The 54,492-nt window shown below is 56.4% G+C and carries 53 protein-coding genes and 1 other annotated feature; of the genes, 28 read left to right on the top strand and 25 right to left on the bottom strand.

Features of this window, described 5'->3' with window-relative positions; genetic code table 11:
- The coding region (locus ABWQ15_RS11525) for a transposase (RefSeq protein ID WP_353908923.1) at positions 1-656 on the top strand (656 nt) is incomplete at its 5' end.
- A 129-nt stretch (positions 657-785) separates the two neighbouring features.
- On the top strand, positions 786-1,391 hold the full coding sequence (locus ABWQ15_RS11520) for a transposase (protein WP_353908922.1): 606 nt from the start codon (positions 786-788) through the stop codon (positions 1,389-1,391).
- Between the two features lie 152 nt (positions 1,392-1,543).
- Here ABWQ15_RS11520 and ABWQ15_RS11515 read toward each other — a convergent pair whose 3' ends face one another.
- Positions 1,544-1,912, bottom strand: coding sequence for a VOC family protein (locus ABWQ15_RS11515; RefSeq protein ID WP_353908921.1), 369 nt, complete (start codon positions 1,910-1,912; stop codon positions 1,544-1,546).
- 22 nt (positions 1,913-1,934) lie between these two features.
- A complete protein-coding gene (locus ABWQ15_RS11510) occupies positions 1,935-3,215 on the bottom strand; it encodes a DUF1015 domain-containing protein (protein WP_353908920.1) in 1,281 nt (426 codons plus the stop codon).
- Between the two features lie 188 nt (positions 3,216-3,403).
- Between ABWQ15_RS11510 and ABWQ15_RS11505 the strand changes: the two genes are divergently transcribed.
- Both ABWQ15_RS11505 and pyk read left to right on the top strand, forming a co-directional pair.
- Complete coding sequence (locus ABWQ15_RS11505; protein WP_353908919.1) at positions 3,404-3,622, top strand: DUF378 domain-containing protein; 219 nt, start codon at positions 3,404-3,406, stop codon at positions 3,620-3,622.
- A gap of 254 nt (positions 3,623-3,876) precedes the next feature.
- On the top strand, positions 3,877-5,619 hold the full coding sequence (gene pyk, locus ABWQ15_RS11500) for a pyruvate kinase (protein WP_353908918.1): 1,743 nt from the start codon (positions 3,877-3,879) through the stop codon (positions 5,617-5,619).
- Between the two features lie 64 nt (positions 5,620-5,683).
- Here the strand turns inward: pyk and lgt are convergent, their stop codons facing one another.
- Genes lgt through yfmF form a run of 3 tightly spaced genes read right to left on the bottom strand, consistent with a single transcriptional unit; the run spans position 5,684 to position 9,316 of the window.
- Positions 5,684-6,760 (bottom strand): prolipoprotein diacylglyceryl transferase, encoded by a 1,077-nt coding sequence (gene lgt, locus ABWQ15_RS11495; protein ID WP_353908917.1) that lies wholly within the window; start codon positions 6,758-6,760, stop codon positions 5,684-5,686.
- 25 nt (positions 6,761-6,785) lie between these two features.
- Positions 6,786-8,051 carry an EF-P 5-aminopentanol modification-associated protein YfmH gene (yfmH, locus tag ABWQ15_RS11490; RefSeq protein ID WP_353908916.1) on the bottom strand — a complete coding sequence of 422 codons (1,266 nt, stop codon included), beginning with the start codon at positions 8,049-8,051 and terminating at the stop codon, positions 6,786-6,788.
- Entirely contained in the window at positions 8,048-9,316 is a 1,269-nt protein-coding gene (yfmF, locus tag ABWQ15_RS11485) for an EF-P 5-aminopentanol modification-associated protein YfmF (RefSeq protein ID WP_353908915.1), read from the bottom strand. Before yfmF ends, yfmH begins: the two co-directional genes overlap by 4 nt.
- A gap of 162 nt (positions 9,317-9,478) precedes the next feature.
- Between yfmF and ABWQ15_RS11480 the strand changes: the two genes are divergently transcribed.
- Positions 9,479-10,033: a cupin domain-containing protein gene (locus ABWQ15_RS11480; protein ID WP_353908914.1), complete on the top strand. Its 555-nt coding sequence runs from the start codon at positions 9,479-9,481 to the stop codon at positions 10,031-10,033.
- 62 nt (positions 10,034-10,095) lie between these two features.
- Here the strand turns inward: ABWQ15_RS11480 and ABWQ15_RS11475 are convergent, their stop codons facing one another.
- The gene (locus ABWQ15_RS11475) at positions 10,096-11,070 is read right to left on the bottom strand and encodes a dipeptidase (protein WP_353908913.1); all 975 of its coding nucleotides are present in this window, start codon (positions 11,068-11,070) and stop codon (positions 10,096-10,098) included.
- 70 nt (positions 11,071-11,140) lie between these two features.
- Complete coding sequence (locus tag ABWQ15_RS11470; protein ID WP_353908912.1) at positions 11,141-12,400, bottom strand: DUF819 family protein; 1,260 nt, start codon at positions 12,398-12,400, stop codon at positions 11,141-11,143.
- Between the two features lie 374 nt (positions 12,401-12,774).
- On the opposite strand from ABWQ15_RS11470, the gene ylxM reads away from it, so the two are divergent.
- From ylxM to ABWQ15_RS11430, 8 genes are all read left to right on the top strand, one after another.
- Positions 12,775-13,140, top strand: a complete 366-nt coding sequence (ylxM, locus tag ABWQ15_RS11465) for a YlxM family DNA-binding protein (RefSeq protein ID WP_353908911.1) — start codon at positions 12,775-12,777, stop codon at positions 13,138-13,140.
- A 6-nt stretch (positions 13,141-13,146) separates the two neighbouring features.
- Positions 13,147-14,499, top strand: a complete 1,353-nt coding sequence (ffh, locus tag ABWQ15_RS11460) for a signal recognition particle protein (protein ID WP_353908910.1) — start codon at positions 13,147-13,149, stop codon at positions 14,497-14,499.
- Between the two features lie 73 nt (positions 14,500-14,572).
- A complete protein-coding gene (rpsP, locus tag ABWQ15_RS11455) occupies positions 14,573-14,812 on the top strand; it encodes a 30S ribosomal protein S16 (protein WP_353908909.1) in 240 nt (79 codons plus the stop codon).
- A gap of 15 nt (positions 14,813-14,827) precedes the next feature.
- Positions 14,828-15,058 (top strand): KH domain-containing protein, encoded by a 231-nt coding sequence (locus ABWQ15_RS11450; RefSeq protein ID WP_353908908.1) that lies wholly within the window; start codon positions 14,828-14,830, stop codon positions 15,056-15,058.
- Between the two features lie 149 nt (positions 15,059-15,207).
- Positions 15,208-15,714: a ribosome maturation factor RimM gene (gene rimM / locus ABWQ15_RS11445; protein WP_353908907.1), complete on the top strand. Its 507-nt coding sequence runs from the start codon at positions 15,208-15,210 to the stop codon at positions 15,712-15,714.
- The gene (gene trmD, locus ABWQ15_RS11440) at positions 15,704-16,486 is read left to right on the top strand and encodes a tRNA (guanosine(37)-N1)-methyltransferase TrmD (RefSeq protein ID WP_353908906.1); all 783 of its coding nucleotides are present in this window, start codon (positions 15,704-15,706) and stop codon (positions 16,484-16,486) included. Before rimM ends, trmD begins: the two co-directional genes overlap by 11 nt.
- A gap of 250 nt (positions 16,487-16,736) precedes the next feature.
- Complete coding sequence (locus ABWQ15_RS11435; RefSeq protein ID WP_353908905.1) at positions 16,737-18,818, top strand: methyl-accepting chemotaxis protein; 2,082 nt, start codon at positions 16,737-16,739, stop codon at positions 18,816-18,818.
- A 187-nt stretch (positions 18,819-19,005) separates the two neighbouring features.
- A complete protein-coding gene (locus ABWQ15_RS11430; RefSeq protein WP_353908904.1) occupies positions 19,006-20,190 on the top strand; it encodes a pyridoxal phosphate-dependent aminotransferase in 1,185 nt (394 codons plus the stop codon).
- Positions 20,191-20,346: 156 nt separating this feature from the next.
- Here ABWQ15_RS11430 and rplL read toward each other — a convergent pair whose 3' ends face one another.
- The 15 genes from rplL to ABWQ15_RS11355 form a co-directional block, all read right to left on the bottom strand.
- Positions 20,347-20,715, bottom strand: coding sequence for a 50S ribosomal protein L7/L12 (gene rplL, locus ABWQ15_RS11425; RefSeq protein ID WP_353908903.1), 369 nt, complete (start codon positions 20,713-20,715; stop codon positions 20,347-20,349).
- 49 nt (positions 20,716-20,764) lie between these two features.
- Positions 20,765-21,298: a 50S ribosomal protein L10 gene (rplJ, locus tag ABWQ15_RS11420; protein ID WP_353908902.1), complete on the bottom strand. Its 534-nt coding sequence runs from the start codon at positions 21,296-21,298 to the stop codon at positions 20,765-20,767.
- Between the two features lie 79 nt (positions 21,299-21,377).
- Positions 21,378-21,507, bottom strand: a sequence feature (ribosomal protein L10 leader region).
- Positions 21,508-21,564: 57 nt separating this feature from the next.
- Positions 21,565-22,257: a 50S ribosomal protein L1 gene (gene rplA, locus ABWQ15_RS11415; protein ID WP_353908901.1), complete on the bottom strand. Its 693-nt coding sequence runs from the start codon at positions 22,255-22,257 to the stop codon at positions 21,565-21,567.
- Between the two features lie 85 nt (positions 22,258-22,342).
- On the bottom strand, positions 22,343-22,768 hold the full coding sequence (rplK, locus tag ABWQ15_RS11410; RefSeq protein ID WP_353908900.1) for a 50S ribosomal protein L11: 426 nt from the start codon (positions 22,766-22,768) through the stop codon (positions 22,343-22,345).
- Between the two features lie 102 nt (positions 22,769-22,870).
- Complete coding sequence (gene nusG / locus ABWQ15_RS11405; RefSeq protein WP_353908899.1) at positions 22,871-23,398, bottom strand: transcription termination/antitermination protein NusG; 528 nt, start codon at positions 23,396-23,398, stop codon at positions 22,871-22,873.
- Between the two features lie 10 nt (positions 23,399-23,408).
- Positions 23,409-23,618, bottom strand: coding sequence for a preprotein translocase subunit SecE (gene secE, locus ABWQ15_RS11400; protein ID WP_353908898.1), 210 nt, complete (start codon positions 23,616-23,618; stop codon positions 23,409-23,411).
- 33 nt (positions 23,619-23,651) lie between these two features.
- Positions 23,652-23,801: a 50S ribosomal protein L33 gene (gene rpmG / locus ABWQ15_RS11395; RefSeq protein ID WP_014118663.1), complete on the bottom strand. Its 150-nt coding sequence runs from the start codon at positions 23,799-23,801 to the stop codon at positions 23,652-23,654.
- A gap of 211 nt (positions 23,802-24,012) precedes the next feature.
- Positions 24,013-24,429 carry a Holliday junction resolvase RuvX gene (gene ruvX, locus ABWQ15_RS11390; protein WP_353908897.1) on the bottom strand — a complete coding sequence of 139 codons (417 nt, stop codon included), beginning with the start codon at positions 24,427-24,429 and terminating at the stop codon, positions 24,013-24,015.
- Between the two features lie 79 nt (positions 24,430-24,508).
- Positions 24,509-25,786 (bottom strand): DUF2812 domain-containing protein, encoded by a 1,278-nt coding sequence (locus ABWQ15_RS11385; RefSeq protein ID WP_353908896.1) that lies wholly within the window; start codon positions 25,784-25,786, stop codon positions 24,509-24,511.
- Complete coding sequence (locus ABWQ15_RS11380; protein WP_353908895.1) at positions 25,779-27,191, bottom strand: DUF2812 domain-containing protein; 1,413 nt, start codon at positions 27,189-27,191, stop codon at positions 25,779-25,781. Before ABWQ15_RS11380 ends, ABWQ15_RS11385 begins: the two co-directional genes overlap by 8 nt.
- Complete coding sequence (locus ABWQ15_RS11375; RefSeq protein WP_353908894.1) at positions 27,176-27,499, bottom strand: PadR family transcriptional regulator; 324 nt, start codon at positions 27,497-27,499, stop codon at positions 27,176-27,178. Before ABWQ15_RS11375 ends, ABWQ15_RS11380 begins: the two co-directional genes overlap by 16 nt.
- Positions 27,500-27,675: 176 nt before the next feature.
- Positions 27,676-28,917, bottom strand: coding sequence for a threonine synthase (locus ABWQ15_RS11370; protein ID WP_353908893.1), 1,242 nt, complete (start codon positions 28,915-28,917; stop codon positions 27,676-27,678).
- Positions 28,918-28,944: 27 nt separating this feature from the next.
- The gene (locus ABWQ15_RS11365) at positions 28,945-29,502 is read right to left on the bottom strand and encodes a hypothetical protein (protein WP_353908892.1); all 558 of its coding nucleotides are present in this window, start codon (positions 29,500-29,502) and stop codon (positions 28,945-28,947) included.
- 65 nt (positions 29,503-29,567) lie between these two features.
- On the bottom strand, positions 29,568-31,043 hold the full coding sequence (locus tag ABWQ15_RS11360) for a pyridoxal-5-phosphate-dependent protein subunit beta (RefSeq protein ID WP_353908891.1): 1,476 nt from the start codon (positions 31,041-31,043) through the stop codon (positions 29,568-29,570).
- On the bottom strand, positions 31,040-31,666 hold the full coding sequence (locus ABWQ15_RS11355) for a helix-turn-helix transcriptional regulator (protein WP_353908890.1): 627 nt from the start codon (positions 31,664-31,666) through the stop codon (positions 31,040-31,042). The genes ABWQ15_RS11360 and ABWQ15_RS11355 overlap by 4 nt, the downstream gene beginning before the upstream one ends.
- 249 nt (positions 31,667-31,915) lie before the next feature.
- Here ABWQ15_RS11355 and ABWQ15_RS11350 point away from each other — a divergent pair, with 249 nt between their 5' ends.
- From ABWQ15_RS11350 to ABWQ15_RS11320, 7 genes are all read left to right on the top strand, one after another.
- Complete coding sequence (locus ABWQ15_RS11350; protein ID WP_353908889.1) at positions 31,916-33,292, top strand: YgeY family selenium metabolism-linked hydrolase; 1,377 nt, start codon at positions 31,916-31,918, stop codon at positions 33,290-33,292.
- Positions 33,293-33,367: 75 nt separating this feature from the next.
- Positions 33,368-34,561, top strand: coding sequence for a knotted carbamoyltransferase YgeW (ygeW, locus tag ABWQ15_RS11345; RefSeq protein ID WP_353908888.1), 1,194 nt, complete (start codon positions 33,368-33,370; stop codon positions 34,559-34,561).
- A gap of 153 nt (positions 34,562-34,714) precedes the next feature.
- Positions 34,715-35,647 (top strand): carbamate kinase, encoded by a 933-nt coding sequence (gene arcC, locus ABWQ15_RS11340; protein WP_353908887.1) that lies wholly within the window; start codon positions 34,715-34,717, stop codon positions 35,645-35,647.
- A 222-nt stretch (positions 35,648-35,869) separates the two neighbouring features.
- Positions 35,870-37,120: a BMP family ABC transporter substrate-binding protein gene (locus ABWQ15_RS11335; protein WP_353908886.1), complete on the top strand. Its 1,251-nt coding sequence runs from the start codon at positions 35,870-35,872 to the stop codon at positions 37,118-37,120.
- Between the two features lie 387 nt (positions 37,121-37,507).
- Positions 37,508-39,100: an ABC transporter ATP-binding protein gene (locus ABWQ15_RS11330; RefSeq protein WP_353908885.1), complete on the top strand. Its 1,593-nt coding sequence runs from the start codon at positions 37,508-37,510 to the stop codon at positions 39,098-39,100.
- Positions 39,081-40,181 (top strand): ABC transporter permease, encoded by a 1,101-nt coding sequence (locus tag ABWQ15_RS11325; RefSeq protein ID WP_353908884.1) that lies wholly within the window; start codon positions 39,081-39,083, stop codon positions 40,179-40,181. Before ABWQ15_RS11330 ends, ABWQ15_RS11325 begins: the two co-directional genes overlap by 20 nt.
- Positions 40,182-40,195: 14 nt before the next feature.
- Positions 40,196-41,176 (top strand): ABC transporter permease, encoded by a 981-nt coding sequence (locus ABWQ15_RS11320; RefSeq protein ID WP_353908883.1) that lies wholly within the window; start codon positions 40,196-40,198, stop codon positions 41,174-41,176.
- Between the two features lie 70 nt (positions 41,177-41,246).
- Here ABWQ15_RS11320 and ABWQ15_RS11315 read toward each other — a convergent pair whose 3' ends face one another.
- Positions 41,247-42,410 (bottom strand): Mbeg1-like protein, encoded by a 1,164-nt coding sequence (locus ABWQ15_RS11315; RefSeq protein ID WP_353908882.1) that lies wholly within the window; start codon positions 42,408-42,410, stop codon positions 41,247-41,249.
- A gap of 289 nt (positions 42,411-42,699) precedes the next feature.
- On the opposite strand from ABWQ15_RS11315, the gene ABWQ15_RS11310 reads away from it, so the two are divergent.
- The 4 genes from ABWQ15_RS11310 (at position 42,700) to ABWQ15_RS11295 (ending at position 47,791) form a co-directional block, all read left to right on the top strand.
- Entirely contained in the window at positions 42,700-43,305 is a 606-nt protein-coding gene (locus ABWQ15_RS11310; RefSeq protein WP_353908881.1) for a single-stranded DNA-binding protein, read from the top strand.
- Positions 43,306-43,582: 277 nt separating this feature from the next.
- Positions 43,583-44,539: a PstS family phosphate ABC transporter substrate-binding protein gene (locus ABWQ15_RS11305; protein ID WP_353908880.1), complete on the top strand. Its 957-nt coding sequence runs from the start codon at positions 43,583-43,585 to the stop codon at positions 44,537-44,539.
- Entirely contained in the window at positions 44,536-45,657 is a 1,122-nt protein-coding gene (locus ABWQ15_RS11300; protein WP_353908879.1) for a hypothetical protein, read from the top strand. Before ABWQ15_RS11305 ends, ABWQ15_RS11300 begins: the two co-directional genes overlap by 4 nt.
- Positions 45,658-45,865: 208 nt before the next feature.
- Positions 45,866-47,791, top strand: a complete 1,926-nt coding sequence (locus ABWQ15_RS11295; RefSeq protein ID WP_353908878.1) for a FapA family protein — start codon at positions 45,866-45,868, stop codon at positions 47,789-47,791.
- A gap of 60 nt (positions 47,792-47,851) precedes the next feature.
- Here the strand turns inward: ABWQ15_RS11295 and ABWQ15_RS11290 are convergent, their stop codons facing one another.
- Positions 47,852-48,277, bottom strand: coding sequence for an RrF2 family transcriptional regulator (locus tag ABWQ15_RS11290; RefSeq protein WP_353908877.1), 426 nt, complete (start codon positions 48,275-48,277; stop codon positions 47,852-47,854).
- Between the two features lie 284 nt (positions 48,278-48,561).
- On the opposite strand from ABWQ15_RS11290, the gene polA reads away from it, so the two are divergent.
- From polA to tsaD, 4 genes are read left to right on the top strand one after another with little or no spacing between them, the layout of a single operon-like run.
- Positions 48,562-51,216 carry a DNA polymerase I gene (gene polA, locus ABWQ15_RS11285; RefSeq protein ID WP_353908876.1) on the top strand — a complete coding sequence of 885 codons (2,655 nt, stop codon included), beginning with the start codon at positions 48,562-48,564 and terminating at the stop codon, positions 51,214-51,216.
- A gap of 48 nt (positions 51,217-51,264) precedes the next feature.
- Entirely contained in the window at positions 51,265-51,768 is a 504-nt protein-coding gene (gene rimI, locus ABWQ15_RS11280; RefSeq protein ID WP_353908875.1) for a ribosomal protein S18-alanine N-acetyltransferase, read from the top strand.
- A complete protein-coding gene (locus ABWQ15_RS11275; protein WP_353908874.1) occupies positions 51,722-52,315 on the top strand; it encodes a GNAT family N-acetyltransferase in 594 nt (197 codons plus the stop codon). Before rimI ends, ABWQ15_RS11275 begins: the two co-directional genes overlap by 47 nt.
- 25 nt (positions 52,316-52,340) lie before the next feature.
- On the top strand, positions 52,341-53,348 hold the full coding sequence (tsaD, locus tag ABWQ15_RS11270) for a tRNA (adenosine(37)-N6)-threonylcarbamoyltransferase complex transferase subunit TsaD (protein ID WP_353908873.1): 1,008 nt from the start codon (positions 52,341-52,343) through the stop codon (positions 53,346-53,348).
- Between the two features lie 955 nt (positions 53,349-54,303).
- Here tsaD and ABWQ15_RS11265 read toward each other — a convergent pair.
- The coding region (locus ABWQ15_RS11265; protein WP_353908872.1) for a hypothetical protein at positions 54,304-54,492 on the bottom strand (189 nt) is incomplete at its 5' end.

Raw genomic sequence — 54,492 nt, 5'->3', positions numbered from 1 at the left:
TTGATCCTATCACTTTTTGGGTGTTTGCCCTCTGCACTTCTATGATATCCCTCCAGTGGGTGAAGAAGGCACAGACCATCCCCTGGCTGGAGATTGAGGAGCGTTATGCCGCCCTATTTACCAACCGGAAGGGCAACGTGGCAAAGCCGCTGCGTCTGGCGCTGGGGGTCTGCATCATCCAGGCGGAGTACGGTTTTTCAGACGAAGAAACTGCCCAAATGATACAGGAGCATCCATATTTTCAGTATTTCTGCGGCTATCCGGGCTATGACGACTCCAGGCTGCCCTTTGACCCGTCCCTGCTGGTGTACTTCCGCAAGCGTCTGACGCCGGAGATACTGGGTGAAATCAACGAGATGATTCTATCCGCGGCACGAAAAGAAGAGCACCGTCATGACGATGACGACTGTGGAAACGGCGGCAATCGAGGCACCATGATCGTGGACGCCACCTGCGCACCGTCTAACATCCGCTATTCCCAGGACGCGTCGCTACTCAACGAGGCCCGGGAAAACACGGAAAAGCTGTTGGATGAACTGCATGATCCGGCCGATGGCCGCAAGCCACGCACTTACCGCACCTGGGCGCGCCGGGATTATCTTCAGTTCAGCCGCAGCCGTAAGAAAACAGCGAAGAAGATTCGCAAGGCGGTTTGAAAACAGCTGCGCTATCTGGCGCGAAACCTTGCCGCCATTGACGAAAAGCTTGCTCTGGACAGAACGCTTTCCCAGCAAAAAACCGACCGTCTCACCGTAATCCGCACGCTTTACAAACGGCAGAAGTACATGTACGACCACCGCTGCCACACGGTTCCGGACCGGATCGTCAACGTCAGCCGGCCGTTCCTGCGCCCCATTGTGCGGGGCAAGGCGGGAAAGCCCGTAGAATTCGGCGCGAAGCTGGACATCAGTGTGGTGAACGGCTGGACCAGATTGGAGTGCTTCTCCTTTGACGCCTACAACGAAGCGGGAAACCTGCCGACGATGGCAGAGCGATTCCGGGAACGGGAGGGGTACTATCCCAGCCGGATTCTGGCGGATAAGATCTACCGGAACCGGGAGAATCTACGGTTCTGTAAGGAGCACGGCATCCACCTCTCCGGCCCCGCGCTGGGCAGGCCGAAGAAGGACGAAATCCAAAACAAGACGCAGGATTTTCTGGACGAATGTGAGCGTGTGGAAGTGGAACGGCGATTCAGCCTGGCCAAGCGCAAGTGTGGCTTGGGGCTGATCATGACAAAGCTGCGGGGAACTATCGCCCACAGTGTCGCCATGTCCATTTTGGTGCTGAACCTCAGAAAGATTCAGTGCGCACTTCTGCGATTGCTTGCTCTTTTTTCGCTATTCATGCTACCACAGGAAAACAACCTTTGTTCAGTTGACATTAATTAAATGCGTCACTAGTCTGTTTTGAATATTTTCACGGTTGTTCGCAAAAAAATATCTGCTCCTCGCATATGGAGCAGATATTTTCGAATCTTAACTTAATGTCATTGCCATGACGGTGTGTATGCCGCAAGACAGGAAGCGGCGTCTCTGTCCTCTTACCGGGTGGGAATGATCTCAACCCAATACCCGTCCGGGTCCTCGATGAAATAGATCCCCATTTTGGCATTCTCAAAACAGATGCAGCCCATCTTCTCGTGGCGGGCGTGCTCTGCCGCATAATTCTCGGCTCTCAGGGCCAGATGGAACTCGCACTCGCCCAGATCATATTTCTGGGGATGGTCCCTCAGCCAGGTCAGCTCCAGACGGAAGTCGGTCTTCCCGTCCCCCAGAAAAACGATGATATAGCTGCCATCGGAAGCCTCCTTGCGCTCACCCACCGGGGTCAGGTCCAGAGCCTCCTTGTAAAACGCCAGTGATTTATCCAGATCGGACACATTAAAATTTAAATGATTAAAGGTCAGCATAATTTCTCCTCATTCGCGGACATCATTTGATTGCCCGGGCCTCCACATAATAGCGCTTATCCTGCGCATGGCCCATGGAGAAGGTCTTGCGGGGCAGGACACCGTCGGCCATAACGGTTTTAAACAGCTGTTCCTTCCCCATGGCAGGCAGCTTAAAGCCAATGTTGCCGGGCTTTGCGCCCAGTTCGTCCGTCACCTCGTCGCCGTGGATGTAATCCACCTCACCGTCATTGGCTTTCAGATAATCATCGATGAAAGCCTGCAAAGTGCCAACCGCCAGCTGGACCTTCGGGTCCGGCACCGTGACAATCCCTTTGTGTCCGGCGAAGGTATAGGCAATGGCATGGCCTTCGCCCTCGCCCTCGTGGGCGGAGGGATAAAACGCCTTGAACGCCGCCAGGACCTTCTCCGGGTCCACATGGAACAAAACCCGATGGATCGGTTCAAATTTCAGCGTGTCGTCGTGGTTGTTCACCACCTCCACCAGCGCATAGCGCTCCGGCAGAGAGGCCCACTGCTCCTTCGGCGTGACTTTTTTCAGGTTCTCATAGCAGGTCTTTGCCGTGGCCAGTGAATGGTTTCCGTCGCCCACAGCAAAGAGAAGCGGTGCGGCATCCTTCATGCCGTACTTCTTGTCCATCTGATCGGGAGCGCACAAAGCCGCCAGCGCGTCGGCCGCGGCGTCCATCTGTGTCTCCGTCAGCTTCCAGCCGGTGAGATGGCCACCGCCCTGCTGCAAATCGAAATCATAGAGCCTCTCCATCTTCCCGCTCTGGGTGCTCAGAGGCTCGATCACCGTCCCGTCCGGATCGTCGATCAGCAGCATCACATGGGGCAGCTCAATGGGCGCGTCCTGCCGGACCTTCACCCGGGGCGGAATACGGGAGAGAACGGTTCCCTCCGTGGCGCGGATCAGTGCACCGGAGCCGGGAGTATAGTCGTACTGGTCCAGATCAATCATGCCGATCAGGCCGTGGCGCACCTTCCCGTCGGATTGGGTGCGCTCCATATAAATGAGAGTCGCTGGCAGAGTTTTGAAAACGCCGCCGTCCACGTACCGCTTCATGGCCCCGTTAATATCTCCAATGCGCTTGTCCACGTCGGGATCGTTTAGTTTTGCCTCCGGCAGGATCAGTCGGAGCGTGGAGGGAGCGTCTCCCACGTTCTGTTCCACCGCCGCCCAGTACTCGGGCTGAGAGGTGAACTGATCGCAGGCCACCACAGCCCATTTATTCATGTCCGCGTTTTCAGGAAGCAGGATGTCCGCAGGATAGAAACCCAGCTGGTTGAATTTCCCGTTCATGTGAGGTCCCCTTTTCCAATTTTCCAAATTTTTCGGGTGCGCCGCGCGCTGTCCCGACTATGATTCAGTATACTATACTCCATCTTCGGATTCAACAAGCGAGGAAAATTTTTCTCCTCGAGTATCGTTTGGTTCTCTTTGGGGCATACTGCTACCAAATCCCGAGCGAACTATTTTAGGAGGTTTTTATGGTTATCGACAAGATCGCACTGGTTCTCTCCATTATCGGTGCGCTGAACTGGGGCGGCATCGGCCTGTTTGGATTTGACACAGTCGCCTTTCTCTGCGGCGGGCAGATGGCGGTCCTCTCCCGTATCATCTACGCGCTGGTGGGATTGGCGGGGCTGTGGTGCATTACGCTGCTGTTCCAAAGAGGCGAGGAGCGAAGAGCCCATCACGCAGTCTGAGTTTCGTGATGCGACGGACCCGGAGGGACAGACAGGTTCTGTCTCTCCGGGTCCCTTATTTTCATTTTTTGGAATTACCGATGGCCGAAATGTTTCAAGGCAAGTCTGGAGACGGTTTTGGTGCGTGTTGACTCCACCTTTAAGTAAAATTTATAAAATATGCAAAATTGCCCCTTGTCACAGAAAAGAAAACGTTTATAATAGAAATAGAATGTAATTTTTGACGTTCGCTTCCATTTCACAAGGAGGTTTTTATGAGAAAGACAAAGATCGTCTGCACCCTTGGCCCCGCCACCGACAGCGAGGAAACTCTGCGCGCCATGCTGGAGTCCGGATTGAATGTGGCTCGGTTCAATTTTTCCCACGGCAGCCACGCCGAACACAAAAAGCGGCTGGACATGGTGAAGAAACTGCGCAGCGAGATGAACCTGCCCGTGGCCGCCATGCTGGATACAAAGGGCCCTGAGATCCGCCTGCGGGACTTCAAGGACGGCAGGGCCGATCTGAAGGGTGGCCAGGAATTTACTCTCACCACCCGGGAGGTTCTGGGAGACGAGCACATTTGCGCCATAACCTACCGAGACCTCCCAGGCGACGTGGCAGTAGGCGGCTCGATTATGCTGGACGACGGACTGATCCGCCTCACCGTGTTGGAGATCAAGGACGGAGATATCCGCTGCCGGGTGGAAAACGGCGGTCCCATCAAAAATCACAAGGGCGTCAACGTCCCGGGCGTACGGCTATCCATGCCGTATCTGAGCCAACAGGACAAGGAAGATATTCTCTTCGGCGTGGAGCAGGACTTTGACTTCATCTCCGCCAGCTTCGTCCGCAGCGCCGCCGACGTGATGGACATCCGCCGTCTATTGACCAGCGTCCATTCCTCCATCCGCATCATCGCAAAAATTGAAAATCAGGAGGGGGTCAACAACCTCTCCGAAATTCTCTCCGTGTCCGACGGGATCATGGTCGCCCGAGGTGACATGGGCGTGGAGATTGACTTCACGGAAATTCCCATTATTCAAAAGGACATCATTGCTCAGTGCGTTGCCGCGGGTAAGCCCGCCATCACGGCCACCCAAATGCTGGACTCCATGATGGAGAACCCCCGTCCCACCCGTGCCGAGATCACCGACGTGGCCAACGCCATCTACGACGGCACCTCCGCCATCATGCTCTCGGGTGAGACCGCCGCGGGCAAGTACCCCTTGGAGGCGGTGAAGACCATGGACGCCATCGCCCTGCGGACGGAGTCCGACATCAACTACGCCAAACGGATGAAAAACGCCGCCGGGGACCGACACCTGTCCATTGCCGCCGCCACCGCCCACGCCGCCTGCACTACCGCCGCCGACGTGGGAGCCGATGCGATCATCACCGTCAGCCAGAGGGGAACCACCGCGCGCCTTGTCAGTCGTTTCCGCCCCGGCACACAGGTGATTGCCTGTCTGCTGGATGAGCATGTCCAACGCCACATGGCCCTGAGCTGGGGCGTGACGCCCATTTTGATGCCCATTGCCGGCAATTCCGACGAACTGGTGGAATTCGCTGTAGATACCGCCAAGGCCGCCGGATTTGTAAACCAGGGCGATCTGGTGGTGGTCACTGCGGGCGTACCTGTGGGCGTGCCGGGCACCACCAATATGATCCGGGTACATCTGGTGGGCGGCTCCCTGTTCACCGCCGTGGGTATCGGCAACGGCAAAGCCTCCGGCCCCCTATGCGTGTGTCACACGCCGGAGGAAGTATCTGAGAAGGCTCGGCCCGGCTGTGTGCTGGTGGTTCCCTTTACCACCAATGACATGCTCCCCGCCATGCGCGCCTGCGCCGCCATCATCAGTGAGGAATCCGGCTCCAACAGTCACGCCGCCACTGTAGGACTGACTCTGGTAAAGCCCGTGATCGTGGGCGCCGGCGGGGCCACCCATATTCTGACCGACGGGATGTTGGTCAGCGTGGACTGTGTCCACGGAACGGTTCAGCGTCTGCCACAGTAAGGGCCTGAAAGCAAATAAAAGCGCGCCCCGGAACGATCGTTTCGGGGCGCGCTTTTTATGGACTTCATCGCTTGTCGAACGGTTTGCTCTCCTCTGAAAGTTCGGCCTGAGCAGGCGGTTCCTCCGGCGTTCCATGGGCTGGGACCTCTGCCATCGCCGCATCTTCGGCGGGCGCCTGCCCGCACTCTGCAGCGAGAGTTTCCTCCTCCGGCACGGGTCCGGCGGTCTCCGGCGTCTCTGTCAGGGCGGCGCACTCCGCGACCTGCCTGACCAATAAATCGCTGCCGTCCCGTTTCCTGATTTTGATGTTATAGAACAGCACCGCGGCCGCACCAACGACCAGAACGATGCTCAGTGCCTGAGAGACCCGGATGGGCTGACCGAAAAATGTCCAGTCGAAGAGGTACAGGCTGTCTGTCCGTAAGCCTTCGATCCAGCTGCGGCCAAGGCCGTACCACAGGAAGTAGAAGCAGGTGTTCTCCCCATCGAATCGGCGGGCTCGGCTGACAATAAACAGTACCAGCAGCAGCCCCACCAGATTCCAGAGACTCTCATAGAGGAATGTGGGATGGACCTCAATGGTCTGATTCTGACTGACCCACAGCTGCATCCGCCAAGGGAGCGTGGTCTCCGTGCCAAAAGCTTCCCGGTTCATGAAATTCCCCCAGCGCCCGATACTCTGGCCGATCAAAAGGCCCATGACGCAAAGGTCCAGCATCGCCGTGAATTTTATTTTTTTAACCTTGCAATAGATAAACGTAACCAGAATCCCCACAATCACCGTGCCGTACATGGCGATGCCGCCGTCCCATACGGCCAGCATCCGGCCCCAGTCCAGGCTTCCGTCCGCGTTGCGGTACAGATCCAGATAAAAGACCACATAGTAGATACGGGAGCCGATGATGCATAGTGGGGTAGCCCAGAGGATCATGTCCAGCACGTTGTCCTCCGTCAGTCCGAACCGCTTGGACTGCTTCATGCAAAGGTACAGCCCCGCCAGCAGACCCAGAGCCAGAATAATACCGTACCAGTAAATACCATGCCCGATGTGGATGGCAATGGGGTCCGGGTCGATCTTGAACCCGCCGAACAGCCCCGGAAACGCGATGGGCATATCACTGAGTGCTTTCAAATTAGTCAAATTAGAAACTTCCTTTCGCCATCTCTCATTTAGGCAAAATGGTGGACATGGCTGCGTGCTCCTCCGTCAATTCGCCCCGGATGAAGGCAAGAATATCTTCCTCGCCAATGCTGTCGAAAACCTGGGGGAAACGCAGCGCGTCATAGCCCGCAAAATGCCCCTCCGTCAGCGATACGGCAATATTTTCAAAAGAGTTCAGGCCCCGCAGCATGGTCCCGAAGGCGGCCTTGCGCACCCGCTCGTAAAAATCGTGATCTAATCCCTCAGTTGCGAGACGGCGTGCCTCCTTTTTAATTTCCGCAGCAACGGCTTTCACGTCCCGGCTGTCACCTCCGGCGTAAAGATACGCCGTATCCGGCATCATTTCAAATGCCCCGCCGAAGCTGGTATTGATGAGCCCCTGCCCATACAGCCGCAGATACAGGGGGCTGGACTCCCCCAGCAGCAAATCGCAAGCCATGTTTCCGATCAAATTCCGGCGAAGGTATCCCTCCCCCGTCTCAACGGGTTTACATTTGAAACCCAGCAGAAACTGAGGCATGGAGACCTCCATCCTTCGGCTTGTCTCCCGTTCCGTCACGCCGTCCGGCTCCGTTCCGTGGTCTCGGGGGATGACCGGACCGCTGTCCTCCGGAAGGATGGAACGGGCAATATCCGCCACGCGGACCGGGTCCACGTTTCCAACCACGGTTAAAACCATGTTGCCGGGGGTGTAAAACGCCTTGTGGCAGTCGTACAGCGTCTTGGCCGTGATCTCCCGGATGCTCTCCACGCTGCCGGCAATGTGGGTCCTGGCGGTGTTCTTTTGATAGAGGGCGCCCATCATCCGGGCATAGACCTGCCAGTCCGGATCATCCTCGATCATCCTGATTTCCTGGGAGATAATCCCCTGTTCCTTGGCAACGCTTTCGTCGGTAAAGTAGGGTACGGAGACGAAGGACAGCAGGATTCTTAAATTCTCCTCAAACTTCTCCGTGGAATCGAAATAGTACCCCGTCATGGCATTGGCGGTGAAAGCGTTGGGCTCCGCCCCATTTTTTGCCAGTTCCTGAAGGGCGTTGCCCTCTTTGGTGTCGAACATCTTATGTTCCAGATAGTGGGCAATGCCCGCCGGGGTATCCATCCACTCTCCGTTCAGGCAGAAGCGGGTATCCATTCCGCCGTACCGGGTGGCAAAAAAAGCGTAGCTCTTGGCAAAGTCCGGTTTTGACACCACATTGATCGGCAGGCCGTTGGGCAGCTTCTCGTGGTAGACGGTTTCGCTGATGCGCTCATAGAATTCCTTCTTCATTCCTCGGCCCCCTCTCCCTTGAGGAAATAGACGGTATCCAGCGACACGGTCCTCATTGCCTCGTAAATTCGCTCTGAAGAGACGGTGCGAATTCCCTCCGCCAGCTCCTCCGGCGTGTCATCCCGCCCCGTAGCCACCCGGCCCAGCCAGAAATTCTCCAGTTTGCTCTGGGAGTCCCCGATGGTGGCGTAGGCATTGCAGAGTGTACTGCGCGCTCCCGTCAGCTCCCACTCCTCCAGCTTTCCGTCCTGAACAGCTTTCATCTGACTCTGAATTTCGTCATAGGCCCTTTGGAAGTTCTGAAACTCAATGCCGGAGGACACGGTGATGATGCCTTTTTGCCAGTGGAACAGGGAAGACGCATAGTAGCACAGGGACAGCTTTTCCCGTACATTCATGAATAGCTTTGAGTTACTGCTGCCGCCGAACAGGGTATTGCCCATCATCAGCGCGGAGAAATCGTCGCTGCCGCAGGTAAAGCCCATGCCCAGCTTTCCCTGGGTCACGTCCATGGCATCTGTAACGCGCCTGACCTCCTCCCGAGCTACGTGATGGGAAGCCCGGGGCAGGGAGCGGACAATCGTGCGCGGTAGGGTGGAAAGGGCTTTTAAAAGTGCTTCTTTTACCCGCTCCACCTCGGCGCTGCCACAGTAAAACAGTTCCAACGGTGCGGAGGCGAGAAGACCGACATACGTCTCTTGCAATCTCTCCACCGTCAGCGTTTCCGCCGTCTTCTCGTCGCCAAACTGGCTGACGCCGTATGGCTCGCCGTCGCACATCTCCTGTAAAAGGCGCAGGTCGGCATATTCCCGCTTATCGTTGAGGATGCTGCGGATGGCGTCCACCAGATTTGTCCGCTCGCTTTCCACATACTCCGGCAAAAAAAGGCCTCTTTTTGTCGTCGGATTGCAGATTAGCTGCCCCAGCAGCTCCGCCACCGGCTCCAGCAGCTTTTCACCGTCAGGCGTGAACGCGTCGTCGATCAGGCTGGCGACAAAGCCCACGCACTGACTCTCCCCTTTTTTCCGGACCGTATAGTCGATCACCGCCCCGTACAGCCCGTCCAGCCGAGCGCTGAGAGTCCCCATGTCGGGATAGCGTACGGTACCCCGGCGCAATACCGCGGGCAGCAGCGCCTGAGCCGCGGCCGTCTCCGCTGTGATGCGGGTCAAAAACTGGGCGGACAGTAAGCTTGTTTTAAATTTCCGGGCCGGCAAGTGGGTGAGATAGACGCCCTCCGCCAGCCTTATTCTGGTTGCTTCCAATTTCAGGCTCCTCCCTGTCGATTTAAATACAATTAAGTATTATACTGTATTCTCTCCGTAAATTCAAACTCTATTTTCACCCCGCTGTCGGAAATAGGAGTTGACCTTTTCTTTTCCGACGTATACACTGATATCAGTCAGGAAATTAACAAAGGGGGACGTATGGAGAGTCTTGAAATCGGCAGCCGCCTGCGGCGTCTGCGCAAGGAAAAATGCTTGAGCATTGCGGCTCTGGCGGAACGTTCCGGGGTCAGCACCGGTCTTATCAGCCAGATCGAGCGGGATATGGTCTCTCCCACCGTGGTGAGCATCTACCGTATCGCTCAGGCTCTGGACACAAACATCAGCTATTTCTTCCCCGTCCCTGATGAAAAGCCCTACGTCCTGCTGCATCCCGGCGAACGGCAGCATATTCAGTTGGCCGGAGGCGCGCGCGATTATGAGCTTCTGACACCCAGCAGTCCGGAACGCACTCTGGACATGGTGCTGGTAACGCTGCGGGGCGGAGCCTGTTTTGACCGGGAGTGTGTCTCTCACGCAGGAGAGGAGTGCGGCTACGTCCTCTCCGGTATTCTGACCGTCCTGCTGGACGGTCAGGAAGTGGATCTCTTCCCCGGCGAAAGCATCCATTTTCCCAGCACCCGCCCCCACGTCTATATCAATACCCATCCAGAGGACTGCATCTCTATCTGGTCCATGACGCCGAAGTTTTTCTAAAGTCCCGTTCTCTGGCGTTAAAGCCGCGAACGGAGCGGCATCTGCCGCTCCGTTCGCTTTTCTTATGCCATGCAATTTTTAACCATTCTCTGGAAATTTCCCCGGGCCAGCTTCTCCATCTCTTCTCCGCTCATGCCCAGCTTCTCAAAGCAATCAAAAAGGTTTTGGATTTTGGAGCAGTCCTCCAGTCCCAAGGTGCTGGGGCTTCCGGTGGAGGTCATAGTGCCCATGGTCTCCTCGCTCTCAAGGAACTCAAAAAAGTCAAAGCCGCAACCGACGTGGTCGATACCCATGACGTCGATCATATGGGCGGCGTGCCGGGCCAGGGTCTCCACCGTCTGTTTGGCGGGGTCATTGTCGATGAAGAGGTTGAAGGCGTTCAGGCCCACCACGCCGCCAGCGTCCCGAATCGCCCTCAGCTGCTCATTCGTCAAATTGCGGGGCACGTCACAAAGGGCTTTGCAGTTGGAATGGGAAGCGATAAAGGGTCTGGTCGCCAGCTTTGCCACATCCCAGAAGCCCGCCTCGTTCAGGTGGGACACGTCCAGCAGCATACCCTTGTCCTGCACTTTGCGGGCAGCCCTCTTTCCGACCTCCGTCAGGCCGTAATCTTTTCCGGACAGGGCCCCGGCACCCAGCTCATTGGCTTCGTTCCAGGTCAGAATCGCATGGCGGGCTCCAAAATCATAATAGTCGTCAATTTTGGACACGTCACCGCCGATGGCAGCCATGCCCTCCACGCCGATAAATACATAAAAGATACCGTCGCGTCTGGCCTGCATCATTTCTTCATAGTTGTGGACAATGCGTAAATCTTTGGTCTCGGCAATCTCGGCCCGGGCGCAGTCCATTATTTGCCTGGTACGCGCCGCGTGGTCGGCATCATAGGGCGGATCGACCCAGATGACAAAGATGCTGCCTTCCACATTGCCCCTGCGCAGCCGCGCCAGATGGCGCCTGTGAAAAACATCCGTCTCCCCCTTCAGCCGCCGGGTCGTTACATCGGTCCAGATATCGGAATGTGCGTCAAAATACATGATTACCCCTCTTTTGCGATTCCGGCGTGCCTCAGAAGAGGCACGCCAGAGCGTTTCTTTGTCTGTTATTTTATGCGCCCAGCGCAATGCCCACAATGGTACCGGCATAGTTGCCGATGACATAGCCCAGCGTGCCGATCAGCATGGCGGGGCCAACCAACTTTGCCCATCCCTGGGAGATGGCCATACCTGCGGCGGTGGTGGGGCCGCCGATATTTGCGTTGGAGGCGATGATGGCATCCTCCAGATCAAAGTGGAACAGTTTGGCTGCGCCGAAGCAGAACAGCATGTTGACAATGACCATGATTGCCGTCAACACCAGCAGCAGCGGGGACTTGGTAACAACCGTGTAGATATTCGCGGGAACGCCGATAACAAACAGGAACAGGTAGATGAGATAGGTGCCGATTTCCTGTGAGCCGTGCAGCTTTGCGACCTGCTTATCCATGTATGTGGCAACGATTACGGAGAAGGTAGTAATCCAGACGTACTGGCTGCCGAGGAACTTGCCGACGAAGTCCAAAAACGGGTTGGGGTCTGCGGGTACAAGACCCTTGATGCCGCCGGCAACGAGTTTGGAAAGCCAGACAATTGCGATGCAGTAAGCAAAGTTGAATGCGATGTCCTTCAGGGAGATGTCCTTGCGGCTCCAGAACGCGGCGGCCTGCGTCTGGGCGGAATCGCGGTTGGACGTGCCGGCCTCCATCTCATCGATGTGAGGATGCCGGAAATTTTTACGGAAGAATCTCATACCTGCAAACGCGATCAACACAAAGAAGTAGGCGGCCATCAACAGGTTATCGGCTACCGTTGCGGCGGCGGTCAGATCATCGCCGGCGGCATACTGAGAGGCCATAGCGGCAAAGTTCACGCCGCCGCCGATGTAAGAGCCGGTCATCATTGCGGCGACCTTGGCAAGATCCTGCGCGTTGCCGAAGGGTGCGCGCAGCGCGTAGTAAGCAATGAAAGCGCCCACAAACGTACCCACCGCGCCGATCAGGAAGATCACCAGCATACGACCGGTCTCCTTCCAGATCTTCTTGATGTTGCACTGAAGCAGCAGCAGCGGAATGCCCATGGGGACCACAATGCCCCAGACAACATCGTCATAGAGCGGGCAGCTGATGGGAATGATTCCCACATTGGCAAGCACCATAGCAATGATCAGTGCGATGATTGCGCCTGAAATTTTGGATGCCCAGTTGTACTTCTGCTCCAGCCAGATGGAGAATGCAACACCGGCGCAGAGAATTACCATCAGCGACCAGGTGTCGTCCGCCGCGACAAGGCTCTCCCTGCCGAGCGTGCTCATGAACAATGAACTCAACATACATTTTCCTCCCATTTCCTCAAATACTTGAAGCCGTTTTTATTGACAGGCCAGCTTCCTTTCTTCATAGTATAGTCACATTTATCCGTGAAAGCAACCACTTACGTGCAATTTCGTCACTATACTGAATTTATCGGCAGTATTTTGATTTATTCATACATTTCCGTTAACCCGTCATGAAAAAGTCTCATGTCTTTCATGATGTCTTTGCACAATTTTCCAATTTCAGCCGCCTTTAACAGTTCCGCCTATTTTTTCTGGAATCCCCGAAATATTCTTCTCTTTTCCCTTGACTTTTCGCATAAATTCCTGTAAACTTAATACCGTTGTAAAGCTAATTAACTTTACAAGTATTTGGTGAGGGGGAGTTTGCTTTGAAAAATCAGACCTACCGCATGACCATGCTCTACGATTTTTATGGGGAGCTTCTCACTGACCGGCAGAAGGAATTCTTCGACTACTATTATAATGATGACCTCTCCCTGTCGGAAATCGCAGAGAACGCAGGGATCTCCCGTCAGGGCGTGCGGGACGTGATTGTCCGGGCAGAGGCCATCATGCAGGAGATAGAGGACAAGACCTGCCTCATCCGCCGGTTTGAACAGATGCGCGCCCATGTGGACGGCATCGTCTCGGCTACCAATGAAATTAAATCGCTGAATCACCACCAGTTTGAGAACACACGTCTCACGGAGCTGGCGGACAACATCGCGGCGGAGGCCGCCGCGCTCAGGGAGTAGTAACCGATGGCATTTGAAGGACTCACCGAAAAACTGAATGCCGCCTTTAAAAAGCTGCGGGGCAAGGGCCGCCTGTCGGAAAGCGACGTGAAAGAGGCCATGCGGGAGGTTCGTCTGGCTCTGCTGGAGGCGGACGTGGGCTACAAGGTGGTCAAAGACTTTGTTGCCAAAGTCACGGAGCGAGCTGTGGGCAGCGACGTGTTGGACAGTCTGACCCCCGCGCAGCAGGTCGTCAAGATCGTCAGCGAGGAGTTGACGAGCCTGATGGGCGGCACGGACTCCAAGCTCATTATGGCCAACAATGGGCCCACCGTCATCATGCTCGTGGGGCTTCAGGGCGCAGGCAAGACCACCAACGGCGCGAAGCTGGCGGGATACCTGCGCAAGCAGTATGGCAAACGGCCGCTGCTGGTGGCCTGCGACGTGTACCGTCCCGCCGCCGTGGAGCAGTTAAAGGTCGTGGGCGGGCAGCTGGGCCTTCCCGTATACGATGAAGGGCAGGGCGACCCTGTCAAGATCGCGGAAAACGCTCTGAAACACGCCAGAGATCACGGCAACGACTTGGTGCTTTTGGATACCGCCGGACGGCTCCATGTGGATGAGGCTCTGATGGACGAGCTGCGGAGGATGAAAGCCGCCGTCCGACCCAATGATATTCTGCTGGTGGTGGACGCCATGACCGGCCAGGACGCGGTGAATGCCGCCTCCGCCTTTGACGGGGCGCTGGGGATCGACGGCGTGATGCTCACCAAGCTGGACGGCGACGCCAGGGGCGGCGCGGCTCTCTCGATTCGGGCCGTCACCGGAAAACCCATCAAATTCGCAGGAACCGGCGAAAAGCTGGACATGATCGAGCCGTTCCACCCGGACCGCATGGCCTCCCGCATCTTGGGCATGGGCGATATGCTGACACTGATTGAAAAGGCCCAGTCCTCCTACGATGAAAAGCAGGCAGCAAAGCTAGAAGAGAAGCTGCGGAAAAACCGCTTCACGCTGGAGGATTACTACGATCAGCTTCAGCAGCTCCGGGGCATGGGCGATCTGAGCCAGATTGCCGGAATGCTTCCAGGGATAGGCGACAAGCTTCAAAACGCCGCCATTGATGAAAAGGCCCTTTCTCATACGGAGGCCATTATCCTGTCCATGACGCCCCGGGAGCGGGAGGACCCCAACCTTCTGAACGCCAGCCGCAAACGGCGCATCGCCGCCGGCAGCGGCTGCGCGGTGGTGGAGATCAACCGTCTTTTGAAGCAGTTTGAGATGATGCAGCAGCTGACAAAGCAGGTTTCCCGCGGCCATTTCACCGGCTTTGGCGGGATGGGTCACGGTCCGGGCAAGAAGAAGCGGAAAAAAAAGTAGCTTCTCTCTAATCATATATAAGTGCGGGCGCATTTATAGATAAAAGAACATTATTTTTTGGAGGTATACATTTATGGTTAAGATCAGGCTGCGTCGTTTGGGCGCAAAAAAGGCTCCCTTCTATCGTCTCGTGGTGGCAGACTCCCGCGCGCCCCGCGACGGTCGTTTCATTGAGGAGATCGGCACGTACAATCCCTGCGTCTCCCCCGCTGAAATCAAGATCGACACGGAGCGCGCCCAGGCTTGGATCAAGTCCGGCGCCCAGCCCACCGATACGGTGCGGGCTCTGCTTAAAAAAGTGGAAGTCCTCTAAGCCGGAGGGCACATCATGAAGGACTTGCTGCTCTATATCGCCAGAAACCTCGTGGATGATCCTGACGCCGTCACTGTCACGGAAATCCCCGGCGAGCAGGAACTGACGTTGGAGCTGCGCGTCGCCCCCGACGACATGGGTAAGGTCATTGGCCGTCAGGGTCGCATTGCAAAGGAGATTCGCACAGTCGTGCGCTCCTATGCCCAGCGTACCGGCGTCAAGGTTTCCGTAGATATCGTGGACTGACAAATGGTGAGGGAGGATGCGTGAGCATCCTCCCTCTTTTCTCTTCTTTTCCCGCCGACGAAACCCTCGCGCTCATCCCCCTTGCTCATTGGTCCGAAATAGGCTATACTAAATCACACAACAGCCAAAGCAAAAAGGAGTCTCTTTTTATGAAATTGGAATTTATCCAGGTCGGCCGTATTGTTAACGCCCACGGTATCCGCGGCGAGGTGCGGCTGTTGCCCAACGGTTTTGACCCGGCCTATCTGACCGGCTTTAAGACCTTTTTTCTCGGCAAGGACAAAACACCCGTCACCCCCACCGCCAACCACGTCCACAAGAGCTTTGTGCTGCTGAAATTTCCCGGTGTGGATGACATGAACGCCGCTCTTTCCTACAAGGAGCGGCCCGTCTTCATCTGCCGAGACGACACAGGCAGCGCGGTCCCCTTTGACGATGAGCTACTGGGTATGGATGTGAAAAATGCCGACACCGGTGAAATAGTTGGCAAGCTGACCCAGGTGGAGGACTATCCCGCCAGTAAGGTCTATACCGTCAAGGGTGAAAAGACCTATCTCATTCCCGCCGTGCCGGAGGTCTTTATCATCTCTGCGGATTTGGACGCCAATGTGATGCTGGTTCACATGCTGAAAGGAATGGAAACGGATGAGAATTGACATTCTGACACTGTTCCCCGAGTCAGTGGACGCCATGCTGAACGTCAGCATTCTGGGCCGCGCCCAAGAGCGGGGCCACATCGTCATCCAGTCCCATCAGATTCGGGAGTACACCACCAACAAGCAGATGCAGGTGGACGACTACCCCTATGGCGGTGGACGGGGTGCGGTGATGCAGGCGGACCCGCTGTACCGCTGCTGGGACCACGTGGTGCAGTCCTTCGGTCCTGGCAGGACCATCTATATGTCCCCCTGCGGGCGGGTATTTACCCAGGCGGTAGCGAAAGAGCTGCGGGCGCGGTACGACCACCTGATTCTGATCTGCGGCCACTATGAGGGCGTGGACCAGCGGTTTTTGGACGAGTGCGTGGACGAAGAACTCTCCATGGGAGACTTTGTCCTCACCGGCGGAGAAATTCCCGCCATGGCGGTGTGCGACGCGGTGTGCCGCCTGGTACCCGGCGTCCTTCCGGACGAGGAATGCTTCACGGAGGAATCCCACTGGAACGGTCTTTTGGAATATCCTCAGTATTCCCGCCCCGCGGAGTGGCACGGGCGGGAGGTGCCCCCCATTCTGGTCTCCGGCGACCACGCCAAGGTGGCGGCCTGGCGGAAAAAGGAGAGCTATAAACGCACCATGGCCCGGCGACCGGACCTGTTCGCGGAGTTTGACGAAGCGCAGCTCACCACAAAGGCCGAGCGGAAAATCCTCCAACAGGCGAGAGAGGAATTCGCCGCCGAGTCGGTAGCCTCTCCCGATTCAAAGTCCTGACTCGGGCAGATGTCCGCGTATTGCGTACTCCCAGATAGACAAAACTTATAAAAATGAAACAAAAATTTCATTTCATACTTGCAATATTTTGGCAATGTATGATACAATTTATGAGGTCACCTGTTTGCTGCCCAGATGTGGTCTGTAAACATGGCGGCCTCATGTCCTTTGCAGGGGGACAGAAGCGTTGGCTGCCCCTCTGTTTTTGAGCGTTTTCATAGTTAGAAAACTTTTCAAGGAGGATGCAATTGTGAAAGAGAGAAAAAAAACCACTCAAGGGGAAAAGCACAGGGAGGGAGGCCTCCGGACAAGCATCCAAAGCCGTATTGTCCTTCTGGCTGTTCTGGCCTGTGTCGGTTCGCTGCTCATCTCCAATATTATCAGCGGCACCATTACCATCTCCTCCGGCCGCGCGTCCACCTACAAGTCTTTGGAGGACAAGACTTCCAGCGTTGTGGCACAGGTTTCGGACTACATGGATAAGGCCTTTGCCGTCACGGAAAGTCTGGCATACGGCGGGGATATTCGCTCCCTTTACCCGGACACCCAGCGCAAAGCGCTGGTGGCTACCATTCAGAACAACCCCTATTTTATTCTGTTCTATCAGCAGGGAATCGACGGGATTCAGACCGCAAGGAGCTCCGGCGAGCTGGGAAACCGGTCGGACCGCTGGTGGTTCAAGCAGGTCATGTCCGCTCCGCATCCCTTTATCACCAAGTCCTACCTCGATATCAACACCAACACCCCCGTCACCTCCGTGATTTATCCCGTCTATCCCGTGGGTTCGTCCAGCCGCGTGGCGGGTGTGCTGGGCGCCGATCTGAGTCTGGAGAAGCTGCAGTCAATTGTGGATACCTACAATACCCCGGATTCCTATTCCGTGATTCTGGACGGAGAAGGCGTTGTGGTGGCCCACCCCGACTCCCAGCAGGTGGCCGAAATGTACAACTATGTGGACGGCACCAGGACGGAGGTATCCGACGGGAAGGAAACACAGGAGCCGGTTGACCTGTCCCCCGTTCTGAAATCTCTTACCGCCGCAGCGCTCTCCGGTAACAGCGGCGTACAGGAGCAGTCTGACGAAAACGCGATTTACGCTTACGCGCCCATTTCGCTGCCGGGCAACTCCAGCGGCTGGGCCGTCGTGACCATTCAGAACCGGGACGCCGCGTATGCCAGCACCATGCAGATGATCTTCTCCAACATCGTTCTGATGTTGATTTTGACCGCGATCATCGTCGCCGTTTCTATTCTGTTTAGCCGCCGGCTGGTGCGTCCTCTGAAACATCTGCATCGCGCCGCCGACCAGATTGCCCAGGGCGATTTGAACGTGGACGTCACGGTCACCAGCCGGGATGAAATCGGCGATCTGGCCGCCTCCCTCAAAACCACGGTAGAGCGGTTGAAATCTTACATCAACTATATCAATGAGATCACCGACGTCCTCGCTAAGCTCTCCAATGGGAATCTGGAGTTTGATTTGACTTATGACTACACAGGGGAATTCTCAAAAGTTAAGGACGCGCTCATTGCCATTCAGATGACCATGAACCAGACCCTGCTCCATATCAGACAGGCCTCCAGCGAAGTGGCCAGCGGCTCCGACCAGGTGGCCAGCGGTTCGCAGGCCCTCTCTCAGGGCGCAACGGAGCAGGCCAGTTCCATTGAGGAGCTGTCCGCCGCAATTGGAGAGCTGTCTGCCAAGATCCAGCAAAACGCACGGGAGGCCGACGCAGCCAATGTCATTTCCGAGGAAACCAAGGCCTGCATGGTTGAGAGCAACGCACACATGAAGGAAATGATGTCCGCCATGCAGGATATCGGAAACACTTCCGGAGAAATCGGAAAGATCATCAAAACTATCGACGACATTGCATTCCAGACCAACATTCTGGCCCTGAATGCAGCGGTGGAGGCCGCCCGGGCCGGTTCCGCCGGAAGGGGCTTCGCCGTGGTGGCGGACGAGGTTCGTAATCTTGCCGGCAAATCCGCCGAGGCGGCGAAGAGCACCACCGCTTTGATTGAAAACGCCGTGGCTGCCATCAAAGCCGGTACGCAGATCGCCAATACCACCGCAGGGTCCATGGGGGCGGTCGTACAGCACACCAACGAGGTCAGTCAGAAGATTCGCAATATTGCTCAGGCCTCCGATGAGCAGGCCGCCTCCGCTGAGCAGATCACCACCGGCATCGATCAGATTGCTGCGGTGGTGCAGAACAACTCCGCCACCGCAGAGGAAAGCGCTGCTGCCAGCGAGGAGCTATCCGCCCAAGCTCAGGCCTTGAAGACATTGGTCAACGGCTTCGTCCTTCGGGATAACGCTGAGAACTGATCCCCGATTTCCTTCCCCAGTAGGTATAAACCGGCGTTGACGGCTCGCCAACGCCGGTTTTTTGTCAGATTAAAAAGAAAACGGTTTCCTTCTCATGAAAAAAGTGCTATGATGACCTTATTATATTTTTCCGCAAAATCACAGACTCAGGCCGCCGCGCAATGCGGCGGCGGGAAGGAATTCACTTATGATTTCTCAGCAAATGCTGGCCCTGGGCCAATCCCGCTCCTGCATCCGGGAGCTGTTTGAATACGGCATGAAGCAGGCATCTATCGTAGGGAAAGAAAACGTCTTCGACTTTTCCATCGGCAATCCCTCCATTCCCTCCCCCCCGCTGGTGAATGAGTCGTTTTTGGAAATCGTGCGCTCGGAGAACAGTTTGGACGTACACGGCTACACCTCCGCCGCCGGTTATCCCGGTGTGCGAAAAGCCGTGGCAGACGACCTGAATGCCCGATATGACGCTCACATTCGCCCGGAGAACCTGTTCTTCACCTGTGGCGCGGCCCCGGCGCTGATCGCCGTGGTACGGGCGCTGGCCGTGGAAGACGCGGAGATCGTGGGCGTGGCTCCTTTCTTTGCCGAGTATCGTCCCTTTCTGGAGAGCAACGGGGTCAAGTATATAGTGACGCCGCCGGATATGGAGCACTTCCAGATCCGCCTTGACGAAATGTCCTCCCTCATCAATGAACACACGCAGGCAGTCCTTATTAACTCCCCCAACAACCCCTCCGGCGTGGTCTACACAAAAGAGACGCTTGAAAAATTGGCAAAGCTCCTGACGGAGAAGAGCCGTGAGGTAGGCCACACCATCTATCTGATTTCCGATGAGCCTTATCGAGAGTTGGTATATGACGGCGCAGTGGTTAGCTGGGTTCCCAATATCTACCCCAGCACCGTGGTTTGCTACTCCTATTCCAAGTCCCTTTCGCTGCCCGGTGAGCGCATTGGCTATGTCTGCATACCCGACAGCGCCACAGAAAGTGAAGAGCTGTATGCCGCTGTGGCAGGCGCCGCCCGTGTTCTTGGCCATGTCTGCCCTCCCTCTCTCCAGCAGCGGGTCGTGGCTCGCTGTGCGGCGGGACGGCCTGATCTTGCGGCCTATGACAAGAACCGAAAGGCACTTTACGAGGCTCTGACCGGCTTCGGATACACCTGTCCCCGAGCCAACGGAGCATTCTACATGTTCGTCAAGGCTCCCGGCGGCAGTTCCAAGGCGTTTTCTGACCGCGCAAAGGAAAAAAACGTGCTGGTTGTTCCGGGAGATGATTTCGGCTGCCCGGAGTATTTTCGCCTTTGCACCTGCGTGTCTTACGACACCATCCAGCGGAGTCTTCCCCTGTTCAAGGAGCTAATTGAATCCTACCGCTGAGCAGTGCCTATCACCTCGTCTGCTCCGGATATAATTTTTCTTCCGGCAAATGGAGTTCCTAACGTGATCTCTTAAAGGCAAAAAAGGCCCGGGGTAATTGATACCCCGGGCCCTTTTTATCGAATTTATGCGGATAGGCAGCAGCTAGGACGGAGCTTACTTCAGCTCGACCTTAGCGCCGACTTCTTCCAGCTTCGCCTTCATGGCCTCGGCGTCGTCCTTGGACACGCCCTCCTTCAGAGTGGAAGGGGTACCCTCGACAGTAGCCTTGGCTTCAGCCAGACCCTGCTCGGTGATCTCGCGGACAGCCTTGATGACCTTGATCTTGGCGGCGGCGTCAAAGCCGGTCAGGACCACGTCAAAAGAGGTCTTTTCTTCGGCAGCGGGAGCGGCCGCAGCGGCGGGAGCAGCCATAGCGGCAGCGGAAACACCAAACTCTTCCTCCAGAGCATGTACCAGCTCGCTCAGCTCCAGAACGGTCAGGCCCTTGATCTCTTCGATCATAGCGGTAACTTTCTCAGACATAGTAGTAGCCTCCTAAATAAAAGTTATTAGTTTTGAAACGGATTGCCGCTTATTCGGCGGCGGGAGCAGCCTCTGCGGCAGGAGCGGCTTCGCCGCCCTTTTCCGCGATCTGCTTCAGGACCACGGCCAGACCCGTGATGGGAGCCAGCATGGTACCCAGAACCTGCGCCTGCAGGATGGGCAGCGCGGGGATGGACGCCAGGGACTTGATGGTAGCGAGATCCACTACCTTGCCGTCCATGAAGCCGCCTTTGATTTCGAACTTGTTCTCCATCTTCTTGGCGCAGGTGTTCATGATGCGGGCGGGAGCCACAACATCATCGGACAGGGCCAGAGAAGTAGTGCCGTTCAGCAGACCGTCCAGCTCGCTCAGTCCGACGTTGTTGAACGCGAAACGGAGCATGGTGTTCTTAACCACCGCGTAATCCACGCCGTTTTCGCGGCACTCCTTACGCAGGGCGGTATCCTCCTCGACGGTGATACCCTTGTAGTCCACGATGACGCCGGCGGTGGCCTTCCGAACTTTTTCGGTCAGCTCCGCAACGATCGCCTGCTTTGCACTCAAGACTTTTGCGTTAGGCATTCTTGTTTCACCTCCAGAGTTTTTTGTGGGATGTCCCCGTCCGCCGGTTCTCACCGGCGGACGGATGGTCCCGAGGTGCGTTCAAAAAAGGAAACCGTCCCTGTGCCACAAAGACACAGAGACGGAATAGCTTCGTAAAAAGCCCCCCTCGGCAGGATTTCCGGGGTCATCCCCCCACCTGCTGTCTTTGGAACGCATGTTTTATTATATCAAACCGTCGCAATTTGTCAAGAGGCAAATTTACGGTCAGATATTGATTTTCGGTCTTAGACCAACTTGGCAGAGTTCATCTTCACGCCGGGACCCATGGTGGAAGCCACCACGCAGCTGCGGATATACTGGCCCTTGGCAGAGGCGGGCTTCGCCTTAACGATGGCGCCCATGATGGCGTTATAGTTCTCCATCAGCTTCTCGGGGCCGAAAGATGCCTTGCCGATGGGGCAGTGAATGATGTTGGTCTTATCGAGGCGGTACTCAATCTTACCGGCCTTGACTTCCTTGACAGCCTTGGCAACGTCGGGCGTGACAGTGCCGGCCTTGGGGGAAGGCATCAGGCCCTTGGGGCCCAGCACCTTACCGAGACGGCCAACAACGCCCATCATATCGGGGCTCGCAACAACCACGTCGAAAGCGAACCAGTTTTCCTTCTGGATCTTTTCCACCATGTCCATATCGCCCACATAATCCGCACCGGCCTCTTTGGCGGCGTCGGCCTTGTCGCCCTTAGCAAAGACCAGCACGCGGACGGTCTTGCCGGTGCCGTGGGGCAGGACGATGGCACCGCGGACCTGCTGGTCGGCGTGCCGGGAATCCACGCCCAGCTTCACATGCAGCTCGACAGTCTCGTCGAACTTGGCGGTAGCACACTTGCAGACCAGATTCATGCCCTCCGTCGCTTCATAAAAAGTGCTCTTATCGATCAGCTTTGCGCTGTCGGTATACTTCTTGCCTCTAAACAATGTTATTTCCTCCTCATAGTGGTTCTTCGGAATCTATCCTCCCACTGTATGCGGCATTCGCGCCGCGCAAACGGTGACGGGTGGATCAGTCGCCCACCACGACGCCCATGGAACGGGCGGTGCCGGCGATCATGCTCATAGCGCTTTCCAGATTGGCGGCGTTCAGGTCGCGCATCTTGATCTCAGCGATCTTCTGAATGGACGCCTTAGAGATGGTTGCCACCTTGGTCTTGTTCGGCACGCCGGAGGCCGTTTCAATGTTGCATTCCTTCTTAATCAGGACTGCCGCCGGGGGCGTCTTGGTGATGAAGGAGAAGGAGCGGTCTGCGTACACCGTGATAACAACGGGGATAATCATACCCATGTCGTTCTTGGTGCGCTCATTGAACTCCTTGGTAAATGCGGCAATGTTGACACCGTGCTGGCCCAGAGCGGGGCCGACAGGGGGGGCGGGAGTTGCTTTACCCGCGGGGATCTGCAGTTTTACATAACCGGTAATTTTCTGTGCCACTTTAGTAGCACCTCCTGTTTAAAATGTGGTGGCGGCCATACGGCCTCCTTTGGCGGGACGATTTCAGTCCCTCCCACTTGTACCGGACGCTTGTCCGGTCTCTCAGTCCATGAGCTCCAGCTGGTCCAACTCCAGTTCCACGGGGGTTTCCCGCCCGAACATGGAGACCATAACGGAGACGCGGTTTTTCTCGGGTTCAATCTCTTCCACGATACCGGTAAAGCTGGACAGGGGGCCGTCCACGATCTTTACATGGTTGCCCACAGCATACTTTACTTCGATCTCATGCTTCTCCATACCCATGGTCAGGACCTCTTCCTCCGTCAGAGGAATGGGCTTGTTGCTGGCTTCGCCTACAAACCCGGTCACGCCGCGTATGTTCCGCACCAGATGCCACGTATCGTCCGTCATGACCATTTTGATCAGCACATAACCGGGAAACACCTTCCGCTCCACGTCCTTGGAAGCGCCGGAGTCGGTGATCTCCGTGACCGTCTCCAGAGGGATCTCGATTCTGAGAATCATGTCCTCCATGTTGCGGCCGGTCACAAACTTTTCAATGCTGGTCTTGACTGCGTTTTCATAGCCGGAATAGGTATGGATCACATACCATTTCGCGCTCTCTGTCATCACTCGCCCCTTAGCTCAGGAAATTGATGAGCAGCTGGACGCCGTTGACCAGAACATAATCGAAGACCCAGATACACACGCCGATGAGCAGGGAGCACAGCAGCACGGTACCCGTATCCTTGACCACGGTCTTGCGGTCGCTCCAGACAATCTTCTTCAATTCGCTTTTCATTTCCCGGAACCAACGGGTCCGGTCTTTCTTCTTTGCTTCTTCTGCCATTCCTACACGCCCTTTCTTATCGTTCGTTCCAAATCACTTGGTTTCGCTGTGGAGCGTATGCTTCTTGCAGAAGGGGCAATACTTGTTCAGCTCAATCTTGTCCGGGGTATTCTTCTTGTTCTTCATGGTATTGTAGTTTCTCTGCTTGCACTCGTTGCATCTCAGGGTCACTTTTACACGCATCTAACGGCACCTCCTTATTATTGGCCTCCTGTCCGGCTTGAGCCGGGGAAGCCGACTGCCTCCCTGCCCTACAAAGCGGCTCTGTCCCGCGCGAAAAGCGAAAACGCGCGTGACAATTAAGCCCTTTTTCACAGGTAAGTAAGATTTTAACAGAAACAAGAGTAAGCGTCAAGAGATTTTTTGATTTTTTACAAAGAATATTGAAGCTTTCTCACGAATTTTTCTTAAATGTGAGATATCCCTCTAAAATCAGCGCCGCCGCCACGGCATCCACGGTCTTTTTCCTCTTTTTGGCGTTTTGTCCGTTGTTTAACAAAATTCGGTGGGCGTCGATGGTGGTCCGCCGTTCGTCCCAGAGGACGACGGGAAGGCCCACGTTCTCTCGCAGAATCGCCGCCATGGACTCCGCCTTCTCCGCCCGGGACCCCAGCGATCCATCCATATTTTTGGGATAGCCAAGGACCAGTTCTTCCACGGCGTATTCCTCCGCCATCTTTTTCACGCCCTCCGCCACCTTCTCCGGGAGGTAGGCGTTGATGACGGTGGTGGTCCCGGCCATAAAGCCGGTGGGGTCGGAGATGGCAATGCCGGTATGGGCGTCGCCGTAATCAATGGCCATGATGCGCATAGTTTTTTATCCTCCAACTCGAAATCCATAATATAAAATACTACCACAGTTTGCTCTCATACGCAACGCGCAGGAGCCGTCAGCCGTTCAGCCGCTGGGCCAGCAGGGGGAGAATCTTCTCTGTACACCGGTCCCGGAACGTCTCCGTCACCGTTGCGTCTCCGGTCCGTCCGGTGCTGCGGTCCGAATAATAGCTGACCGTTACGATATACCGCCCATCCCGGACGTACAGGGCATACTGCCAGCTGTTTTCCGCGCCGGGGGCAACCTCCCACGCCTCGTCCACCAAATCGGTCTCCACCTGCGTAGCAGCGGCTGTCCAATAGGCATCCGAAATTCCCCGGTACCAAGGCTCCCCCAACAGGGCGTCAAAAGCAAGGTCCGCCGTCTTCGCAAAGGGCAAGCGGTAGCAGGTAGTGTACCACTCCAGCCGCATCCCGGTCTCCGGGTCATCCGCATACTCATACAATCTGTCCTCTACCGCGCCAGCCCATGTCCACTCATGGTAACTCTCTCCACAGACCGCGTTTGGCCCATCCAAGCCGTCGTGAACCTCCGCCAGACGCACCGCCGGAAAGTCCGGCGCGCCCTCCGGAAGCGGGCGGGCTGCATAATCCAGCGAAGCGAAAATCAACTGCGCCAGCAGGACCGCCATCATCGCAGCACATAGCAACGGTTTCAGATAAGCGGTCAGCAAGTAGCGGCGGTGTGCGGCATGGTAATCCGCGTGGTGGTCCAGCGGCTCTCCACCCGCCAGCCGCTTTCGCAGTCGCTGGATGTTCCGCCAGCGGCGTAGGCTGTTCTGCAGTTCCAATACATAAAAAAGGAACCAGTAAGCATCCGTGACGTTCCCGTTCACCAGATAGTCGAACCGTCGGTCGGAGTATAGCCTACTCACCACTGAAAGGCCAGCTATGATAAAAGTGGCGGCCAGCACAAGCCAGAAATCCCTCCGACTTCCTCGGTGGAGCTTTCGGAGGGACTGTGCCTGCTCCATAGGGTCAGTGTGCAGCTCCGGTACGGTGGCGTTCTCGTCGGTCTGAAAAATGTAGTAGTACACCGGATTCCAGTAGGTCTCCTGATCCAGCACCGCGAAATGCCAGCCGCAGGAGTCGTACAGCGACAACTCGTCCTCCGTCAGTTTCCGGGACAGCACGTCCATGCGGTAGCGGGTTTTGTGGGGCATTCCCTTCCTGAAATAAGCAGACCAAAAGCCGAAGTGATCGATGAACAGGCCCTGTTCCGCCATGTCGGAAAACCAGCTCTCGTTGCGGTCCAGATCGCAGATGTCATCCAGCATCCATTTGCGGACACAGAGGTTTTCGTCCTCTGCCCGATGCTCTACTCGGTCAAACATCTTGTGTCCTCCCTCCACCGCTCCTGATCGTCCAGCATGGAGCGCAGCCGCTCCGCCTCGGCCCGGAGGGCAGCGCAACCATATTTTGGGGATAGTCAATGACCTGCTCTTCCACGGCGTATTCCTCCGCCAGCTTTTTCACATCCTCCTTCAATCGCACCGCCAGCAGGGGGAGAATCTTCTCTGTACATCGGTCCCGGAATGCTTCCGCCACCTCTGGGTCATCGAAGTCGCCGTAGGTGCGGTCCAGGTAAAACGTTATTACAATGTACCGCCCATCCCGGACCAAAAGGGTGAAATGATTCCTGTTCTTTTCGCCGGGAGCCGCCGCCCATGCCTCATCCACCATATCGGTGTCCACCGGGGCGGTCCCCCCTACCCAATGGACCTCCGAAAGGCCGTAGTGCCACTCCTCTTCTGTCAGCGCGTCAAACGCCAGGTCCGCCATCCACGCAAAGGGAAGCCGGTAGCACACGGTATTTAATTCCAGAATCGAATTGGTCTGGGCATCGTTGGCTTTCTCCTGGATTTCGTCGACCACCGCGCCCATGGGCGTCCATTCGTGGTAAAGCTCCCCCGAAACCCCGCCTTCTCCCAATGTACCGTCATAGAACTCTTCCAGCCGCACCGCAGGAAAGTCCGTCGCTCCCTCCGGCAGAGGGTGAGCGTCATCCCGGTATTCATGAGCCGTTTGCATAATTAAAAAGGCAGCCATAAGAAGCAACAGCGGCAGCTGCCAATAAGTCGTTAATGCGTAGCGGCGGTGAGCGGCGCGGTAGTCCGCGTGGTGATCCAGCGGCTCCCCGCCCGCCAGGCGCTTTCGCAGACGCCGAATGTTCCGCCAGCGGCGCAGGTAGTTCAGAACCTGCACCCCATAAAAAAGCAACAACCAAACTTGCGAAGGATTTCCGTTCACCAGATAGTCGAACCGTCGATGGGAGTATAGGCATATCCACCCCTCAAAGCCGAGTACGGCGGCCAGAAAAAGCCAAAAGCCCCAGAAGCCCTCCCTGTGAAGCTTTCGGAGGGATGCCCCCTGTTCCATTGGGTCGGTGTGCATCTCCGGTACAGTGGCGTTCTCATCGGTTTGAAAAACATAGAAGTACATCTGGCTCCAGTAGGTCTCTTCCTTCAGCGCCGCGAAATGCCAGCCGCAGGAGTCATACAGCGCCAACTCGTCCTCCGTCAGCTCCCGGGACAGCACATCCATGCGGTAGCGAGTCCTGCGGGGTGTTTCCCGCTTGAAATAGGCAGACCATCTGCCAAAGTGGTCGATGAACAGGCCCTGTTCCGCCATGTCGGAAAACCAGCTCTCGTTGCGGTCCAGATCGCAGATGTCATCCAGCATCCATTTGCGGACACAGAGGTCTTCGTCCTCTGCCCCACGCCCTACTCGGTCAAACATCTTGTGTCCTCCCTCCACCGCTCCTGATCGTCTAGCATGGCCCGGAGCCGGTCCGTCTCCGCCCGCAGGGCCGCCCGGCCCGACTCCGTGATGGCGTAGGTCTTCCGCCGCCCGTCGTCGCTGACGATCTCGATGTATCGATCGGTCTCCATCCGGGTCAGCACGCCGTACAGCGTCCCCGGCCCCATCAGTACCCGGCCCCGGGACGCCTGCGTCACCGCCGACATAAGCTGATAGCCGTGGCTGGGCACCATCAGCGTCAGCAGAATATAATACATGGCCTCAGTCATCGGTCCGACTGCTCCCATCGGCTCTCCTCCTTCTTATATCGCGTCACGATATATCGCATAGCATAATATTAATCCATTGCAAGCCTTCTGTCAATATAGGGTTCTCACGTTTAAGGCGTCAAAAGCGAGTGCGCACCGGGAGCTCTCCCCCGGTGCGCACTCGTATGTCTAATTCAGGCGGAGGCCCGTCCCGGTCATTCCACCACAATTCCCTTTTCCGCAAACGCCCTCAGCAGCCGCTCCATATCAGAGGGGATGGTGATCGGCTCGCCGCAGGCCTTGATGGCGTTGGCCACATCCTTGAGTCCGTTGCCGGTGACCACGCTCACCACGGTGTCGTTCTTCCCCAGCACGCCTTGTTCGCACAGCTTCTTTACGCCCGCAGTACCGGTGACGCCCGCGGGTTCACCGAACACGCCGCAGGTGCGGCCCAGCAGCTTCTGCGCCGACATGATCTCCTGATCGGAGACGTTGACCACGATGCCGTTGGACTTCCTGATCGCCATCAGCGCCTTGTCCGCGTTCCGGGGCACGCCCACGGCGATGGAGTCCGCAAGGGTGTTCTCCTCCATGGTGCGCCACGGCTGATTCTCCGCAATGGCGCGGTTTAGGGGGCAGCAGCCCTCCGCCTGCGCGGAGATCAGCCGGGGAAGCCGGTCGATAAAGCCGATGGCATACAGGTCCTTCAAGCCCTTCCAAACGCCCGCGATGGTGCAGCCGTCACCCACAGAGATCGCCAGATAGTCCGGTACCTGCCAGTTCATCTGCTCCATGATCTCCAGAGAGACCGTCTTCTTTCCCTCGGACAAATAGGGGTTGATGGCGGCGTTTCGATTGTACCAGCCCCACTTGTCGATGGCCTGTTTGGAGAGTTCAAACGTATCCTCGTAGCTTCCCTCCACGGAGATGACGGTGGCCCCAAAGGTCATCAACTGGGCCACTTTCCCCTTGGGCGCGCGGGACGGGACAAAGATATAGGTCTTCAGGCCCGCCGCCGCCGCGTTGCCCGCCAGGGATGAGGCAGCGTTCCCGGTGGAGGAGCAGGCGATGACCTTCGCCCCCGCCTCCCGTGCCTTGGCTACCGCCATGGCGGAAGCCCGGTCTTTCAGGGACGCGGTGGGATTCTGACCGTCGTCCTTGACCCAGAGCTGCTTCAGTCCCAGCAGCTCCGCAAGACGCGGCTCCTCATAGAGCGGGCTGTTTCCCACCCGCAGGGGCGTATTTTCCGTGGTCTCCTCGATGGGCAGCAGCTCCCGGTAGCGCCACATGGTCATATCCCGCCGGGCAGCCAGTTTTTCGCGGGTCAGCTGAGTCTTGATATAGTCATAATCGTAGACAATGTCCAGAATACCGCCGCATTCGCAGGTGGTCAGATCCGGAACGGCCTCATAGGTCCTGCCGCACCTGACGCACTTGCCGTATTTCACATTTTTCATAATTTCACTCCTTAAACGGTCTCAAAATTACTCCGCGCTGATTCCCAATGTGATACTTGTCACACTACCGTCTGTCATTACAAAAACCAAGCCTCCGAATAGAGTTCCTGCAACAATGGTTTCCTCAGTGGTCGCATTTGGGTCAATCATTCCCGCATACGCTTTTTGAACTTCCGATTCGCTGCTGCCGATTCCGATTCCTGCCTCCGTGGTCTGCGTGAAGGGCGCTGTCACCGTCACACGCTCCAATGTTCCGTCGGCCAATTGAACATCCACGCCCTTGTAGAGCCAGCTCTCGTGCAAGCGCCCATCCGCCGCCCAAATCTCCGGTTCCGTGCATTCCTCCGGCTCGCCCAGCAGAGATTTTACCTCGTCGTCCGTCTGCCCATATTGCAGGGGCCCCAAGGTCTCCGTCTCCAGCAGACGGCAGCCTGCCTCCGCCAGTTCTTCCTCAGTCACTGTATTTTCATTTCCGGATGAGACACTTTCTTCCGGCTCCGGATTGTGCTTGCCGCCGCAGGCACTCAGCAGGAAGAGCAGAATAACAGCCGCAACGACCAAGACGCAGCTTTTCAGGTATCTCATAATTGTTCTTCTCCCACAAACTCAGGGCGGGGCTTTCGGCCCCGCCCTGAGGCGTTTTTATGGATTTACAGCGTCTTCAGAACACCGGTGGCGTCGTTGAACTCGTTGATGAGCTCATCCAGCTCGCCGGCCTGCGCATGGACGGCGTCCCATGTATCCTCTGTATCGTACCACAAGGCGTTCAGATCGTGTACGGTGCGGCCCTGCTGCTCCACCCAGGTATAATACTTCAGGTTGTGGATGCGCTTGCGGTCCGCGTAGGTCAGTTCCAACAGGTTGTCGGTCTTCAGCCCCAGCATGTGCAGGTTGTGGTCCACAGCGGCGTCCTTCGCGGAATAGGCGCCGTATCGCTCGTTCAGCTCCTGGATACGGCTGCCGTACATAACGGCGGAGTCGGTGAGGACAGTCCCCACCACATCGTGTTCCGTCAGCTCATAATATTTTGCCATCTTGATGCAGCAAAGGACGTTGGCGATGCCGGAGATGCCCAGCCACGTCAGCTGTTCAATCAGCGCGTCATCCAGATGCAGCTCCTCCTTCAGGTACTTCCGGCCCTCCTCCGTGTTGAACAGGCGCAGCAGACGCTGAGAGTCCTCGTCGTCGATGGCGATGGCCATATCGGTGTTCTTGACGTTGTGAATCCAGGGGATGTGCTTGTCGCCGATACCCTCGATCCGGTGTCCGCCAAAACCATTTTCCAGAATGGTGGGGCATTGCAGCGCCTCGCCCACGCCCAGCTTCAGGTGGGGGTATTTCTCCTTCAGCAGATCGCCCGCGCTCATGGTCCCGGCGGAGCCGGAGGTGAAGCACGCGCCCGCGAAGCTGTCGCCGGGACGCTTGATGGCCTCGAACAGGTCGGCAAGGGCGTTGCCGGTGACGTTATAATGCCACAGGGGGTTGCCCATCTCCTCAAACTGGTTGAAGATCATGTACTGGGGGTCCTGCTTCAGCTCCCAGGTCTTGTCGAAAATCTCCTTGACGTTGGACTCGCAGCCCGGGGTGGCGATGATCTCACCCGCGATGGTCTTGAGCCAGTCGAACCGCTCCTTGCTCATCTCGGCGGGGAGAATGGCCACACTCTCGCAGGCCAGAAGCTTGGAGTTGAACGCGCCGCCGCGGCAGTAGTTACCGGTGGAGGGCCAGACGGCCTTGTGATAGGTGGCGTCAAACTGGCCGGTGACCAGCCGGGGGGCAAGGCAGCCGAAAGATGCGCCCACCTTGTGGCAACCTGTGGGGAACCACTTTCCGGCCATGGCGACGATGCGGCAAGGCACACCGGTGAGGGAGGAGGGCAGCTCCACATAGTTGGGGACGGCCTGGAACAGTCCGCCGGTCTCCTTCGCCTCATTCTTCCATGTAATGCGGAACAGGTTCAGGGGATTTACGTCCCACAGTCCCACGTTCTTCAGCTTGCTCTGGATCTTTTCAGGGATGGTCTCGGGATGCTGCATCTGGGCAATGGTGGGGATCACCACGTGGTTTTCCTTTGCCTTTTCAATGTTATGGGCCAGTCCTTTTGAATTTTTGGTTAAATCAATCATAACTCTTTACCTCCCGTTTTTGAATCATCAATGTAAGAATATAAGGTGTACTTGGAGATGCCGAAATATTTTGCCACCTTGTCGCCGGACTTGGTGACAAGGAACGCGCCGTTTTCGTTGAGGAAGCGGATAGCCTTCACCTTGTCGTCTTTGTTCATCAGAGCCACGGGCTTTCCCACCAGCGTGACGGATTGCGAAATGAGCTCATCCAGCAGGTCGTTAATGTTGACAATTCTCTCCGGCTCCTCAGTCTGGGGACCGGGAACGCTGGTAAGAGAGCGCACCGCGTCTTCCACCATCATCAGCTTTGATACATCGTAGTTAATGGAAAGAATGGCAATTACTTTTTTGTGTGCGCCCCGGATATACACCGTAGAAGACTTCAAGATTTTCCCGTCCGGCGTGCGGGTCAGATAGCAGAGGTGGTCCTCCGGCTGAGCGTCCGCCTGTGTGAGCTGGTCCAGCACCACATAGGACGCGCCGTCCCCTACCTTGCGACCGGAGACGTGCCCATTCTCGATGGCGACAATGCAGTGGTCAGGGTGGCGGCTCAGGTCGTGTACCACCACCTCGCAGTCCTTGCCGAACTGCGAAGCAATTCCCGCGGCGATCTGCCTGAGCATTTCCAGTTTTCCGCTTTCCGTGCGCTATCCCTCCTCCGGAACTGCCCTTTTGGGGCAAAAGTCCCTGTATTCATAGTCTCATCATACCATAATTTGTGCAGAAATCAACAGGTTTTCAAAATATTTTTTAGGTTTTCTTATTTTTTGTTTGACATCTGTATTTCTTATGCTATGATGGGGATAGAAAAAAATGGACAGCGCAGACCGGGTTGTGTTTTTTTATGATAAGTTTTATTAGGAGGTCGCAAAATGAATTTTGATGCAATCAAATCCGCCGCCAAAGGCTACGAGGCCGATATGACCAGATTTCTGCGGGACCTGATCGCTATTCCAAGCGAGAGCTGCGAGGAAGAGGGCGTCATCCGCCGCATTGCCGCCGAGATGGAAAAGGTGGGCTTTGACAAGGTGGAGATCGACGGCGAGGGAAACGTTCTGGGTTGGATGGGCCACGGTGAAAAGATCATTGCCTATGACGCCCACATTGATACCGTGGGCATCGGCAACCGGGAAAACTGGAAATTCGACCCTTACGAGGGCTATGAGACCGACGCGGAAATCGGCGGCCGGGGGGGCAGCGACCAGGAGGGCGGCATCGTCTCTTCTGTGTACGGGGCAAAGATCATGAAGGAGCAGGGGCTGATTCCCGACGATGTCACCATTCTCGTCACCGGTACGGTGCAGGAAGAGGACTGTGACGGCCTTTGCTGGCAGTACATACATAACGAGGACAAAATCACACCCGAGTTCGTCATCTCCACCGAGCCCACTGACGGCGGCATCTACCGCGGTCACCGCGGCCGCATGGAAATCCGCGTGGACGTCCACGGCGTCAGCTGCCATGGGTCCGCTCCGGAGCGGGGTGACAACGCCATCTTCAAGATGGCCGACATTCTTCAGGATGTCCGCGCCCTGAACGAAAGCGGCGACGGCCCGTCCAACCAGGTCAAGGGCCTTGTGAAAATGCTGAACCCGGAGTTTAATCCCGAGCACTATGAGGACGCCAGGTTCCTGGGCCGCGGCACCGTCACCGTCTCCCAGATTTTCTATACCTCCCCCAGCCGCTGCGCCGTGGCGGACAGCTGCGCCGTGTCTCTGGACCGCCGCATGACCGCCGGCGAGACCTGGGACTCCTGCATCAAGGAAATTGAAAACCTGCCTTCCGTCAAGAAGTACGCCAAGGACGTGAAGGTCACCATGTACATGTACGACCGTCCCGCGTGGACCGGCCTCAAGTATGAAACCGAGTGCTACTTCCCCACCTGGATCAATAAGGAGACCGCCCCCCATGTGCAGGCGCTGGTAGACGCCCACCATGCCATGTTCGGCGAACAGCGCGTGGGCCGTCCCTCCGCTCCCGTTGCCGCAGAAAAGCGCAAGGCACCTCTGATCGACAAGTGGACCTTCTCCACCAACGGCGTCTCCATTCAGGGCCGGTACGGCATCCCATGCGTGGGCTTTGGCCCCGGCGCGGAATCTCAGGCACACGCTCCCAATGAAGTCACCTGGAAGGAAGATCTGGTGGAGTGCGCCGCCGTATACGCCGCCGTTCCCTCCCTCTACAAGGGCAAGGGCAGCGAGGACGTATGCGAATACCGCGGCGGTAAGACCAACAACGACATTAAATAATCATTCAGTTCGGTTTTTAGTTTCTCATCTGCCATTTTTGCAAAATAGAAATAAACCTGAAAAGGAGTCATGGATATGTCTAAGACCATCGAACTTGCCAAGCATCTGGAGCATCTGCACATCAACAATATGTACAAAAACGACTTTTACTGGACCTGGGACAAGACCGACGAGGAGCTGGAGGCCATCTTCACCGTGGCCGATGCCCTGCGGGATCTGCGGGAGCGGAACAAGTCCACCCGCATCTTTGATTCCGGCCTCGGCATCTCCATCTTCCGTGACAATTCCACCCGCACACGCTTCTCCTTTGCCTCCGCCTGCAACTTGCTGGGCCTGAACGTGCAGGATCTGGATGAGAAAAAGTCCCAGATCGCCCACGGCGAGACCGTCCGCGAGACGGCCAACATGGTCTCCTTCATGGCCGATGTCATCGGCATCCGGGACGATATGTTCATCGGCGAGGGGCACAAGTATCAGAAGACCTTTATGGATGCCGTGGCCGATGGCTACCGCGACGGCATTCTGGAGCAGCAGCCTACGCTGGTAAACCTTCAGTGCGATGTGGACCATCCCACCCAGTGCATGGCCGATATGCTGCATGTCATCCACCAGTTCGGCGGCGTGGAGAACCTCAAGGGCAAAAAGATTGCCATGACCTGGGCCTACTCTCCCTCCTACGGAAAGCCCCTCTCCGTTCCCCAAGGCGTCATCGGCCTGTTCACCCGATTTGGCATGGATGTGGTTCTGGCCCACCCTGAGGGATATGACGTGATGCCCGAGGTGGAGGAGATTGCCCGGAAGAACGCCGCGGCTACCGGCGGTTCTTTTAAGAAGGTCTCCACTATGGACGAAGCCTTCCAGGGCGCGGACATTGTCTATCCCAAGTCCTGGGCTCCCTTTGCCGCCATGGAGCAGCGGACAAAACTCTATCAGGCGGGCGACAGCGCCGGCATCGACCAGCTTGAAAAACAGCTTCTGGCCCAGAATGCTCAGCACAAGAACTGGGCCTGCACCGAAGAGATGATGAAGAAGACCAAGGACGGCAAGGCGCTGTATCTGCACTGCCTGCCCGCCGACATCACCGGTCTTTCCTGCCCTGAGGGAGAGGTGGACAACTCTGTGTTTGACCGGTATCTGGTTCCTCTTTACAAGCAGGCCAGCTTCAAACCCTATGTTATCGCGGCCATGATCATGATGAGCAAGGTCAAGGACCCCTCCGCCGCGCTGATGGCACTGGACCTTGCGGACTGCAAGCGCAAGCTGTTTTAAATTCCTTCGAATATCAGGACCGGAGGACCGCCGATCCTGATATTCCCCACCGGACTGAGAGCCGGTTCCGGCCATTCGCCGGGCGCGTGGGAGTATTGTCCGTGCGTATTGCGGCTAATCCGCCGCTACCATTTTTGTTTGAGGTGTAATCTCATGCCGAAAAAAATTGTGATTGCTCTGGGCGGGAACGCGCTGGGCAAAAACCTGCCGGAGCAGATGATCGCCGTGAAGCAGACGGCAAAAGCCATTGTCGACCTGATTGAAGAGGGGCATCAGGTTGTCATCGCCCACGGCAACGGCCCCCAGGTTGGCATGATCAACGTCGCCATGACCACCCTGTCCCGGGAAGACCCCACTCATCCCATGGCCCCCATGTCGGTTTGCACCGCCATGAGTCAGGGTTACATCGGTTATGATCTTCAGAACTCCCTTCGTGAGGAACTGTTGAACCGGGGGCTCCACAAGCCCGTGGCCACCGTTCTGACCCAGGTGGAGGTGGACAAAAACGACCCCGCCTTCCAACGCCCTTCAAAGCCCATTGGCACTTTTATGACCGAAGCGGAGGCGGAGGAAATGCGCCGCCGGGGTAACGCTGTTATGGAGGATGCGGGCCGGGGATGGAGGCGCTGTGTCGCGTCCCCCAGTCCTGTGTCCATCATTGAAATCGAGACCATCCGCGCTATGGCGGATGCGGGACAGATCGTGGTGGCCTGCGGCGGCGGCGGCATCCCCGTCATACGCGAGGGCAATCACCTGCGGGGCGCGGGCGCGGTCATCGACAAGGACTTCGCTTCGGAGCTTCTGGCGGAGGAGCTGGACGCAGACAGCCTCATCATCCTCACCGCCGTTGAGAAGGTGGCTGTCAATTTTGGAAAGCCCGACCAGACATGGCTGGATACCATGACACCCGCCGAAGCTGGGCAGTACGAGCAGGAGGGGCAGTTCGCCCCCGGCAGTATGCTGCCCAAGGTCCAGGCCGCCGTTAAATTTGCGGAATCCAAGAAGGGCCGGACAGCCCTCATCACCCTTCTGGAAAAAGCCAGGGACGGTATTGCCGGAAAGACCGGCACCGCCATCCGGCAGTAAGCTGATTCTTTTAAGACGGCTCCCGTCTTATGTAACTCTTTATCTTGCACGACCGCTTTGTTGCTTTTTTATCCACTTTTTTTGTGCAGACGGTCATAAATTTGTGAAATCTAAAAAAAGTCTAAAATTTGGATTGAAATTCAAAGGTCAACCCTGTATGATAAAGGCTATGGGGAAATCATCCCCTTTTTGGTCTTCAAACATTTTAAGGAGGATAACAGAATGAAGAAGTTTCTTGCACTGCTGCTGTCAGCTGTCATGGTCCTGAGCCTGGCCGCCTGCGGCAACTCTGGCAGTTCCAGCGGCTCCAGCACTCCCTCGGCTTCCACTTCCGGCAGCGACACCTCCAGCAAAAGCGATTTCAAGGTTGGCGCAATTTTGGTCGGCGATGAAAACGAGGGCTACACCTACGCACACATGCAGGGTATTGAGGCCGCCTGCAAGGCGCTGGGCATCGATACCACCAAGAATCTGATCTACAAATATTCTGTCAAAGAGGATCAGTCCTGCTACGACGCCGCCGTGGATCTGGCGGAACAGGGCTGCAATATCATCTTCGCCAACTCCTTCGGTCATGAGACTTATATCATGCAGGCCGCCAAGGAGTATCCCAACATTTACTTTGCCCATGCCACCGGTACTCATGCCAAGACCGCAGGGCTCACCAATTTCTGCAACTTCTTCGACAATATCTATGAGGCCCGCTATGTCTCCGGTATCGTGGCCGGCATGAAGCTGAAAGAAATGATGGATTCCGGCTCCGTCACCGATCCGTACATCGGCTACGTGGGTGCCTATCCCTATGCGGAAGTGGTTTCCGGCTACACCGCGTTCTTCCTGGGCATCCGCTCCATTGTCCCCACCGCACATATGGACGTGACCTACACCAACTCCTGGTTTGACATCACTGCCGAGGGCGAGGCCGCAAACTCTCTGATCAGCCGCGGCTGCGTCATCATCGGCCAGCACGCCGACTCCACCGGCGCTCCCTCCGCTGTCCAGGCCGCCCATGACAAGGGCAATGCCAACGTCTTCTCCGTGGGTTACAATGTGGATATGCTGTCCGTCGCTCCCGACGTGGCTCTGACCTCTCCCCAGAACAACTGGGAGGTCGCCTACGAGGAGATCATCAAGACCGCAATGGACGGTGGCACTCTGAAGTCCGATTACTGCAACGGTTACGCCGAAAACGGCGTCATGCTTACCCCGCTGGGTTCCGCCTGCGCCGCCGGCACACAGGATGCCGTTGACACGGCTGTCTCAGCCATCAAGGACGGCTCACTGCATGTGTTCGACACCTCCACCTTCACCATGGGCGGTAAGCCTGTTACCAACGCCTTTGCCACCGACACCAACGGCGACTTTACCAATGACGCGGATGAGGCCATTATCGACGGTTACTATCACGAGTCGTACTTCCAGTCTGCTCCGTCCTTCTCTCTGCGGATCGACGGTATCACCGAACTGAACTAACTGCCTGCAAATTGCCAATTTTCCATTAAAATGCAGTCATTTTAATGGAAGAGGCGGTCGCTTATAACGCAAAACGTTTCCCCGCCGTGCATTTCGCGGCGGGGAAACGTTTCTGTTTGCACCGTGATTTTTTAAGGCGTTGCTGGCACGGAAGCTGCCGCCCACACTTCCAAAAAGGGGCCAGTGTTTTAGACGCTTCATACAATTATTTTTGTTTTTCCTAAAAAATAATATTCAATTCTAACATTTTTTTAGCAATTAACGATTTACAAGGCGCGAAAACCATGCTATACTGATGTTATCGCACAGGAGTCGGTCAACCCATCCGGCATTGTCCCTGTGTTGCCCATTATTGAAGCCACTTTTGGCAGGAAAGGATGGTCTTTCTTGGAAACAGCCTGCGCAGTCTCGATGAAGCGGGTTACCAAGCGGTTTGGCGATGTCGTCGCCAACGACGAGGTGGATCTTGATCTTCAGTGCGGAGAGATTCTCTCTCTTTTGGGGGAGAACGGCAGTGGTAAGACCACGCTGATGAATATGCTCTCCGGCATCTATTACCCCGATGAGGGGCAGATTTATGTAAACGGAAAGGCCGTGACCATTCGCTCCCCCAAGGATGCGTTCGATCTGGGCATCGGCATGATCCATCAGCATTTCAAGCTGGTGGACGTGTTCTCCGCCGCAGAAAATATTGTTCTGGGACTGAACGAGGACGGAAAGCTGGACCGCAGGAACATCGCGTTAAAGGTCAAGGAGATCGCTGACCGATACGGCTTCGACATTGACCCCAATCAGAAGGTCTATGATATGACCGTGTCTCAGAAGCAGACGGTGGAGATCGTAAAAGTCCTTTACCGGGGTGCGAATATCTTGATTCTGGATGAACCCACCGCCGTCCTGACGCCGCAGGAGACCGACAAATTGTTCGCGGTCATGCGGAACATGAAGGCAGACGGCAAGGCTTTGGTCATCATCACCCACAAGCTGCACGAGGTTATGGATGTATCCGACCGGGTGGCCGTACTGCGAAAAGGCAAGTACATCGGAGACGTGAAGACCAGTGAAACGGACCCCCAGAAGCTCACCGACATGATGGTCGGACGGGCCGTGGCGTTAAACATCGATTGTCCCAAAGCGGAAAAAGTAACGGAGCGTATTGAGATTCAACATCTGACCGTGAAGGATAAAGATGGAGTCCCCCGTCTCAGCGACGTGAGCTTTACCGCCCGCGGCGGCGAGATTCTGGGCATCGCGGGCATTTCCGGCTCCGGCCAGAAGCAGCTGCTGGAGGCCATTGCGGGCCTTCAGGTCTGCGAGCCGGGCAGCCATATTTTCTATAGGGACGAACAGTGGAATCCGGATGCCCCCTCGGACAATTCGGAGAATCAGAAGCATGTCCACGAGCTGATTGGCAAAAATCCGCTGGACATCTCAAAAATGGGCGTGGCTCTGTCCTTTGTTCCGGAGGATCGGCTGGGCATGGGGCTTGTCGCCAACATGGATTTGACGGACAACATGCTCCTGCGCAGCTACCTTTCTGGCCGAGGCGTTTTTGCCGACCGGAAAAAGCCAAGAAAGCTGGCAGAAACGGTTGTAAAAGAGCTGGAGGTCGTCACGCCCAGCGTCAACACTCCGGTAAGAAAGCTATCCGGCGGCAACGTGCAGAAGGTGCTGGTCGGCCGTGAGATTGCCATGGACCCCACGGTACTCATGAGCGCCTACGCCGTCCGGGGGCTTGACATCAACACCTCCTATACAATTTACAATCTCATGACCGAGCAAAAGCTCAAGGGCGTCGCCGTGATCTATGTCGGCGAGGATCTGGACGTCCTGCTGGAGCTGTGCGACCGGATTCTGGTCCTCTGCGGCGGTCAGGTCAGCGGCATTGTTCCCCGGGAGGAAGCCACGAAAGAGGGCATCGGTCTTTTGATGACCCAGTTCAGGAAGGAGGGGCAGACCTATGAGCAGTCCCGTAACTGAACACAGAGAGCCCCTCATCCACGTCTCCAAACGAGTCGGTATATCCAGGGGCAAGGCCTGGACCATCCGCGGCACGGCGCTGCTATTAGCGCTGGTGATCTCCGGACTCGTCATTTTCTCCATCGTTCATCTCAGCCCCCTGAAGGTATACGGCGCCATGTTTGAGGGCGCGTTCGGTACCTCTCGCCGGGCGTGGGTCACCATCCGGGACGCCATGATGATGCTCTGCGTCGCCGTGGGTCTGGCCCCGGCCTTTAAAATGCGATTTTGGAACATCGGCGCGGAGGGGCAGATCTTGGTGGGCGGCATCGCCACCGCGGCCTGCATGATTTATCTGGGCGGTTCTATCCCCACGCTGGCGCTGTTGGTAATCATGGTGATCGTCTCCGCAATCGCGGGCGGTGTCTGGGGTCTGATTCCCGGCGTGTTCAAGGCCCGCTGGGGCACCAACGAAACGCTGTTCACCCTGATGATGAACTACGTCGCTATCCAGCTGACCAGCTACGCCGTGTCCAAATGGGAGAACCCCGTGGGGTCCAACTCCGTGGGGATCATTAACCAGACCTCCCAGGCAGGCTGGATTCCCAGTGTTTTCGGGCAGGCGTACACCCTGAACGTCGTCATCGTGCTGGCATTGGCTGTGCTCATGTACATTTACCTCAAATACTCCAAGCAGGGCTATGAGATCTCCGTGGTGGGCGACAGCGAGAACACGGCACGGTACGCCGGTATCAACGTCAAGAAGGTTTACATCCGCACCATGTTCCTCTCCGGCGCCATCTGCGGCATCGCGGGATTCTTAGCCGTTTCCGGCTCGTCTCACACCATCTCCGTCGACACCGCCGGAGGCCGGGGATTCACAGCCATCATCGTGGCATGGCTGGCGAAATTCAACACCTTCGTGATGATCTTATTCTCCTTCCTGCTGATGTTCCTGGAAAAAGGCGCCGTGGAGATTGCCTCCCGGTACAACCTGAATAACTTCGTCTCCCACATTATTACCGGCATCTTGCTGTTCTGCATCTTAGGCAGCGAGTTCTTCATCAACTACAAGGTCAGCTTCCGCCGTAAGCACGGCTGAGGGAGGGTGGACGTATGACACAATTTGTTTCCCTGTTCCAGGCCGCCATCATGTTCGGCTCGGTCATCATGTTCGGCGCTCTCGGCGAAATCCTGACGGAAAGGTCCGGCAACCTGAATCTGGGTGTCCCCGGTATTATGTATCTGGGCGGCATTGCGGGCCTGATCGGTGCGTTCTTCTATGAGGCGTCCACACCCACCCCCTCTCCGATGGTGGGGCTTGTAATCTCGCTGGTGTGCGCCTTTGGCGCGGCGGCGCTGGGCGGGTTGATTTTCAGCTTTCTGACCATCTCCCTCCGGGCAAACCAAAACGTCACCGGCCTGACACTGACGATCTTCGGCGGCGGTGTCGCCAACTTCTTCGGCGGAAGCCTGAACAAGCTGGCCGGCGGCGTGGGACAGATCTCCGTGGCCGCCACCTCCTCCGCTTTCCGGTCCTCCACTCCCCTGTCGGGGCTGGGAACTGTGGGCAAGTTGTTCTTTTCTTACGGCTTTCTCGCCTATACGGCGATCATCATTGCGGTGGCGTTGCATTTCTTCATGAGCAGGTCCCGGAGGGGCCTGAACCTGAGGGCCGTGGGTGAGAATCCCGGCACTGCCGACGCCGCGGGCATCAACGTCACGCGCAACAAGTATCTGGCCACCTGCATCGGTGCAGGCATCTCGGGCCTTGGCGGTCTTTACTATGTGATGGATTACACGAAAGGCACCTGGGCAAATGACGGTGGAGTCGAGTCTCTGGGCTGGCTGGCTGTGGCTCTGGTCATTTTTGCCACCTGGAAGCCCCTCCACGCCATTTGGGGCTCTTACCTGTTCGGTCTGCTGTTCTGGATGTATTTCTACATTCCCGGTTTGAACCGCAGTTCTCAGGAACTGTTCAAAATGCTGCCCTATATCGTGACCTTGGTCGTACTGGTGGCGGTTTCCATGCGCAATAAGAAGGAAGACCAGCCGCCCGCATCTCTGGGCCTTCCCTACTTCCGCGAAGAGCGGTAATTCTAAAATGCAAAGCGTTAACCCGGCGGGGACTTAAGTCCCCGCCGGGTTTCTTGTGCTCTTCTCCGTCCTATTCGCCCCGGCTCTCCTTCCGTTCCTCCCTCTTCTTTCGGCGGCGCTGGCTCTCCCGTTTCCAGTCGTCCAGCAGGGACTGGGCGCCGCTTTTGATAAACAGCACGCCGATGGCGTAATTCAGCGCCGCGCGGGTCTCTTTGTCCAGTCCCACCATGACCTTCAGCATGGCGGCGGCGGACTTGGTCCCCTGAGATCGCATCTCCGCAAGCGTGGTCGCACCGGAGGCGGACAGCACCGTGAACAGCGCGTCGGAAAACTTTTCCCTCTGCTCCTGATCGAGGCTGTTCACCCACTCCTTCAGCGCCTTATCATTCGTCTCCACGCCAGTCAGATCATCCATCCGCACAAACTCCGGTCCCCGGACACACCAGGAAAACCCGTCGTGCTGCAGTACCCCCACCTGGGTGGAGTCCACCACGATAAAATCCTCCTCGTGCTCCATCAGCAGCCCCACCACGGAGGACTTTGGCAAGATCGTAAGAATCCGGTCCGCCACCCGTCTATGCTCCTCCCGACTCATGAGCGTCTTTCGAAAACCGGGACCGTCGTTGTTGTAAATGGCGACGATGCGATTTTGAACAGCCTTTCCGCAGTTGACGGCACTGTACACCGCCAGATTTCCGCCCTTGGAGTGTCCGCCCAGATACAGCTTCCAGCCCTTATACCGCCTCGCCGCGCGCTGTACATAGTCCGCCGCCCGCAGCTGAGAGGGCACCGTGTCCAGCAAGGCCATGTCAAAGTCCTCCTTCCAGCCCACCAGCGTGTCATCCGTTCCTCGGAAGGAAATGTAAGCACTACGCCCCGGCAGTTCCACGGCAATGGCGGCGAACTGCTCCGCATGAGCCTCGTCCAGAAGCTCCTCATAGCAGTTCAAAAGCAAATCGCCAAACCGGGCGGAGGCACACATCTTTTCCAGCATGTCTGGAATCAGTGCCGGCACCAGAACACTGCTCTCCAGCACCTTGCCCCGTCCATCGGCAAAATACCGCGCCGCCGCGTCCCTCAGAGTTACCCCCTCTCCTTTGTCGATAGCGGGAACGATGCCGTGGAGGTCCACGAAAGCCAGCTCCGCCAAAATCAGGTTATCGACCTCGTTGAAGGGGGCCTGCAAAAAAGTCAGGTCTCCCCGCCAGTCCAGATAATCCATCAGATTTGCCATTGGGCATTTCTCCCTTTTCTTTCATTTGCTTTTATTATACACGGATTCCCGGGTTTGAAAAGCAAAATTGTCCGGTCTATTTCAGACAGGCCCCTCATAGTCTGTACCACAGATGCAGACGCTTGCGTCTGCCCGCCGCAACTGCGGCGGAGAACCGGCGACGCCGGTTTTTCTGCGGTGGAATATGGGTATCGGCATTTTGCAAATCAAAGCCACACGCAGACCGTGTGCCGCATGTTTTGCTGCGCCTGCCGCTATTCTGCCATCTTTACTGACAGAGGTGTACGGCATGGAACAAAGCAGAAATGAAGTGGAACTGTGCGGTGTGATTTCCGCCCCGCCCAGCTTCTCCCACGAAAATCACGGCGTCAAATTTTACAGTGTCCCCCTATATGTGGAGCGTCTTTCCGGACAGTCGGACACGCTCCTCATTCTCCTGCACGCTCCCCTTCCGCCGATGGTAAAGGAGGGTGCGCGGCTGCGGGTAATGGGCCAGCTCCGTTCCTTTAACAACAAGAGCGGCTGCGGGAGCCGTCTGGTACTTACGGTTTACGCCATGACGTTTGAACTCTGGGACGGCGATCCGGTAAACCGTATCATTCTGAAGGGGTCGCTGTGCAAGCCTCCTATCCTCCGCCGGACACCTCTGGGGCGCAGCATCTGCGACGTGATGCTGGCGGTGGGTCGAAGATACGGCCGGGCAGACTATCTGCCCGTCATAATCTGGGGTCAGCTCGCCCAGACTGTCAGCCGCAAAAAAGTCGGGGATATTCTGGGGATTGAGGGTCGGTTTCAAAGCCGGGTCTACACCAAAGTGGTGGACGGCATACCCCAGCAGAGGACTGCCTATGAGGTCTCGGTGATGCATTTGTTGGAAGATCCGTCACCAAATTGATAGAATTTGTTTCCGTTTATTTCCTATTTTCTTGATTGCTTTCGATACAATGGCCGTATAGCGGCTGTTCCATCGTGTATCTGCTCTTTGTGCGCAGACGTCTGAATAGAGGCCGTGCCGCGTCCTGCGGCGCGGCCTTTTCGCCTCCTGCAAAGGCAGCGATGAGCCGCAGCTAAGCAATCATTGTCCATTTCGATTCTACCAGTTTTGAAAGAAATCCGGCACAGCGCAGGAAGCGGTGCGTAACCGCTTTCGGATAAGTGAAAGGAGTTTTATCATGAAAAAGCGTCTTGTCTCTCCACTCTTATTTGCGGCGGTCCTGACCCTCAGCGCCTGCGGAGCGCCGCCCGCAGCCTCGTCCGCCTCATCTTCCGCCGCGTCCGCCGCGTCCGCTGCCCCCACGCCCCAGGAGGGACAGTTCGTCTTTACACGGGAGAATTTCCCTCACATAGACGGCTCCACCTCTACCGTTCCTCTGGGACAGGCCATCGCCAGCGTCCTTCTGGGTGAAAGCCGGGAAGACGTCAGCGATCTGGTTCAGTTTTCCAAGACCACCCAGTCTTACCGCCAGCTCATGACGGGCAACGTGGACCTGTTGATCGCCGCGGAGCCGGCGGAAATTATCCGGCAGGAAAAGAAGGAGCAAAAATTCCAGTGGCAGATGGACCCGTTTGCCATCGACGCGCTGGTGTTCGTGGTGAACGCGGATAACCCGGTGGATAGTCTCACTACCGAACAGATTCAGAAAATCTATACCGGTGAGATCACCAACTGGTCCGAGGTGGGCGGCGATGATCTGGATATTGTCCCCTTCCAGCGCAATGAGGAGGCCGGAAGTCAGACCGCCATGAAAAAGCTGGTTATGGGCGACCTGCCCATGATGGACGCTCCGGCGGATTATGTCCGCGGCGAGATGGGCGACCTGATCAAAGCCGTCTCTGCCTATAATGACTCCGCCTCCGCCATCGGCTACACGGTATACTATTACGCCAACGACATGAAGATGGCCGACGGGCTGAAAATTCTGGCCGTGGACGGCGTGGAACCCAGCACGGATACGATTCGCAGCGGCAGTTATCCGTTTTTGAACAATTACTACGTGGTCTGCTCTGCGCAGCCCACAGAGGCCACGCAAGTCCTGTACGACTGGATTCTCTCCGACGAGGGGCAGAAGCTGGTTGCTCAGGAGGGTTACGTCTCTGTCTCCGCCGTGGAGGAGGGGGCGCAGAAATGAACCGGGCTAAAATTATCGGGTGCCTGCTGGCCCCGGTCCTGCTGGCAGGCTGCGGAGCGTCGTCCTCTTCCGCCCCGGCAAAAAACCCGGAACCGCAGACCGTCTCTCCTGTGTATACAGACTGGTCCAAGCTGACGCCCTATGAGCCGGACACGGTGAAAGCGCTGTACAGTAATTTCAAACCCTATCAGGGAGACGCGCTCACCGCCCGGGGCGATTACGGTCTCCTGCTCCCCTATCTGGGCGCGGAATCCGCCGTCAGCGATTACATCACAGACCGCCTTCCGCTGTTCGGCCTGGTCACTGCCGACGGGCGGGTGGTCACGGAACCGGTATACGCTGACATCTGCGCGAGCACGGACTATTCCGGAAGTCTGCCGGTCTCCGCGCCCTTCCTGATCTTGCAAAAAGGCGACCCCGACGGCGGGACAGGCAACGGAATGATGTCTCAGGCCGGGGAATTTCTCTGCACGGTGGCAGCCCCGGACGGCCGCTGGGTTCGGGATTTCGGGATCGCCGGAACCATATTCGTGGACAGTACCCATCTGGCGGTGGTTGAGCCGGACAATTCCGTTACCGTGCTGGACAGCACCGGAAAAACCGCCGCTTATTTCCCCGGCTCCGTCTTCACGCCTTATTTGAAAGGCTCCACCTCCCTTAACTTCGGAGAGGAAAGCGATCCCCGACTGTCCGCAAAAGACGGCGTTCTCTACGTGGTAGGCTTCGACGACACGATCGAGGACTCGCGCACGTTCTGTTATTTGAACATCGCCGACGGCACCCTCAGTCCGGACCCGCCTCAGGGCTTTTCCGACCAGTGGCCGGAGGGCGGTGGGAGCGATTCCGGCGGGTACAGCCCACTGGTGGACCCCGTTACCGGGACGCTCTACTATTACAGCCATGACTACAGCGGCAATGAGTTCAATCGCTCCAAGCTGAATATTCTGGACGCAGATAAGCATTCTCTTCTCTCCTTGTCAGACGAATCCGCAACACTCTATCAGCCCCTCCTCTGGAACGGTCTTTGCTCCGCCGTGCAAAGCGGCGCGTTCTGCTATTACGATCTGAAATCCGGAGACTGCGTTTTCCGCTATCCCCTCCGTTCCAACAGCGACTGAATCCTATTTTCCGGCCCGTCTGTTATTTTGTATGGCACTCCATTTGACTTTGTAATATTTTGTGGTATAATTATACAAAAGCTTTATGTTTTTGTAACCTTTCGTTAAAGTATACAAAAACACGGGTGCTTTCCTCCGCCTATGCGGTTTGGAAGTACAACCGAAAATGGGAGTGAGAGAGATGCCGGAAAGCCACACTGGAAAATTTATGAAGTTTTTTGAATTTGGCGCGCACGACAAGGGCGGCGGCGAGCAGCCATCGGAGCCAATCGCACCGGAATCACTGGAGCAGACTGCTCCGGAACCGGAGCAGATCCCAATCGAACCTCTAAAGCAGGTTGAGTCTGCTCCGGAAAAAGCAGATGCCTTTGCCGTTCCCATGGGCAATCCCTTGGCAAAGGTATGGGATAAGTGCGGCCAGCCGGGTATGCCAACCTTGAATCCTCGATTGCAGGCTCAAAGCAGCGAAGGCGACTTTCCCTCAAAAACGCTGGAAGCAAGCTTCTATAAGGTTTTGAGAGATTTGGCTGCGCTGTCTCAGCGCTGGCTAGACATGGAATCCAGTGCCGCCCAGTTCCGCGCTAAATTGGAGGCCAAAATGACGGCGACGCTGGGAGCCGCAGCCCCGACCGGGACTGCCGACGGACTGACGCCGGACAAGCGTGTCTCCGCCCCCTCTGAATCGGATAGCACATCTGAACCGGGAGCTGAAAATGCGGCGCGCGGCGAAGTATCCGCAGAATCCGCGCCCCCCGCGCCTCTGGATGTGGATGAAATGGGACAGGTGCTGGTCTCCGGAGACGGCATGACGGCGTGGCTTTTTCTGCTTCCCCCCAGCGGAAACGGAAAACACCTCACCGTGGAAGATGGTCAGGCTCTGCTGCGGAGTGCCCATGTCACTTCCGGCGTCAATCAGAGTGCCCTGCTCGCCGCTTTTACAAACAGGACTTACTTTTGTCTCTGCCCCATCGCCTTGGGTACCCCACCCACAGAGGGCCAGGATGGCTGGACAGAGGATCATTTTCTTCGGAATTTTGTCCGAAAAATTGGTGATGTGGACTCTGGTACTGTGGATTATCGCGCGCAGAGCAACGTGCAGGCCATTGCAAAGGATGCGGTGATCTGCGACATTCGTCTCCCTGTGGAGGGTACTGCCGGACTCAGGGTGGATGGCGTCGCAATCCCGCCCAAGCCGGTAAAGTCCGCCGAGGTTCCCGCAGGGAGCAACACCGCGCTCAGTGAAGACAAGACAGCGCTTTTAGCCACGATTGACGGGGTTTTGGAATTCAGAGGCGGCGTTTTTAATGTCAATAATTTGTTGAATATTACCTCTGACGTGGACTATTCCACCGGAAATATTGATTTCCGCGGGGATGTAACCATTCGGGGTGACGTTCGGGAGCAGTTTTCAGTAAAGGCCACGGGAAACATCACCATCAACGGGCTGGTAGAGGCCGCAACGGTGGAAGCCGGTGGTGATGTTATAATTTCCAACGGTGTGTCCGGTAACAATCAGGCCGTTATCCGCGGTACGCACGTTCGGGCGAAGCATCTGGAAAGCTGTACGGTCTATGCGGAAAGTCTGGAATCCGACTATATTCTGACCTCCTGCATCTTTTGCAGCGATTCTATTCAAGCCATCGGCAGTCGGGGCGCTATTATCGGCGGACAGGTGGTGGCCGCCAACCACATTAAGGCTTCCTGCATTGGCTCCCAGTCTGGCCGTTTCACAGAAATCACTCTGGGCGTTCAGCCAAAAATCCGGGAAGATCTGCTGTCCATTCAGAAAGAATTGGTTTCCATTCGCAAAAAGGCTGCGGAGCTGACGAAACGCTCCGCTTATCTGAAAAGGCGGCTGGAGGCCCAGGATCGCCCAGACGCCCGGTCCAGTGCGGAGATCCAGTCAGCAGAAGAGCAACTGGTCCAGATGGCTGAGCATGGAAAATCTCTGCTGACCCGCCAAGCAGAGCTGGTGAACGAATTGAACAAGCTGCACAACTGCCGTCTGGAATGCGGCACGGTATACCCCGGCGTGAAGCTGACGATTGGTAACGCAAGTCGCAACATTGAAACCGTTATCAACCACTGCGTTGCCGTCTTTGACACGGAGGAGCAGGATATCAAATTCGTTTAATCTTATGCCAATGAAAAACAGCGTGCCGGAGCTTTCTTCCCGGCACGCTGCTTTTATTCTCTATTTTTGCTCTTTACGCCGCTCAGCGGCCACCAGATCCGCCAGAGTAAAACGGTCGATATACTGATTGATAACTGTGTACAGCCCCGACCAGAAATCCACGGTCCCGCACTGGCTGCATCGCTCGCAAAGGTTCTCCGGGTCCTCCAGACAGGCCACCGGGGCCAGATTGCCCTCCGTTAGACGCAGGATTTCTCCCACTGTGTAATTCTCCGGCGCACGGGCCAGACGATAGCCGCCCTGCGGACCGCGGGCACTGCGAACATATCCGGCCTTACTGAGGAGGCCCACGATCTGTTCCAGATATTTCAACGAAATGTCCTGTCGCTCCGCCACATCCTTCAGCGACACCGGCGCGCTTCCCGACCGGCAGGCGAGATCAATCATCAGGCGCAGAGCATAGCGGCCTTTTGTGGATATTCTCATGGAACCCCTCCATTCTTATCCCTATTCTGCCATAGGAATATAGAGATTTCAAGCAAAACTTTTTTCGCTGCTCTTTAGGGAGATGTGGGAGACTCTTCCTGCGGCATTTGGGGAAACTTGCGGAACGAGGAAAAGGCGTCGTCAGGCAACCAGCTTTGCCCCCGACGGCGGCAGTTTCATTACAGTTGCTTGAAAAGGGAAAATGCGTTATACTATAATTCTTAACAATATAAGGAAGTACCGTGCATGATATTTAAAAGATTTAAAAGAGCGGAGGCCCCTCTATGAAGCTCATGGCCATCGACGGCAACAGTATTTTGAACCGCGCCTATTACGGCATCCGCCCCCTCAGCATCCGGGACGGTCTCTATACCCACGCGATTTACGGGTTTTTGACCACACTCCTGCGCCTGCGGGACGAGGAGCAACCCGACGCTGTGTGCGTCGCCTTCGACCTTCATGCTCCCACCTTCCGCCATAAGGCAGATGAGAACTACAAGGCCACCCGAAAGCCCATGCCGGAGGAACTGCGGATGCAGGTACCGGTTCTGAAGGAGGTTCTGGACGCACTGAACATCCCTCGCTATGAAGCGGAGGGCTGGGAGGCCGATGACTGGCTGGGCACCATCTCCCGCAGGTGCGAGGCCGCGGGCTGGGACTGCGTGGTGGTGACGGGAGACAAGGACTCCCTTCAGCTCATCACGGAAAAAACGAAAGTGAAGCTGGTCTCCACCCGCATGGGCCAGACTACCACCAAGGATATGACGCCGGAGTCTTTCCGGGAGCAATACGGTTTTGACCCCATCCACATGATCGACCTGAAAGCACTGATGGGCGACAGCTCCGACAACATTCCCGGCGTTCCGGGCGTGGGGGAGAAGACCGCCATGGACCTGATTCAAAAATACGGCTGCATCGATGCGATCTACAAAAAACTGCCGGACATCGAGGCAAAGCCCGCCGCCGTCAAAAAGCTGACGGAAGGCGAGGAATCCGCCCGGCACTCCTATTGGCTGGCCACCATCGTCACCGACGCGCCGCTGGACTTCGACCCGGGAACCAACACAGTGAAAGCCCCTGGGCCGGAGGCTTATTCCCTGTTTTTAAAGCTAGAATTCTCCAAACTCATCGAGCGATTCGGCCTCCGGCAGGACGGACCTGTCTGCGTTGAAAGTGAGCAAGCCTCCGCCACCGTCACGGTGGAGCAGGTGACGGACGCCGCGAAGGCAGAGAAACTGCTGGAGCTGTGGCGCAGCGCCGACCATATCTCTCTATTGGCGCTGCCGGACCTGACCGGTGTGGCGGTGTACTGTGAGGCCAAAGAAGATACCGCCGTTATGGCGGAACTGTTTTTTGACCGCTACGAGGGAGATTGGAACATTCTGCTCTCCTCCCTGTTCTCCGGGGATATAAAAAAGGTATCTCACAATGTGAAGGACCTGATGCACTTGCTGCTGGCAAACGGTTTACCAGCTGAGGGCTTCGTGTTTGATACGGCGCTGGCTGCCTATCTGATGGACGCCACTGCGGGGAGCTACGATCTGGGGCGGCTGTTTGTCTCCTATTTCAACGAGGAACTGCCAAAGCCCCTGTATCTGAGCCCGGATGCTTTTGCCCTGCTGGGCGACCGGACCGCGGCAGAGGCGTCCTTTGACAGCTATGCCACCGCCGTGGACGCGCTGTATGACGCGCTGGCTCCAAAGCTGCGGGAACGGGGACAGTGGGAGCTTTTTGAGACCGTCGAGCTGCCGCTGTGTCGGTGTCTTGCTGAGATGGAGCTTGCGGGCTGCCGCGTGGATGCAAAAGCTCTGTCCGATTTCGGAGAATTGCTGAGCCGCAGGGCAAAAGAGTTGGAAACAAAAATTTACCAGCTGGCCGACGGCGAGTTCAACATCAACTCCCCCAAGCAATTGGGCGAGATCCTGTTCGACCGGCTGGGCCTTCCTCATGGAAAGAAGACGAAAACCGGCTGGTCCACCAATGCGGACGTACTGGAAAAGCTGCGGTGGGAAAGTCCCATCGTGGACGCGGTGCTGGAGTACCGCCAGCTCACCAAGCTGAAATCCACCTATGCCGACGGGCTTTTGAAAGCTCTGGACCCGGACGGAAGAGTCCGTACCAGCTTCCAGATGACTGTCACCGCCACCGGTCGACTCTCCTCCACAGAACCAAATTTACAGAATATTCCCACCCGGACCGATCTTGGCAGTGAGATTCGGAAAATGTTTGTACCCGAGCCCGGAAACGTACTGGTGGACGCGGACTACTCTCAAATTGAGCTGCGGCTCCTGGCCCACATCTCCGGCGACGAGGGGATGCGCGCCGCCTTCCTCTCCGGCGGCGACTTTCATGCCCAGACCGCCTCCAAGGTCTTCGGCGTGGCCCGGGAGGATGTGACCCATGAGATGCGCCGGCGGGCCAAGGCCGTCAATTTCGGCATCGTGTACGGCATTTCGGCCTTCTCCCTCAGTCAGGACATCGGTGTGAGTCAAAAAGAGGCGAAGGCCTATATGGACGCATATTTCGCCACCTTCCCCGGCGTCCGGTCCTATATGGATCATGTGGTGGAAAAAGCCCGGGCGGACGGATACGTGGAAACCCTGTATCACCGCCGCCGGGACCTGCCGGAACTCACCTCCAGCAACTTCAACCTCCGCTCCTTCGGCGAGCGGGTAGCGCTGAACATGCCCATTCAGGGTACGGCGGCGGACATCATGAAGCTGGCCATGATCGCGGTGTGGATGCGGCTGAAATCCGAACTGCCCCTTGCAAAGCTGGTCCTTCAGGTCCACGATGAGCTGATCGTGGAGTGCCCTGCGGAGGATGCGCAGCGGGCCGCCGCTTTGCTGGCGGATGAGATGGAGGGCGTGGCCCGCCTGTCCGTCCCCCTGACCGCCGACGCCCATTGGGGGAAAAACTGGCTGGATGCCAAAGGCTGATTCTTTACAAAAATCAATTCGGTGACGGCTTTTGAAAAGAGGAAATCTATGGAACAACGAAAACAGGTACGCATTGTCCCCATGAGCGCAGACCATCTGGATGAGATCGCGGCGCTGGAGAAGGTGTGCTTCTCCGCGCCCTGGTCGCGGAATATGCTGGCAGAGGAGTTGGACAATGCCTGCTCCGCCTTTCTTGCGGCTCTGGACGAAAACGGTCACGTAGCGGGCTATGCGGGGCTTCAGGTCGTGCTGGACGAGGGATACATCGCCAACGTCGCCGTCCGCCCCGAGGAGCGGCAAAAGGGTGTGGCCTCTCAGCTTTTGCAGGTCTTCATTGACTTTGCCAAGGGAAACCGCCTGTCGTTTCTGACGCTGGAGGTTCGCCCCAGCAACACAGCAGCTATTGTGCTTTACGGGCACCATGGCTTCCGCACCGCCGGACGGCGAAAAAATTACTATGAGCACCCCAGAGAGGACGCGCTCATTATGACATTGGAGTTTGATTATGGAACTGAGAACAGCGACCCCAACGGAGTTGAAGGCAGTCTATGAGGCCTTACTGCGCCCCTCCTTCCCGGCTGCGGAGCTGAAGCCCCTGCGAGCCATGACGGACATGCTTGCCGACGGATGTTATGATCCGCTGGTGCTGCTGGACGGTAAAGAAATCATAGGCACATGCTTTTTGTGGCTGGGTGTGCCCGGGTGGGTACTTCTGGATTACCTGTGCGTCTCCTCCACCCGGCGCGGCGGTGGATTTGGCGCGAAGACACTCAGCCTACTGCGGGAGATCTACGCCGGCTGGACGATCATCGGTGAGGCAGAGGACCCGGTGCAGGCCCCGGATCCTGTCATGGCGGAACGGCGGCTGGGTTTTTACACGCGGAATGATGCAGCGCTGGCCAGCTATGATACCGAAGCCTTTGGCGTCCACTATAAAACTTTTTACTGGTCAGACGGGCCTGTGGACGAAGCGGATCTCATCTGTCAGCACCGCTTTATTTACGAAAGCCGCTTCGGCGCAGAAAAATACGCGAGATACTTGCGCATTCCCTGCCCCGCCGACGCCAAACCCATGCCGCTGGTACCATGGGACCAATAAAATCCCATCAGAAAGAGATGATCGAATGAAAATTCTGGCTTTTGAGTCATCCTGCGACGAGACCGCCGTAGCGGTGGTAGAGGACGGACGGCGCATTTTATCCGACGCCATCGCCTCTCAGGCGGACATGCACGCGCTGTACGGCGGTGTGGTGCCGGAGATTGCCTCCCGAAAGCATGTGGAGGCCATAGCGGCCCTGACGGAGCGGGCGCTGAAGGACGCGGGCTGTGGAAAGGATGACATCGACGCGGTGGCGGTCACTTACGCGCCAGGGCTGATCGGCGCGGTGCTTGTGGGGCTGAGCTTTGCGAAGTCCGTGGCGTTTGCCTGGGGGAAACCCCTGGTCCCCGTCCATCATATCCGGGGTCATATCGCCGCCAACTATCTGGCGTTTCCAGCACTAGAGCCGCCGTTTTTGGCGCTGGCCATCTCCGGCGGAAATACACTGATTGCGGACGTGCGGGATTATACCGATCTCCGCATTCTGGGTGCCACCCGGGACGACGCCGCCGGAGAATGCTTCGATAAGGTCGCCCGGGTGCTGGGTCTTCCCTATCCCGGAGGAAAACCGCTGGACGACCTGGCCCAGCAGTCTCACGGCGGCGTATATACGCTTCCCCACGCCCATGTGGACAGCGCGGAGCTGGACATGAGCTTTTCCGGGCTGAAAACCGCAGTGGTCAACCTGGCTCATCATGCGGAGCAAACCGATCACCCACTGGATCGGGCGGCTCTGGCGTGGGACTTCACCAACGCTGTCAGCAGAGAACTGGTTCCCCGTGCCATGAAGGCCCTCGCCCTGACCGGTTACAAAACCATGTGTGCCGCCGGCGGCGTGGCCGCAAACTCCATGATCCGCGCCGACCTGAAGGCCGCCTGCGAAAAAGTGGGCTGCAAGCTTTACCTGCCGCCGCTGAGTCTCTGCGGGGACAACGGCGCCATGATCGGCGCGCAGGGCTATTATGAATTCCGCGCCGGCCATACGGCCGACATGGATCTGAACGCCTACGCCACCCGCGACATCGACACCTGATTATTCCAGGGACAGTTTCCGCTTGTCGAAAACTGTCCCTGCTTTTTTCATTGTTAATCTTGCGTCGGTTACACTATTTTGTCGATTTTGCAGTATACATCTCAAAAGTGTATATTACGAATTTATGAACAGACCATGTAAAGCGAGTCAACTTGCAATTTTGCATTTTTAATATTTTTTCTATTAATTTTAGATGGCTTATTCAATTTTTTTTGAAATCAGCGCAGAAATTTCAAATTTTACAGTGTTACGTAAACTATTTTGGTGCTTTACAATTATTTTATTCTATTATTGCAGATCATCCAATTTTAGCCATTTTATGATAAATGCTTTAATCTTAAAAGCATTTTCAGCTGTTGAAAACCCTGTGGAAAATGTGGATAACTTTTTGTAGTTGAAAATTATAATATGATTTATGTAAATTGTATTTTCTTATTCAGTGCCTTTCGTTTCAACTTGTGTCAAACCCTCTTCCGTATGTCAAACAGCAATTTTGGAAGTAAACGCGGCTCCCCTATCGTGATGTCAGAGACTCTGGTCAAATCGCCGATTTATTCGTGCACCTCTTCCTGCAAAAATACCATTTGTAATATTCGCTTCTTCTTGCAATATACACTTTCCTGTGGAAAGCCGCTCAGCCTTTGAAAATTCCCCCAACAAAATTCTCCTGCAGAATTATATTGACGCTCCCGCAAAAATGTGTTATCCTACTTAAGGTTTTGAATTTATTCCGCTTGTTTCGATGTGTCCAGTCCGCCCTATAGATTTATGATTAGGGTGTTGAAATTTTCGAGGAAATGTGTTAGAATCTATCTCACAGTTGTAGTTCAACCTGGTGCAATTGATTTACAGTCAACAGTCAAACGCAGCCTATGAAATCCCCAAGCCCACATGAATACAATCGTTTTCAATTGATTGTACGAACAAACAGAACTTCGACGGAGACCGTCGGTTCTCACAGATGCTGGTGTAGCTCAGTTGGTAGAGCAGCTGATTCGTAATCAGCAGGTCGCTGGTTGTTCATAAGGTCAGGTGTTTTCAAACGCGCAAAATCGTGGTAAACTAACAAACAGAACTTCGACGGAGACAGTCGGTTCTCACAGATGCTGGTGTAGCTCAGTTGGTAGAGCAGCTGATTCGTAAT

The sequence above is a fragment of the Oscillibacter sp. genome, assembly GCF_040505565.1.
Lineage (GTDB): Bacteria > Bacillota > Clostridia > Oscillospirales > Oscillospiraceae > Oscillibacter.
Note: the sequence above shows the minus strand (reverse complement) of the source record. Positions and strands in the feature narration are given on the sequence as shown.

Bases quoted from the DNA above. Each gene is read 5' to 3' on its own strand.
- ABWQ15_RS11375 (WP_353908894.1), bottom strand. From the start codon at position 27,499: ATGGGAGCAGTCGGACCGATGACTGAGGCCATGTATTATATTCTGCTG.
- ABWQ15_RS11470 (WP_353908912.1), bottom strand. From the start codon at position 12,400: ATGTTGAGTTCATTGTTCATGAGCACGCTCGGCAGGGAGAGCCTTGTC.
- ABWQ15_RS11365 (WP_353908892.1), bottom strand. From the start codon at position 29,502: ATGAGATACCTGAAAAGCTGCGTCTTGGTCGTTGCGGCTGTTATTCTG.
- rimM (WP_353908907.1), top strand. From the start codon at position 15,208: ATGAAATTGGAATTTATCCAGGTCGGCCGTATTGTTAACGCCCACGGT.
- ABWQ15_RS11290 (WP_353908877.1), bottom strand. From the start codon at position 48,277: ATGAGAATATCCACAAAAGGCCGCTATGCTCTGCGCCTGATGATTGAT.
- arcC (WP_353908887.1), top strand. From the start codon at position 34,715: ATGCCGAAAAAAATTGTGATTGCTCTGGGCGGGAACGCGCTGGGCAAA.
- ruvX (WP_353908897.1), bottom strand. From the start codon at position 24,429: ATGCGCATCATGGCCATTGATTACGGCGACGCCCATACCGGCATTGCC.
- ABWQ15_RS11430 (WP_353908904.1), top strand. From the start codon at position 19,006: ATGATTTCTCAGCAAATGCTGGCCCTGGGCCAATCCCGCTCCTGCATC.
- ABWQ15_RS11505 (WP_353908919.1), top strand. From the start codon at position 3,404: ATGGTTATCGACAAGATCGCACTGGTTCTCTCCATTATCGGTGCGCTG.
- yfmH (WP_353908916.1), bottom strand. From the start codon at position 8,051: ATGAAGAAGGAATTCTATGAGCGCATCAGCGAAACCGTCTACCACGAG.
- ABWQ15_RS11315 (WP_353908882.1), bottom strand. From the start codon at position 42,410: ATGGCAAATCTGATGGATTATCTGGACTGGCGGGGAGACCTGACTTTT.
- ABWQ15_RS11510 (WP_353908920.1), bottom strand. From the start codon at position 3,215: ATGAACGGGAAATTCAACCAGCTGGGTTTCTATCCTGCGGACATCCTG.
- pyk (WP_353908918.1), top strand. From the start codon at position 3,877: ATGAGAAAGACAAAGATCGTCTGCACCCTTGGCCCCGCCACCGACAGC.
- ABWQ15_RS11305 (WP_353908880.1), top strand. From the start codon at position 43,583: ATGAAAAAGCGTCTTGTCTCTCCACTCTTATTTGCGGCGGTCCTGACC.
- ffh (WP_353908910.1), top strand. From the start codon at position 13,147: ATGGCATTTGAAGGACTCACCGAAAAACTGAATGCCGCCTTTAAAAAG.
- ygeW (WP_353908888.1), top strand. From the start codon at position 33,368: ATGTCTAAGACCATCGAACTTGCCAAGCATCTGGAGCATCTGCACATC.
- ABWQ15_RS11515 (WP_353908921.1), bottom strand. From the start codon at position 1,912: ATGCTGACCTTTAATCATTTAAATTTTAATGTGTCCGATCTGGATAAA.
- ABWQ15_RS11275 (WP_353908874.1), top strand. From the start codon at position 51,722: ATGGAACTGAGAACAGCGACCCCAACGGAGTTGAAGGCAGTCTATGAG.
- ABWQ15_RS11325 (WP_353908884.1), top strand. From the start codon at position 39,081: ATGAGCAGTCCCGTAACTGAACACAGAGAGCCCCTCATCCACGTCTCC.
- ABWQ15_RS11370 (WP_353908893.1), bottom strand. From the start codon at position 28,917: ATGAAAAATGTGAAATACGGCAAGTGCGTCAGGTGCGGCAGGACCTAT.
- ABWQ15_RS11300 (WP_353908879.1), top strand. From the start codon at position 44,536: ATGAACCGGGCTAAAATTATCGGGTGCCTGCTGGCCCCGGTCCTGCTG.
- ABWQ15_RS11310 (WP_353908881.1), top strand. From the start codon at position 42,700: ATGGAACAAAGCAGAAATGAAGTGGAACTGTGCGGTGTGATTTCCGCC.
- rplL (WP_353908903.1), bottom strand. From the start codon at position 20,715: ATGTCTGAGAAAGTTACCGCTATGATCGAAGAGATCAAGGGCCTGACC.
- nusG (WP_353908899.1), bottom strand. From the start codon at position 23,398: ATGACAGAGAGCGCGAAATGGTATGTGATCCATACCTATTCCGGCTAT.
- trmD (WP_353908906.1), top strand. From the start codon at position 15,704: ATGAGAATTGACATTCTGACACTGTTCCCCGAGTCAGTGGACGCCATG.
- rimI (WP_353908875.1), top strand. From the start codon at position 51,265: ATGGAACAACGAAAACAGGTACGCATTGTCCCCATGAGCGCAGACCAT.
- ABWQ15_RS11450 (WP_353908908.1), top strand. From the start codon at position 14,828: ATGAAGGACTTGCTGCTCTATATCGCCAGAAACCTCGTGGATGATCCT.
- ABWQ15_RS11385 (WP_353908896.1), bottom strand. From the start codon at position 25,786: ATGTTTGACCGAGTAGAGCATCGGGCAGAGGACGAAAACCTCTGTGTC.
- ABWQ15_RS11475 (WP_353908913.1), bottom strand. From the start codon at position 11,070: ATGTATTTTGACGCACATTCCGATATCTGGACCGATGTAACGACCCGG.
- ABWQ15_RS11480 (WP_353908914.1), top strand. From the start codon at position 9,479: ATGGAGAGTCTTGAAATCGGCAGCCGCCTGCGGCGTCTGCGCAAGGAA.
- rpsP (WP_353908909.1), top strand. From the start codon at position 14,573: ATGGTTAAGATCAGGCTGCGTCGTTTGGGCGCAAAAAAGGCTCCCTTC.
- ABWQ15_RS11295 (WP_353908878.1), top strand. From the start codon at position 45,866: ATGAAGTTTTTTGAATTTGGCGCGCACGACAAGGGCGGCGGCGAGCAG.
- ABWQ15_RS11335 (WP_353908886.1), top strand. From the start codon at position 35,870: ATGAAGAAGTTTCTTGCACTGCTGCTGTCAGCTGTCATGGTCCTGAGC.
- polA (WP_353908876.1), top strand. From the start codon at position 48,562: ATGAAGCTCATGGCCATCGACGGCAACAGTATTTTGAACCGCGCCTAT.
- rplJ (WP_353908902.1), bottom strand. From the start codon at position 21,298: ATGCCTAACGCAAAAGTCTTGAGTGCAAAGCAGGCGATCGTTGCGGAG.
- ABWQ15_RS11520 (WP_353908922.1), top strand. From the start codon at position 786: ATGTACGACCACCGCTGCCACACGGTTCCGGACCGGATCGTCAACGTC.
- ABWQ15_RS11320 (WP_353908883.1), top strand. From the start codon at position 40,196: ATGACACAATTTGTTTCCCTGTTCCAGGCCGCCATCATGTTCGGCTCG.
- tsaD (WP_353908873.1), top strand. From the start codon at position 52,341: ATGAAAATTCTGGCTTTTGAGTCATCCTGCGACGAGACCGCCGTAGCG.
- rpmG (WP_014118663.1), bottom strand. From the start codon at position 23,801: ATGCGTGTAAAAGTGACCCTGAGATGCAACGAGTGCAAGCAGAGAAAC.
- ABWQ15_RS11355 (WP_353908890.1), bottom strand. From the start codon at position 31,666: ATGCTCAGGCAGATCGCCGCGGGAATTGCTTCGCAGTTCGGCAAGGAC.
- secE (WP_353908898.1), bottom strand. From the start codon at position 23,618: ATGGCAGAAGAAGCAAAGAAGAAAGACCGGACCCGTTGGTTCCGGGAA.
- ABWQ15_RS11360 (WP_353908891.1), bottom strand. From the start codon at position 31,043: ATGATTGATTTAACCAAAAATTCAAAAGGACTGGCCCATAACATTGAA.
- ABWQ15_RS11380 (WP_353908895.1), bottom strand. From the start codon at position 27,191: ATGTTTGACCGAGTAGGGCGTGGGGCAGAGGACGAAGACCTCTGTGTC.
- ABWQ15_RS11350 (WP_353908889.1), top strand. From the start codon at position 31,916: ATGAATTTTGATGCAATCAAATCCGCCGCCAAAGGCTACGAGGCCGAT.